General features: G+C 70.2%; 56 protein-coding genes and 1 pseudogene (1 of these 57 cut by a window edge). 34 read left to right on the top strand and 23 right to left on the bottom strand.

Annotated features, from left to right (window positions below):
• The 3 genes and pseudogenes from ACA511_RS22960 to ACA511_RS22950 form a co-directional block, all read right to left on the bottom strand.
• On the bottom strand, window positions 1-865 hold the 5' portion of the coding sequence (locus ACA511_RS22960; RefSeq protein ID WP_375026624.1) for a zinc-binding dehydrogenase. The gene continues 146 nt to the left of window position 1, outside the view; the window shows 865 of its 1011 coding nt (coding positions 1-865); its start codon is at window positions 863-865; its stop codon lies beyond the left edge, outside the window.
• A gap of 94 nt (window positions 866-959) precedes the next feature.
• The gene (locus ACA511_RS22955) at window positions 960-2471 is read right to left on the bottom strand and encodes an MFS transporter (protein WP_375026623.1); all 1512 of its coding nucleotides are present in this window, start codon (window positions 2469-2471) and stop codon (window positions 960-962) included.
• Between the two features lie 153 nt (window positions 2472-2624).
• Window positions 2625-3293, bottom strand: a pseudogene (locus ACA511_RS22950) (SAM-dependent methyltransferase).
• A gap of 121 nt (window positions 3294-3414) precedes the next feature.
• Between ACA511_RS22950 and ACA511_RS22945 the strand changes: the two are divergent.
• The 4 genes from ACA511_RS22945 to glgX all read left to right on the top strand — a co-directional run bounded on the left by ACA511_RS22945 (window position 3415) and on the right by glgX (window position 7713).
• On the top strand, window positions 3415-4272 hold the full coding sequence (locus tag ACA511_RS22945) for a hypothetical protein (RefSeq protein WP_375026622.1): 858 nt from the start codon (window positions 3415-3417) through the stop codon (window positions 4270-4272).
• Window positions 4273-4333: 61 nt separating this feature from the next.
• Window positions 4334-4882 carry a DUF4262 domain-containing protein gene (locus tag ACA511_RS22940; RefSeq protein ID WP_375026621.1) on the top strand — a complete coding sequence of 183 codons (549 nt, stop codon included), beginning with the start codon at window positions 4334-4336 and terminating at the stop codon, window positions 4880-4882.
• A gap of 37 nt (window positions 4883-4919) precedes the next feature.
• Window positions 4920-5504 carry a GNAT family N-acetyltransferase gene (locus ACA511_RS22935; protein ID WP_375026620.1) on the top strand — a complete coding sequence of 195 codons (585 nt, stop codon included), beginning with the start codon at window positions 4920-4922 and terminating at the stop codon, window positions 5502-5504.
• A 118-nt stretch (window positions 5505-5622) separates the two neighbouring features.
• Window positions 5623-7713: a glycogen debranching protein GlgX gene (gene glgX / locus ACA511_RS22930; protein WP_375026619.1), complete on the top strand. Its 2091-nt coding sequence runs from the start codon at window positions 5623-5625 to the stop codon at window positions 7711-7713.
• 27 nt (window positions 7714-7740) lie between these two features.
• Here the strand turns inward: glgX and ACA511_RS22925 are convergent, their stop codons facing one another.
• Window positions 7741-8142: a hypothetical protein gene (locus tag ACA511_RS22925; protein ID WP_375026618.1), complete on the bottom strand. Its 402-nt coding sequence runs from the start codon at window positions 8140-8142 to the stop codon at window positions 7741-7743.
• A 147-nt stretch (window positions 8143-8289) separates the two neighbouring features.
• Between ACA511_RS22925 and ACA511_RS22920 the strand changes: the two genes are divergently transcribed.
• On the top strand, window positions 8290-9009 hold the full coding sequence (locus ACA511_RS22920) for a pyrimidine reductase family protein (protein WP_375026617.1): 720 nt from the start codon (window positions 8290-8292) through the stop codon (window positions 9007-9009).
• Here ACA511_RS22920 and ACA511_RS22915 read toward each other — a convergent pair.
• Window positions 8991-9689: a dihydrofolate reductase family protein gene (locus tag ACA511_RS22915; protein ID WP_375026616.1), complete on the bottom strand. Its 699-nt coding sequence runs from the start codon at window positions 9687-9689 to the stop codon at window positions 8991-8993. The two genes, ACA511_RS22920 and ACA511_RS22915, sit on opposite strands and share 19 nt — an antisense overlap.
• Before the next feature lie 65 nt (window positions 9690-9754).
• On the opposite strand from ACA511_RS22915, the gene ACA511_RS22910 reads away from it, so the two are divergent.
• Window positions 9755-10846: an ATP-dependent DNA ligase gene (locus ACA511_RS22910; RefSeq protein ID WP_375026615.1), complete on the top strand. Its 1092-nt coding sequence runs from the start codon at window positions 9755-9757 to the stop codon at window positions 10844-10846.
• A 54-nt stretch (window positions 10847-10900) separates the two neighbouring features.
• Here ACA511_RS22910 and ACA511_RS22905 read toward each other — a convergent pair whose 3' ends face one another.
• Window positions 10901-12589: an alkaline phosphatase D family protein gene (locus tag ACA511_RS22905; protein ID WP_375026614.1), complete on the bottom strand. Its 1689-nt coding sequence runs from the start codon at window positions 12587-12589 to the stop codon at window positions 10901-10903.
• Window positions 12590-12862: 273 nt separating this feature from the next.
• Between ACA511_RS22905 and ACA511_RS22900 the strand changes: the two genes are divergently transcribed.
• Window positions 12863-15187, top strand: coding sequence for a HelD family protein (locus tag ACA511_RS22900; protein ID WP_375026613.1), 2325 nt, complete (start codon window positions 12863-12865; stop codon window positions 15185-15187).
• Window positions 15188-15225: 38 nt separating this feature from the next.
• On the opposite strand, the gene ACA511_RS22895 is transcribed toward ACA511_RS22900, so the two are convergent.
• Entirely contained in the window at window positions 15226-15420 is a 195-nt protein-coding gene (locus ACA511_RS22895; protein ID WP_375026612.1) for a DUF4236 domain-containing protein, read from the bottom strand.
• A 244-nt stretch (window positions 15421-15664) separates the two neighbouring features.
• Here ACA511_RS22895 and ACA511_RS22890 point away from each other — a divergent pair, with 244 nt between their 5' ends.
• Window positions 15665-17605: a Xaa-Pro dipeptidyl-peptidase gene (locus ACA511_RS22890; RefSeq protein WP_375026611.1), complete on the top strand. Its 1941-nt coding sequence runs from the start codon at window positions 15665-15667 to the stop codon at window positions 17603-17605.
• A gap of 60 nt (window positions 17606-17665) precedes the next feature.
• Here the strand turns inward: ACA511_RS22890 and ACA511_RS22885 are convergent, their stop codons facing one another.
• Window positions 17666-18751, bottom strand: coding sequence for a DNA polymerase domain-containing protein (locus ACA511_RS22885; RefSeq protein ID WP_375026610.1), 1086 nt, complete (start codon window positions 18749-18751; stop codon window positions 17666-17668).
• A gap of 65 nt (window positions 18752-18816) precedes the next feature.
• On the opposite strand from ACA511_RS22885, the gene msrB reads away from it, so the two are divergent.
• Window positions 18817-19218, top strand: coding sequence for a peptide-methionine (R)-S-oxide reductase MsrB (msrB, locus tag ACA511_RS22880; RefSeq protein WP_375026609.1), 402 nt, complete (start codon window positions 18817-18819; stop codon window positions 19216-19218).
• Window positions 19219-19277: 59 nt separating this feature from the next.
• Complete coding sequence (locus ACA511_RS22875) at window positions 19278-19934, top strand: TIGR04222 domain-containing membrane protein (protein WP_375026608.1); 657 nt, start codon at window positions 19278-19280, stop codon at window positions 19932-19934.
• A gap of 150 nt (window positions 19935-20084) precedes the next feature.
• On the opposite strand, the gene hemQ is transcribed toward ACA511_RS22875, so the two are convergent.
• The gene (hemQ, locus tag ACA511_RS22870; protein ID WP_375026607.1) at window positions 20085-20783 is read right to left on the bottom strand and encodes a hydrogen peroxide-dependent heme synthase; all 699 of its coding nucleotides are present in this window, start codon (window positions 20781-20783) and stop codon (window positions 20085-20087) included.
• On the bottom strand, window positions 20740-22221 hold the full coding sequence (hemG, locus tag ACA511_RS22865) for a protoporphyrinogen oxidase (RefSeq protein WP_375026606.1): 1482 nt from the start codon (window positions 22219-22221) through the stop codon (window positions 20740-20742). The genes hemQ and hemG overlap by 44 nt, the downstream gene beginning before the upstream one ends.
• Window positions 22222-22384: 163 nt before the next feature.
• Between hemG and ACA511_RS22860 the strand changes: the two genes are divergently transcribed.
• Window positions 22385-23491, top strand: a complete 1107-nt coding sequence (locus tag ACA511_RS22860; RefSeq protein ID WP_375026605.1) for a hypothetical protein — start codon at window positions 22385-22387, stop codon at window positions 23489-23491.
• A 142-nt stretch (window positions 23492-23633) separates the two neighbouring features.
• Window positions 23634-24608 carry a DUF4349 domain-containing protein gene (locus tag ACA511_RS22855; RefSeq protein ID WP_375026604.1) on the top strand — a complete coding sequence of 325 codons (975 nt, stop codon included), beginning with the start codon at window positions 23634-23636 and terminating at the stop codon, window positions 24606-24608.
• Window positions 24609-24617: 9 nt separating this feature from the next.
• Here ACA511_RS22855 and hemE read toward each other — a convergent pair whose 3' ends face one another.
• Window positions 24618-25631, bottom strand: a complete 1014-nt coding sequence (gene hemE, locus ACA511_RS22850; RefSeq protein WP_375026943.1) for a uroporphyrinogen decarboxylase — start codon at window positions 25629-25631, stop codon at window positions 24618-24620.
• 259 nt (window positions 25632-25890) lie between these two features.
• Here hemE and ACA511_RS22845 point away from each other — a divergent pair, with 259 nt between their 5' ends.
• The 4 genes from ACA511_RS22845 to efeU all read left to right on the top strand — a co-directional run bounded on the left by ACA511_RS22845 (window position 25891) and on the right by efeU (window position 29215).
• Window positions 25891-26094, top strand: coding sequence for a hypothetical protein (locus ACA511_RS22845; RefSeq protein ID WP_375026603.1), 204 nt, complete (start codon window positions 25891-25893; stop codon window positions 26092-26094).
• A 154-nt stretch (window positions 26095-26248) separates the two neighbouring features.
• Window positions 26249-26815, top strand: coding sequence for a DUF3000 domain-containing protein (locus tag ACA511_RS22840; protein ID WP_375026602.1), 567 nt, complete (start codon window positions 26249-26251; stop codon window positions 26813-26815).
• A gap of 223 nt (window positions 26816-27038) precedes the next feature.
• Complete coding sequence (locus ACA511_RS22835) at window positions 27039-28238, top strand: HRDC domain-containing protein (protein WP_375026942.1); 1200 nt, start codon at window positions 27039-27041, stop codon at window positions 28236-28238.
• A 116-nt stretch (window positions 28239-28354) separates the two neighbouring features.
• Window positions 28355-29215 carry an iron uptake transporter permease EfeU gene (efeU, locus tag ACA511_RS22830; protein ID WP_375026601.1) on the top strand — a complete coding sequence of 287 codons (861 nt, stop codon included), beginning with the start codon at window positions 28355-28357 and terminating at the stop codon, window positions 29213-29215.
• Here the strand turns inward: efeU and ACA511_RS22825 are convergent.
• The 5 genes from ACA511_RS22825 to ACA511_RS22805 all read right to left on the bottom strand — a co-directional run bounded on the left by ACA511_RS22825 (window position 29212) and on the right by ACA511_RS22805 (window position 32945).
• On the bottom strand, window positions 29212-29574 hold the full coding sequence (locus tag ACA511_RS22825; protein ID WP_375026600.1) for a hypothetical protein: 363 nt from the start codon (window positions 29572-29574) through the stop codon (window positions 29212-29214). The genes efeU and ACA511_RS22825 overlap by 4 nt on opposite strands.
• A gap of 80 nt (window positions 29575-29654) precedes the next feature.
• The gene (locus ACA511_RS22820; RefSeq protein WP_375026599.1) at window positions 29655-30848 is read right to left on the bottom strand and encodes an ABC transporter permease; all 1194 of its coding nucleotides are present in this window, start codon (window positions 30846-30848) and stop codon (window positions 29655-29657) included.
• Complete coding sequence (locus ACA511_RS22815) at window positions 30845-31576, bottom strand: ABC transporter ATP-binding protein (protein WP_375026598.1); 732 nt, start codon at window positions 31574-31576, stop codon at window positions 30845-30847. Before ACA511_RS22815 ends, ACA511_RS22820 begins: the two co-directional genes overlap by 4 nt.
• Window positions 31573-32616 (bottom strand): peptidoglycan-binding protein, encoded by a 1044-nt coding sequence (locus ACA511_RS22810; protein WP_375026597.1) that lies wholly within the window; start codon window positions 32614-32616, stop codon window positions 31573-31575. Before ACA511_RS22810 ends, ACA511_RS22815 begins: the two co-directional genes overlap by 4 nt.
• Complete coding sequence (locus ACA511_RS22805; RefSeq protein ID WP_375026596.1) at window positions 32613-32945, bottom strand: hypothetical protein; 333 nt, start codon at window positions 32943-32945, stop codon at window positions 32613-32615. The genes ACA511_RS22810 and ACA511_RS22805 overlap by 4 nt, the downstream gene beginning before the upstream one ends.
• Window positions 32946-33365: 420 nt before the next feature.
• Here ACA511_RS22805 and ACA511_RS22800 point away from each other — a divergent pair, with 420 nt between their 5' ends.
• Together ACA511_RS22800 and ACA511_RS22795 are read left to right on the top strand one after the other, a co-directional pair.
• Window positions 33366-33599: a hypothetical protein gene (locus tag ACA511_RS22800; RefSeq protein WP_375026595.1), complete on the top strand. Its 234-nt coding sequence runs from the start codon at window positions 33366-33368 to the stop codon at window positions 33597-33599.
• A complete protein-coding gene (locus tag ACA511_RS22795; RefSeq protein WP_375026594.1) occupies window positions 33592-34179 on the top strand; it encodes a DUF2637 domain-containing protein in 588 nt (195 codons plus the stop codon). The genes ACA511_RS22800 and ACA511_RS22795 overlap by 8 nt, the downstream gene beginning before the upstream one ends.
• Before the next feature lie 57 nt (window positions 34180-34236).
• Here ACA511_RS22795 and ACA511_RS22790 read toward each other — a convergent pair whose 3' ends face one another.
• Entirely contained in the window at window positions 34237-34437 is a 201-nt protein-coding gene (locus ACA511_RS22790; protein ID WP_375026593.1) for a hypothetical protein, read from the bottom strand.
• Window positions 34438-34462: 25 nt separating this feature from the next.
• Here ACA511_RS22790 and ACA511_RS22785 point away from each other — a divergent pair, with 25 nt between their 5' ends.
• Together ACA511_RS22785 and ACA511_RS22780 are read left to right on the top strand one after the other, a co-directional pair.
• Complete coding sequence (locus ACA511_RS22785) at window positions 34463-35332, top strand: DUF4238 domain-containing protein (RefSeq protein WP_375026592.1); 870 nt, start codon at window positions 34463-34465, stop codon at window positions 35330-35332.
• A gap of 456 nt (window positions 35333-35788) precedes the next feature.
• Window positions 35789-37003, top strand: coding sequence for an IS4 family transposase (locus ACA511_RS22780; RefSeq protein ID WP_375026591.1), 1215 nt, complete (start codon window positions 35789-35791; stop codon window positions 37001-37003).
• Window positions 37004-37183: 180 nt separating this feature from the next.
• On the opposite strand, the gene ACA511_RS22775 is transcribed toward ACA511_RS22780, so the two are convergent.
• Window positions 37184-39265 carry an ATP-binding protein gene (locus ACA511_RS22775; protein ID WP_375026590.1) on the bottom strand — a complete coding sequence of 694 codons (2082 nt, stop codon included), beginning with the start codon at window positions 39263-39265 and terminating at the stop codon, window positions 37184-37186.
• Between the two features lie 487 nt (window positions 39266-39752).
• Entirely contained in the window at window positions 39753-40484 is a 732-nt protein-coding gene (locus tag ACA511_RS22770; protein ID WP_375026589.1) for an XRE family transcriptional regulator, read from the bottom strand.
• Between the two features lie 168 nt (window positions 40485-40652).
• Between ACA511_RS22770 and ACA511_RS22765 the strand changes: the two genes are divergently transcribed.
• The 5 genes from ACA511_RS22765 (at window position 40653) to ACA511_RS22745 (ending at window position 43300) form a co-directional block, all read left to right on the top strand.
• Entirely contained in the window at window positions 40653-40943 is a 291-nt protein-coding gene (locus ACA511_RS22765; protein WP_375026588.1) for a hypothetical protein, read from the top strand.
• A gap of 245 nt (window positions 40944-41188) precedes the next feature.
• The gene (locus tag ACA511_RS22760; protein ID WP_375026587.1) at window positions 41189-41377 is read left to right on the top strand and encodes a hypothetical protein; all 189 of its coding nucleotides are present in this window, start codon (window positions 41189-41191) and stop codon (window positions 41375-41377) included.
• A 6-nt stretch (window positions 41378-41383) separates the two neighbouring features.
• The gene (locus ACA511_RS22755) at window positions 41384-41851 is read left to right on the top strand and encodes a GntR family transcriptional regulator (protein WP_375026586.1); all 468 of its coding nucleotides are present in this window, start codon (window positions 41384-41386) and stop codon (window positions 41849-41851) included.
• 49 nt (window positions 41852-41900) lie between these two features.
• On the top strand, window positions 41901-42461 hold the full coding sequence (locus ACA511_RS22750) for an HD domain-containing protein (RefSeq protein WP_375026585.1): 561 nt from the start codon (window positions 41901-41903) through the stop codon (window positions 42459-42461).
• A 197-nt stretch (window positions 42462-42658) separates the two neighbouring features.
• Window positions 42659-43300 (top strand): hypothetical protein, encoded by a 642-nt coding sequence (locus tag ACA511_RS22745; RefSeq protein ID WP_375026584.1) that lies wholly within the window; start codon window positions 42659-42661, stop codon window positions 43298-43300.
• Window positions 43301-43966: 666 nt separating this feature from the next.
• Here ACA511_RS22745 and ACA511_RS22740 read toward each other — a convergent pair.
• From ACA511_RS22740 to ACA511_RS22730, 3 genes are all read right to left on the bottom strand, one after another.
• The gene (locus ACA511_RS22740) at window positions 43967-45001 is read right to left on the bottom strand and encodes a hypothetical protein (RefSeq protein ID WP_375026583.1); all 1035 of its coding nucleotides are present in this window, start codon (window positions 44999-45001) and stop codon (window positions 43967-43969) included.
• 504 nt (window positions 45002-45505) lie between these two features.
• Window positions 45506-45982, bottom strand: coding sequence for an NUDIX hydrolase (locus tag ACA511_RS22735; protein WP_375026582.1), 477 nt, complete (start codon window positions 45980-45982; stop codon window positions 45506-45508).
• 3 nt (window positions 45983-45985) lie between these two features.
• Window positions 45986-46729, bottom strand: a complete 744-nt coding sequence (locus ACA511_RS22730; protein ID WP_375026581.1) for a helix-turn-helix domain-containing protein — start codon at window positions 46727-46729, stop codon at window positions 45986-45988.
• 177 nt (window positions 46730-46906) lie between these two features.
• Here ACA511_RS22730 and ACA511_RS22725 point away from each other — a divergent pair, with 177 nt between their 5' ends.
• The 9 genes from ACA511_RS22725 (at window position 46907) to ACA511_RS22685 (ending at window position 54223) form a co-directional block, all read left to right on the top strand.
• Window positions 46907-47116, top strand: coding sequence for a hypothetical protein (locus ACA511_RS22725; protein ID WP_375026580.1), 210 nt, complete (start codon window positions 46907-46909; stop codon window positions 47114-47116).
• 160 nt (window positions 47117-47276) lie between these two features.
• Window positions 47277-47462: a hypothetical protein gene (locus tag ACA511_RS22720; RefSeq protein WP_375026579.1), complete on the top strand. Its 186-nt coding sequence runs from the start codon at window positions 47277-47279 to the stop codon at window positions 47460-47462.
• 31 nt (window positions 47463-47493) lie between these two features.
• Window positions 47494-47838 (top strand): hypothetical protein, encoded by a 345-nt coding sequence (locus ACA511_RS22715; RefSeq protein ID WP_375026578.1) that lies wholly within the window; start codon window positions 47494-47496, stop codon window positions 47836-47838.
• 59 nt (window positions 47839-47897) lie between these two features.
• The gene (locus tag ACA511_RS22710; RefSeq protein ID WP_375026577.1) at window positions 47898-49658 is read left to right on the top strand and encodes an FtsK/SpoIIIE domain-containing protein; all 1761 of its coding nucleotides are present in this window, start codon (window positions 47898-47900) and stop codon (window positions 49656-49658) included.
• 154 nt (window positions 49659-49812) lie between these two features.
• Complete coding sequence (locus tag ACA511_RS22705) at window positions 49813-49992, top strand: helix-turn-helix domain-containing protein (RefSeq protein ID WP_375026576.1); 180 nt, start codon at window positions 49813-49815, stop codon at window positions 49990-49992.
• Window positions 49993-50111: 119 nt separating this feature from the next.
• A complete protein-coding gene (gene xerC, locus ACA511_RS22700; protein WP_375026575.1) occupies window positions 50112-51257 on the top strand; it encodes a tyrosine recombinase XerC in 1146 nt (381 codons plus the stop codon).
• Window positions 51258-51480: 223 nt separating this feature from the next.
• Complete coding sequence (locus ACA511_RS22695; RefSeq protein WP_375026574.1) at window positions 51481-52314, top strand: hypothetical protein; 834 nt, start codon at window positions 51481-51483, stop codon at window positions 52312-52314.
• A 41-nt stretch (window positions 52315-52355) separates the two neighbouring features.
• Window positions 52356-53018, top strand: a complete 663-nt coding sequence (locus tag ACA511_RS22690) for a response regulator transcription factor (protein ID WP_375026573.1) — start codon at window positions 52356-52358, stop codon at window positions 53016-53018.
• 11 nt (window positions 53019-53029) lie between these two features.
• The gene (locus ACA511_RS22685; protein ID WP_375026572.1) at window positions 53030-54223 is read left to right on the top strand and encodes a sensor histidine kinase; all 1194 of its coding nucleotides are present in this window, start codon (window positions 53030-53032) and stop codon (window positions 54221-54223) included.
• Here ACA511_RS22685 and ACA511_RS22680 read toward each other — a convergent pair.
• Entirely contained in the window at window positions 54150-55940 is a 1791-nt protein-coding gene (locus tag ACA511_RS22680) for an AMP-binding protein (RefSeq protein WP_375026571.1), read from the bottom strand. The genes ACA511_RS22685 and ACA511_RS22680 overlap by 74 nt on opposite strands.
• Window positions 55941-56067: the final 127 nt, after the last annotated feature.

Genomic DNA, 56067 nt, shown 5'->3' with positions numbered 1-56067 from the left:
CGAGGATCTCCTGGAAGGTCTCCTGCGGCAGGTCGCCGGCGTCGCCGAAGTAGCCCGCCAGGCGCACGCCCCTCGGCAGGTACTCGTTCGGGGAGAAGTCCCGCACCGTCCACTGGTTGGAGAGGCTGCCGCCGAAGCAGGCCGTGCCGTGGACGCGCACCGCGCGCAGAGTGTCGGGCAGCGTCGGCGTGCCGACGAGATCGAGGGCGGCGTCGACGCCGTCCGGATACAGCTCGCGCACGGCGGGCGCGACCGTGCCGGCGTCGAGCAGGGGGTGGTCGACACCGTGCTGCTTCAGCGAGGCGAGGCGCTCAGCTCGCCGGGTGGTGGACAGCACCGTGGCGCCGCGCCATCTGGCCAGTGCGGCGGCGGCCAGGCCCACCGAGGAGGTGCCGCCGCGGATCAGCACGCTTTGCCCGGGCCGCAGGTCCAGGCCGACGGTGAGGGAGCCGTAGGCGGTCTGCACCATTTCCGGCAGGGCGCCCAGCACCTCCCAGGGGAGGTCGGTGTCGACGGGGATGACCTGGGACAGCGGCACCGAGGTGTATTCGGCATAGCCGCCGTCATAGGTGCGGCCCATGTCCCCCATCATCGCCACGACCTTCCGCCCGGGGGCCAGACCGCTGCCGGCCGGGGCCGCGTCGACGGTGCCGGCGGCCTCGATACCCGGCACCCGGGGGAAGCTGACGCCCGCGCTCACCCCCAGCCGCAGCTTCAGCTCCGAGCGGTTGAGGCCGAACGCCTCAACGCGGATGCGCACCCACCCGTCCCGCTCGGGCGGGAGCGGGAGCGTGGTGAGCCGCAGGTTGTCCACGGGGCCCGGGGCGGAGAGCCGGACGGCGCGCATGGTGGTCGACGCGGACATGAGACTGCCTTCTTCCCACCGGGGAACTACCGGTCGGCGATGATCAACAAGCGGCCGCCGCGGCTTCATTCCCGCCCCGGGCCCGGCACCTCGGTCACCCGGGTCGACGGAGGGCTCGACGGCGGGTCTCCCGCCTGCCTCGCGCCATGATCAACGGGGCGGTGAGGCAGGCGGCGGCCACCAGGATCGCGAACGCGACCGTCAGGGCGACGGTGTAGCCGTGCACGACGGAAGCGTTCGGCGGTGCGTCCGGACGGGCGGCGAGAAAGGCCGCGCCGGCGCCGGCCGCCAGCGTGTTGAACAGGGCGGTGCCCAGGGCGGCGCCCAGCTGCTGAGCGGCGTTGTAGGCGGCGGAGGCGGCTCCGATGTCGTGCCCCTGCGTGCCCGCCGTGGCGAGCCCGGCGGTCGGGGGCATGACGCAGCCGAGTCCGAGCCCGGTGAGCACCAGCGCCGGGACCAGGTGGACGGAGAGGACGCCGGTGGTGTCGGCCGTCAGCCGGGTCAGGAGCAGCGTCCCGGCCGCGGCGGCGACCAGGCCCGGCACGATCAGGGCCGCGGGCGGGACGCGGCCGTGCAGCCTCCCGGCGATGAGCACGGATCCGGCCAGTGCCGCGAGCGCGTTGATGATCAGTGTGAGCCCCGCCTGGACGGGCGAGTAGCCGAGCACCGTCTGGGTGTAGTAGCTCATGAACAGGTAGAAGCCGAACATCGCGACGAACATCAGCGTGATGGCCAGGAACGCCCCGGCGCGGAGCCGGTTCAGCAGCACCCGCATCGGCAGCAGCGGATGAGAGGCGCGGCGCTCGGCGACGACGAACACCGCCAGCAGCAGCAGCCCGCAGGCCAGCAGCGCCAGTACCTCGGGCGACCTCCAGCCGACCGATTCGGCCCGGGTGAACGCGTAGACCACCGACGCGAATCCGGCGAGGCTGAGCAGCGCGCCCGCGACGTCCAGCCGTCCCCGGCCGCCGACCGGCCGGTCGCGCGGCACCGCCGCCACGCCGCCGGCGGCGAGCAGCGCGACGGGCACGTTGACGTACAGGCACCACCGCCAACTGGCGTACTGGGTCAGCAGGCCGCCGGCGATCAGGCCGACCGCCGCGCCCGCCGCGCCGACCGCCGCGAACACCCCGAACGCCCGGCCGCGCTCGGCGGCGTCGGTGAAGGTCATGGTCAGCAGCGAGAGCCCGGCCGGCGCGACCAGCGCGGCGGACACCCCCTGCAGCGCCCGCGCGCCGAACAGCATCGCCGGGTCCACCGCCGCGCCGCCCAGCGCGGACGAGGCGGCGAACCCCGCGAGCCCGAGCAGGAACGCGCGCCGGTGGCCGAGCGCGCCGCTGACCCTGCCGCCGATGAGCAGCAGCCCGCCGAACGCCAGCGCGTACGCGGTGATCGCCCAATGCCGGTTCCCGTCCGACATGCCGAGCGCGTGCTGCGCCGACGGCAGCGCGATGTTCACGATCGTCCCGTCCAGGACGACCAGCAGTTGAGCGGCGCTCACCACGGCGAGCGTCAGCCACCGCCGCGCGGACGGGTTCCCTTCCCTGCCGAAGGCTGCGTTGCGGGCAGGCTCTGTCACCTGCGACTTGTTGTCTCCGACATCCATGACCTCCAGTGTTACGTTGAACCGATCCCGGAGACTTTCCCGCAGCCGGCGGCGCACTGATCAGGGCGGTCGGCCACCAGACCCTCAACCGCCGGGCGAACCCTCCCCCGGCGCGCCGACCGGGCGGCGCGGCCCGCCGCCGGGCGGACGCGGTCAGGGCTTGCGGGCCACGGCGCCGTAGGCGTCGATGGGGGCGGGGGCGGCGTCGAGCCGCCACTCGCTGATCGGGACGAGGCCCGGCTCGACCATCTCCAGGCCCTCGAAGGCGCGGGCGAGCTGCTCGGGGCTGCGCAGGACGTAGGGGACGCCGCCGCTCTCGACGAGCTTCTCGGCGCCCTCGACGACCTCCGCGCCGGTGTCGGTGCCGTCCCACAGCACGAGGTGGCTGCCGGGCGGCGTCGCGTCGATCACCCGTCCGACGATGGCGCGGACGACGGCCAGGTCGGGCTCGTATCCGAGCACGCCCATGAACATGACCGCGATGGGCTCGCCGAAGTCGAGCGTCTCGCGGGCTCCGTCGAGGATCCGGTCGGGTTCGTGGTAGTCGGCGTGGACGTAGGTCGTGGCGCCCTCGCGGGTGGTGCTGCCCAGCAAGGCGCGCGCGTGCACCAGGACGAGGGGGTCGTTGTCGACGTAGACGATCCGCGACTACCGCCGCGACAGGCGCGCCATGGTGACGATCTGCGGGTACACCTCCGCGACGGCGGCGCCGGCGGCGCGGTCGGACTCGTAGTTGTCCTTGCCGCCCATCCAGTAGTTCCAGATCCGCGCCGCGTGCGGGACCTCGGAGTCGACGGCGGCGGGGTCGACGGATTCGGTCATGGGGGTCCCTTTCGGTCACGGCCGCAGGATGCCCCGCGCGGGCTGGACGTGTCCGGCATTCTCCCGCATAAAATAGGCCATTCACATGCCGTTTTGGCGATGACCGACAAACGGAGAACCGGTGTCCATTCGGCGGCTCGCCGCGCTCGCGACGGCGCTGCTCGCGCTCGCCGTCCTCGCCGGCTGCGGGGGCGGTGCGCCGCCTCCGCAGCGGGCCCGTGTGGACGTCTCCGTCCTCGACGACGGGGGCGCGGAAGTCGATCTCCACGCCGCGGGCCGCCTCGCGTCGGACGCCGAGGCGCGCGCCCTGGCCGGACGCATAGCGCGGGAATTGTTCCCGGAATCCGAAAATGTTCGTGTTCGCACTTGGAAAGGGCGCGGTGTTCCGTTCTCCCGGGCCGAGATCGGCCGCGCATATCGGCCGGGCCGGAAGGCGTCGCTGCGGATCGACGCGTCCGGCGCGCTGCGGCGGCTCACCGCGGCGGGCTTCGCGGACACGGCCCTGCGGCTGCGCGTCCCGCCGGTGCCGGCCACGGTGCGGGCCGGCGGGGAGCCGACCGGGCGGCGCGCCTGGCGGCTGCGCGCGGACGCCCCGGCGCCCGTCCTCGCGGTCGAGCTGCGGCCGCGGCCCGCGCGCTGGTGCGCGGCGATGGCGCTGCCCGCGCTCGGCGCGCTCGGCGTCGCGCTCGGGTTCTTCGTGCGGCGCCGCGTCCTGGCGCTCCCGGCGGCCGGGCTCGCCGTCGGCGCCGCGGTCCTCGCGGTCGTCCTCGCGGCGGGGCGGCAGGGCGCCAACCTCGGCGTCGCGGGCCTGCTCGGCGGGACGGCGCTGCGGACGGCGTCCGTCGCGCCGCTGGCGGCCGTGCCGCTCGGGCTGCCGGCCGCGATGCTGCTCGCGGCCGCGCTCGTCCGGCGGCCGGCCCGCCCGCGGCCGTCCGCCGGGGACGAGGCGCGGCCCCGGGACACCGGGGTGTTCTGGTGACGCCGCCGCAGGAGGACACCGGGCCACCGCCGCGGAGCCGATTGATCGTAAACTGAGGGTCATGTCCGGCGACCGGCCCTCGTGCACCTGCGTGATCTGCAGTGACTACGGCGACCGCGACCGCCTGGACAACTTCCAGCTCCGCACGATCGTGCACATCACCCAGTACGGGTGGAGCGTCGTCCTCGTCCAGCCGGACGCCGGCGGGCCCGGCTGGGCGTACACCGTCGGCCTGTGGCACAGCCACCGGGCGCCCGAGCTGGCGATGTTCGGCGGCGACGTGTACGAGACCGAGGAGGTCCTCAACGCGCTCGGCCGGCAGACCGCCGAGGGGAACGCCCCGGCGGACGGCGAGCGCCGCGACGGCGCCGTCCGGGGGCAGCAGGCCGCGTTCCGGGACGCCGACCCGCACTGGTACGACGCGCTGTTCCCCGGCGCCGTGGCGTTCTACCGGCGCCCGCCGCTGCCGGTCCTGCAGGTCGTGTGGCCGAACCGGGACGGCCTGTTCCCCTGGCAGCCCGGCACCGACCTGTCGTTCCGGCACACCCAGCCGTGGCTGTGGCTCAACCCGAAGCAGCACCCCGCGGGCATCTGGACGCGCCGCCTCTGACCGGGTCTTCCGGGCGGGCGGGGCATACGATCGGCGGGTGTACGGGCCGATCGCCGAGACCATCCGTACCCAGCGCCTCGTCCTGGAGCCGCTGGCGGTCCATCACGCGGACGAGATGGCCCCCGTCCTGGACGACCCGCGCCTGCACCGCTACATCGGCGGCGAGCCGCCCACCCTCGGCGAGCTGCGCGCCCGCTACGCGCACCTGGTCGCGGGCCCGGCGCCGTTCCACCAGGAGGGCTGGCTGAACTGGATCGTCCGCCGCGCCCGGGACGGGCAGGCCGTGGGCTACGTCCAGGCGACGGTCGCGCCCGCGGCCTCCGGCTTCACCGTGACCCCCCCGTCCGCCGGGTCGACGGTCACGCCGGGGCCGCCCCGGCACGTCGCGTCCGTCGCGTGGGTCGTCGGCATGCCCTACCAGGGGTTCGGCTTCGCCACCGAGGCCGCCCGCGCCCTGCTGGACTGGCTCCGCGCCCACGGGATCGGGAGCGTGGTGGCGACGATCCACCCGGGCAACCGCGCGTCCGCCGCCGTCGCGTCCAGGATCGGCCTGCGCCCCACCGGGGAGACCAGCGGCGACGAGACCGTCTGGCGGCTCCCGCCCGCCGCGCCGCAGGCATGACACCCTGATCGGTGGACGCCGGGCGAAGCCCGCCCCCGGAACGGCGCGGGTGGGGGCGGGCGGACGGCGGGTAGGCGACAATCGACGAGCCAGGACGAACCGGCCGGGAGGGGAAAGAATGCGGGAGGTTTGGCCCGGGGACCCTTATCCGTTGGGCGCCACCTGGGACGGCACGGGGACGAACTTCGCGCTGTTCTCCGAGGTGGCCCGGCGTGTCGAGCTGTGCCTCTTCGACGCCGACGGCCGCGAGTCGCGGCGGGAGCTGCCCGAGGTCGACGGGTTCGTCTGGCACGGCTACCTGCCCGGCGTCGGCCCCGGCCAGCGCTACGGGTACCGGGTGCACGGGCCGTTCAGCCCGCGCGACGGGCACCGCTGCAACCCGTCCAAGCTGCTGCTCGACCCGTACGGCAAGGCCGTGGAGGGCGACGTCCGCTGGCACGAGTCGCTGTTCTCCTACCGGTTCGACGACCCCGACGCGCTGAACGAGGACGACAGCGCCCCCCACATGCCGAAGAACGTCGTCGTCAACCCGTTCTTCGACTGGTCGGACGACCGGCCGCCGCGCGTCCCCTACCACGAGAGCGTCATCTACGAGGCGCACGTGAAGGGCCTGACGAAGCTGCACCCCGGCGTCCCGGAGGAGCAGCGCGGCACCTACGCGGGCCTCGCGCACCCGGTGATGATCGACCACCTGCTCGACCTCGGCGTGACCGCCGTGGAGCTGATGCCGGTGCACCAGTCGGTCCCCGAGCACTCGCTGGTGGCGCGCGGCCTCGACAACTACTGGGGCTACAACACGATCGGGTTCTTCGCGCCGCACAACTCCTACAGCTCGTCCGGGCAGTACGGGGAGCAGGTGCTGGAGTTCAAGGCGATGGTCCGCGCCCTGCACGAGGCGGGCATCGAGGTCATCCTGGACGTCGTCTACAACCACACCGCCGAGGGCGACCACCTCGGGCCGACGCTGTCGTTCCGCGGCATCGACAACGCCTCGTACTACCGGCTGCGCGACGACGACAAGCGCTACCACCTCGACTACACCGGGTGCGGCAACTCGCTGAACGTCCGCAACCCGCACGCGCTCCAGCTCATCATGGACTCGCTGCGCTACTGGATCCTGGAGATGCACGTCGACGGGTTCCGGTTCGACCTCGCCTCCGCGCTCGCCCGCGAGCTGCACGACGTCGACCGGCTCGCCGCGTTCTTCGACCTCGTCCAGCAGGACCCGGTCGTCTCCCAGGTGAAGCTCATCGCCGAGCCGTGGGACGTCGGCGAGGGCGGCTACCAGGTCGGCAACTTCCCGCCCCTGTGGACGGAGTGGAACGGCAAGTACCGCGACACCGTCCGCGACTTCTGGCGCGGCTCGTACGCGACGATGCCGGAGTTCGCGTCCCGGCTGACCGGCTCGTCCGACCTGTACGAGCACAGCGCGCGGCGGCCGTTCGCGTCCATCAACTTCGTGACCTGCCACGACGGGTTCACCCTGACCGACCTGGTCTCCTACGACCACAAGCGCAACGAGGCGAACGGGGAGGACAACCGGGACGGCACCGACGACAACCGCTCCTGGAACTGCGGCGCGGAGGGCCCCACCCGCGACCCGGCCGTCCTCGGCCTGCGGGCCCGGCAGCGCCGCAACTTCCTCGCCACGCTGTTCCTGTCGCAGGGCGTGCCGATGCTCTCCCACGGCGACGAGCTGGGCCGCACGCAGCAGGGCAACAACAACGCCTACTGCCAGGACAACGAGATCGCCTGGGTCCACTGGGAGGACTCCGACGACATGGAGTTCGTCCGGATCCTGTCGCGGCTGCGGCACGACCACCCGGTGTTCCGCCGCCGCCGCTTCTTCACCGGGCGGGGCAGCGGCGCCGCCGCCGACATCGCCTGGCTCACCCCGGCCGGCGAGAGCATGACCGACCAGGACTGGAACGTCGGATTCGCCAAGTCCCTCGGCGTGTTCCTCAACGGCGACGCCATCACCGAGCCCGACCCGCGCGGGCGCCGCGTCAGCGACGACTCGTTCCTCCTGCTGGTCAACGCCGGATCGGAGCCGGTCGAGTTCACCCTCCCCGGCGCCGAGTACGGCGAGCGCTGGGAGCTCACCCTCGACACGGCCGAACCGGGCACGGTCGGCGAACGGCCCCGCCTCAAGGCGCGCGACGTCGTCCCCCTGACCGACCGCGCCCTCCTCGTGCTGAGGCGCTGCTAGCCCGCGGGCCCGCCCCGGTGGTCGGGGTCAGGCGCGGGTGACCTGGATGGCGGTCAGGAAGACCAGGACGACCGTGGTGACCGCCACCGCGCCGTGGACGGCGACCGCGGCGGCGGGGAACGCCTGCTCCGCGCCGCGGGCGTGCCTGCCGCCGCGCCCGACGAGCCAGCGGGTGAACAGCATGAACCCCTGGAGGACGACGACCAGCAGGGCCGCGAACGCGGTCCACGCGAACGCCGCGTCCCCGGTGACCAGGTAGGCGATCCAGATGGCGAGGCCGCCGGCGGCCGCCAGCGGGTGCCCGACCACGACCAGGATCGGGAACCGCGTCACCTTCGTGGAACGTCCCCCGTTCAGCATCCAGACGACCAGCAGGTAGCCGCCCGCCCCGGCGGCCAGCACCCACGCGACCAATGCCGCGACCTCCACCCCCCGCTCCCTTCCGTGCGGTGGTCCTCCCCGTCCCCCGAGGCAAGTGTCACCCCCCGGCGCTCCCGCCATGACGGATTCGTACAGATTGGCCCACCGGTTGTCATCCGGCCGGTCGAGCGGGGCGTGCAGTAGCGTGAAAGACCTATGCGGACCCTCTCTCCGGAGCCCGGCGAGGTCGATCTCGCCGAGCGCTACGCCTACCCGGCCGGCGCCACCTGGGTGCGGGCCAACATGGTCGCCAGCCTCGACGGCGCGGCGCAGCGCGACGAGCGCAGCGGCGGCCTCGGCAACGCCGCCGACCGGCGCCTGTTCCTGCTGCTGCGCGGGCTCGCCGACGTGGTGGTCGTCGGGGCGGGCACCGTGCGGGCCGAGGGCTACGGGCCGGTCAGGCCCAGCGCGGGCTGGGGCGGCGTCCGGGAGGGCCGGCCGCCCGTGCCGCCGATCGCGATCGTCTCCCGGACGCTCGACCTCGACTTCGACGCGCCGATCTTCACCGCGGCGGAGGTCCCGACGATCGTGCTGGCCCCCGCGGCCGCCGACCCGGTCCGGCTGAAGGCCGCGCGGGAACGCGCGGACGTCATCGTCGCCGGGCACGACTCGCTCGACTTCACGGCCGCGGTCGGCGAACTCGCGGCTCGCGGCCACCGGCGCCTCCTCTGCGAGGGCGGTCCGGGCGTCCTCGCGGAGGTGGTGGCGGCCGGGCTGCTGGACGAACTGTGCCTCACGCTGAGCCCGATGCTGCTCGCCGGGAACCCCGCGCGGATCCTGAACGGGCCGCCGGCGCCCGTCCCTCCGGAGATGACGCTCGCCCACGCCTTGCAGGACGAGGAGTTCCTCTTCCTGCGCTACACCCTCAACCGGTAGCGGACGAACAGCACGCCCTCGTCGATGTAGAGGGCGGTGGGGTGGAGCGGCACCTCGGCGTCGAGACCGTCCAGGAGGCGGGTGTGGCGGGGGCCTCCCAGAAGCGCCGGGGCGATGTTGAGGCAGAGTTCGTCGACGAGGGACGCGCGGATCAGCGCGGCCGCCAGGGCGGGGCCTCCTTCGCAGAGGAGGTGCTCGTAACCGAGGTCTTCTCGGAGGCTCGTGATGGCGGCGGGGAGGTCGATGTCGTCTTCGCCTTCTGCGACCACCTCGATGCCGCCGGGCACGTTCTTCCGGTTGTTCTGCGACGTCACCACGATGGTCGGTGTCTCTGCCTCGGTGAACAGCGGGAGGGTCCAGTCGAGGTCGAGGGAGCGGCTCACCACGACGATGGGGGCGGGCGGGCCGCCGCGGCGCGCGCGCAGATCGCGGCGCAGGCGGGCGGGGCCGAGACGTCCCGTGCGGACCGTGCCCGCGCCCACCAGGATGGCGTCGGTCAGCGCGCGCAGCGCCCGGAGGACGCGGAAGTCGGCGTCGCCGCCGAGCCCGTCCGTCCAGCCCTCGGCGTCGGTGGCGGAACCGTCCACGCTCATGACCATGCCGAGCCGCAGCGCGGGCTGGTCGGCGTACGCCTCGTACGGGTCGGCGCCGGTGGCGGGCTCGGGCAGCAGACGGCGCATGACCTGCACGTTATCCGACACCCCCGGGATGGTGTTCTGTCGGTGCCGGGGCGCAAGATGGGGGGATGGACCTGCCGATCAGCCCGCCGCTGCCGCCGATGCTGGCCAAGGCGGTCAAGACCATGCCCCAGGGCGACCTGCTGTACGAGCCGAAATGGGACGGCTTCCGCTGCATCGTGTTCCGCGACGGCGACGAGGTGGAGCTGTCCAGCCGCGGCGAGAAGCCGCTCACCCGCTACTTCCCCGAGCTGGTCGAGGCGGTGCGGCGCGAGCTGCCCGAGCGGTGCGTGGTGGACGGCGAGATCGTCCTGCCGAAGGGGACGCGCCTCGACTTCGACGGCCTCCAGCAGCGCATCCACCCCGCCGCGTCGCGGATCAAGCTGCTGTCGGAGGAGACGCCCGCGTCGTTCGTGGCGTTCGACCTGCTGGCGGTCGGCGACGAGTCGCTGCTGGAGGCGCCGCTCGGCGAACGGCGGCGGCGGCTCGTCGACACCCTCGCGGGAGTGAAGGCGCCGATCCACGTGACGCCCGCGTCCGACTCCTACGAGCTGGCGCTGCGCTGGTTCGACGAGTTCGAGGGCGCCGGGCTGGACGGCGTGATCGCCAAGCCGCGCGACACCGTGTACGAGCCCGACAAGCGCGTCCTGTTCAAGGTCAAGCACGAGCGCACCGCCGACTGCGTGGTGGCGGGCTTCCGCTGGCACAAGTCGGGCCCCATCGTGGGGTCGCTGCTGCTCGGGCTCTACAACTCGGCGGGCAACCTCCAGCATGTCGGGGTCGCGGCCTCGTTCACGATGAAGCGCCGCGCCGAATTGGTCGAGGAGCTGCAGCCCTACCGGCTGGAGAACCTCGCCGAGCATCCGTGGGCCGAGTGGGCGAACCAGAGCGAGGCGACCGTCGGCCGGATGCCGGGCGCCGTCTCCCGCTGGACGGGCAAGAAGGACCTCAGCTGGGTGCCGCTGCGTCCCGACCTGGTGGTGGAGGTGGCGTACGAGGCGATGGAGGGCGACCGCTTCCGGCACACCGCCCGCTTCCGCAACTGGCGCCCCGACCGCACGCCGGAGTCCTGCACGTACGAGCAGCTCGAAGTGCCCGTGGCCTATGACCTGAGCGACATCTTCAGCGGCGGGGCGACGAAGGCGCGGGTCGACCGCTGAGGGCCCGGGGCCGGGCGCGGCGGCGTGCCGCGCCCGGCACTCCTCGGCGGCGGGTCAGGGCTGGGTCTCGTTGGCGATGGTCTGCTGGATCAGGTCGCGCTCCGACTGCGCCGACATCTTCGCCTGCGCGAACGGGCGCAGGTAGGTCTGGTGGACGCCGGGGACGCGGTCCTCGACGACGAAGGTCGCCTTGGTGGAGATCTCGGCGCCCGATGTCCGGACGGTCGGCAGCGTCTTGAAGTCGGCCTTCATCTCGTCCTTGCCGATCCTCGTCATCACGTAGCCCCGCTGGTTGTTGTAGAAGCGCAGGTGCGGGTTGATCGCGAGGTACGGGTGGTCGGCGGGGTCGGAGTCCTTGCCGTCGCCGGTGCTGGTGATGGACGTGCACACCAGCTCCGTCCCGACCGTCCTGGAGCCGGGGTCGTCGTAGTCGGCCTTCAGGTCGCTCGCCCAGTGGGCGTGGACGTCGCCGGTGAGCACGACCGGGTTGCGGACCCCGGCGTCCAGCCAGCCCTTGGTGATCCGGTCGCGGGACGCGACGTAGCCGTCCCAGGCGTCCATCGAGGTCTTCTTGACGGGGCCGGCGGTGTTGTCGCGCTGGGCGAAGAACACCTGCTGGCCGAGGACGTCCCAGCGGGCGCGGGAGCGGCGGAACCCGTCCAGCAGCCACGCCTCCTGCGCGTTGCCGGTGATGGAGCGCTTCGGGTCGGCGGCCTCGGGGCAGTCCTTGTAGCCGTCGCCGCAGCCCTGGTCGTCGCGGAACTGCCGCGTGTCGAGCATGTGGAAGCCGGCGAGGCGGCCCCACTGGACGCGCCGGTAGATCTGCATGTCCGGCCCCTTCGGGACCGAGCGCCGGCGCAGCGGCATGTTCTCGTAGTACGCCTGGAACGCGGCGGCGCGGCGGGCGCGGAACGCCTCGTAGGACGGGGAGTCGGAGTCGGCCTCGGGGATGTCGTCCGCCCAGTTGTTCTCCACCTCGTGGTCGTCGAACACGACGAGCCACGGCGCGGCCTCGTGCGCGGCCTGGAGGTCGCGGTCGGACTTGTACTGGGCGTGCCGCAGCCGGTAGTCCGCCAGCGTGACCGTCTCGGGCCCCTCGTGGTCGCGGACGTTGCCGCCGGGGATGGTGTAGACGCCCTTCTTGTACTCGTACTGGTAGTCGCCCAGGTGCAGGACGAGGTCGGGGTTCTCTTCGGCGAGCCGCCGATACGCCGTGAAATAGCCGTGTTCGAACTGGCTGCAGCTGACGAACGCCATCGCGAGGGTGGGGCCGTAGGTGGCCGGGTGCGGGGCGGTGCGGGTCCGTCCGACCGGGGAGATGTGCGTGCCGGCGCGGAACCGGTACCAGTACTCGCGGCCGGGGCGCAGGCCGTTCAGCTCGATGTGGACGGAGTGGGCGGACTGGGGGCGGGCGGCGGCGGTGCCGCGCCGCACGATCCGGTGGAAGCGCTCGTCGGACGCGACCTCCCAGCGGACGGGGACGGTGCGGGCCGGCATGCCGCCGAGACCGTCCTCGGCGAGGGGGTTCAGGGCCAGCCGGGTCCAGAGGACGAACCCGTCCGGATCGGGGTCGCCGGACGCGACGCCGAGCGTGAACGGGTCGCCGGGCAGGTCGCGGGACTTCTGGCCCGGAGCGGCGTGCGCGGTCCCGGGCAGGACGGTGGTGGCGGCGACGGTGGCGGTGGCGAGACCGCTCGTGACGAGGAACGCGCGCCGGTTCAGCGGGTGGGCGGAGTCGGCCATGAGGAGCGACCTTTCGGAGGGGATCCGGCATTGATCGCCGGACAGCCTCACGAAGATCGGTGACCGATGGGCACCGCGCGGATGACGTGCGCCGCAACAGAAACGATCTTTTGGGCGGCACTTGAAGATCATGCAGCGCGGCGGGAAGGATGCTAGGCTAGCCAACTTAGAAGTTGCGCACAGAAAACCCAATCCTATAAATAGGAGTGTAGCCGAAGCATGGGACTCCGTCAAGCGGACGCTGTCAACCCCGACCGCGAAGATTCCACGCCGATGCGCACCGAGCAGGCGCACGTGTCCCGCGTGTACGCCCGGCTCGACGCCGAGTGGGCGAAGGCCGAGGCCGCGCTGCGCGAGGGCCCGGCGGCGGGCGGCGGCGCCGCGTTCCAGGCGCGGGTCGAGAGCGCCGTCGCGACCGACGAGGCCGCCCGCCGGGTCGCCGTCCTCAGCGGCGTCGAGCACGCCCTGTGCTTCGGCCGCATCGACCACCGCTCCGACGCCGGCGGCCCCGGCGACACGTTCTACATCGGCCGCATCGGCCTGCGCGACGAGGACCACGAGCCCCTCCTGATCGACTGGCGCGCCGCCGCGGCCCGGCCGTTCTACACCGCCACGCCCGGCGCGCCCGGCACCCTCGCGCGCCGCCGCCACCTGCACCTGCGGCACCGCGAGGTCGTCCGGCTGGACGACGAGGTCTTCGACCTGGAGGGCCTGGACGAGTCGGAGCGCCGCGCCATCGTCGGCGAGGCCGCGCTGCTCGCCACCCTGCGCCGCGGCCGGACGGGCCGGATGAGCGACGTGGTCGCGACCATCCAGGAGGAGCAGGACCAGGTCATCCGCTCGGGCCTGCAAGGCGTGCTCGTCGTCCAGGGCGGCCCCGGCACCGGGAAGACTGTCGCCGCCCTGCACCGCGCCGCGTACCTGCTCTACACGCACCGGGACGTCCTCGAACGGCGCGGAGTGCTCGTCGTCGGCCCGAACGCCACGTTCCTCCGCTACATCGAGCAGGTCCTTCCCGGCCTGGGCGAGACGGACGTCGCTCTGGCGACGGTCGGCGAGCTCTATCCCGGCCTCAAGGCGACCGCGCGCGAGACGCCCGAGGTCGCCGTCATCAAGGGCGACATCCGCATGGCCGACCTCGTGCTGGCGGCCATCCACGAACGGCAGCAGGCGCCCTCGGACGGCCTCCACATCGACGTGGAGGGTCTCACCCTCACTGTCGACGGCGAGCAGTGCGCACAGATCCGCGATCGCGCCCGCGCGCTGCGTCTCCCCCACAACGTCCAGCGGCGCCGCTTCGTCCACGACATGCTCGAAGCCCTCGCCGTCAACCGGGCCGAGCAGTACGACCGCATCATGGACGAGCCCCTGGAGGAGATGGCGAAATCCGGCGGGCTCCCCGGCTGGCTCCAGGAACTCATCGACGAGGCCGAAGACGAACCCCTCCTGGACGAGACCGACCTCCGCCTTGCCAAGGAGGCCCTCTGGCAGGACCCGGCCGTCCGCAAGGCACTCAACGAACTCTGGCCCGAGCTGACCCCGCAGCAGTTCCTGACCGACCTCTACGCCTCCCCCGACGCCCTCGCCCGCCTCAGCGCCCGGGGCGGCCTCGACTGCGCGCCCCTGCACCGTCCGGCGGGCTCCCCGTGGACGGTCTCCGACGCCCCCCTCCTCGACGAGGCCGCCGAGCACCTGGGCAGGGACGACTCCGCCGACCGGGTCCGGCAGCGCGCCGCCGACGCCGCCCGCGCCGAGGAGGAGCGCTACGCCCGCGAGGTCATCGAGTCCGCGGGCACCACGAACCTGCTCTCCGCACGCGACGTGATCTCCGCGGGCGAGCTGGCCGAACGCCACCACGACGGCGGCCCGCCCCTCACCACCGCGCAGCGCGCCCTCGCCGACCGCGAATGGGTGTACGGCCACGTGATCGTGGACGAGGCGCAGGAACTCTCCGAGATGGCCTGGCGGACGGTGATGCGCCGCATCCCCACCCGCTCCCTCACCGTCGTCGGCGACATCGCGCAGACCGGCAGCGCCGCGGGCGCCGCCACCTGGGGCCAGATGCTCGACCGCTACGTCCCGGGCCGCTGGCGGGAGCAGCGCCTGCTGGTCAACTACCGCACGTCGGCCGCCATCATGCGGGTCGCCGCCGGCGTCCTCGCCGCCGTCGACCCGGGCCAGACACCACCCGAGCCCGTCCGCGACGACGGACCGCCGCCCACCGCGGTGGCCCTACCGGTCACCGAGCTCCCGGCGCTCGTCAAGTCCGAACTCGCCCTCATCACCGACCACGCCTCCGCCGAGGGCCGCCTCGCCGTCATCGCCTCCGGAGCCCGCCACGCCGCCGTCCTGAACGCCCTCCCGGACGCCGCCGCCGGCGCGACCCCCGAGGCGCTCGACTCCCCCGTCGTCGTCCTCACCACCGAGGAGGCGAAGGGCCTGGAGTTCGACGCGGTCATCGTCGTGGACCCGTCCGGCATCCTGGCCGAATCCCCCAAGGGCGGCCAGGACCTCTACGTCGCCATGACCCGCCCCACCCGCCGCCTCACCATCCTCCACAACAACGACCTCCCGCCCCTCCTAGCGTCCCTGGAGTAGGACCGCGAGGGTCTGGCCGCGGTGAACCGCGCGAGGCGCTAGTCGCGGCGCCGGCCGAGCGGCCGCCGCCAGGACAGGCCCGTCCCGGGGATGCGGAACGTGACCTGGCGGCGCCCGTCGGCCGAGCGGGTGTAGCGGGCGCCGCGAGCGCCGACGCTGTGCCCGACCCCCTTCTTCGACAGATTGATGCGGAACGGTCCCATCCGGATCGCTTTCCGATAGCTCCAACCCATGCGGACGGGGATGCCCCTGAACGCGGCCGGCATCCCCGCCGCCCTTCCCGGACAGACCGAGATCATGGTTTCGGACGGGCCGCCGGCCGCAAGGGCAGGAGGTGACCAAATACGGTCCGAGTTCGTCGTGCGCCGCCCTTTACCGGACGTCCCGGGGCGAGGAGCGTGTGCCCCCGTAGAGATCATTCCTCAGCCCCGGAGGTGCGGGTTGGCCAGGCGATCCCTGAGACGGACCCGGCGGACGATGACGGTGGCCGCGCTGACCGGCGCCGCGCTCGCCGGCGCGGGCGGCGGCGCCACCGCGCTGGCCCGGCCGTCCCCGAAGATCGTGGTGAAGGACGGTGTGACCCAGCCGGTCTTCTCCTACGAGGACGCGATCCGCGAGCACGTCTACGTCGAGTCGAGCGTGGACAGCGACCGCGACGGCAGGAAGGACCGGGTCAACGTCGACATCATCCGGCCCAAGGAGACCGAGCACGGCCTCAAAGTGCCGGTGATCATGGACGAGAGCCCGTACTACGACAACGCCGGGCGCGGCAACGAGAGCGAGCTCAAGACCTACGACGCCGGCGGGAACCCGGTGAAGTTCCCGCTGTACTACGACAACTACTTCGTCCCGCGCGGGTACGCGTTCCTGGCCGTGGACATGGTCGGGACGACCCGCTCCGACGGCTGCCCGGTCAGCGGCGGGCCCACCGACGTCCTCGGCGGCAAGGCCGTGGTCGACTGGCTCAACGGCCGGGCGAAGGCGTACGGGCCGGACGGCGACCCGGTGCGGGCGACGTGGACGACCGGCCGCACCGGCATGATCGGCAAGTCCTACGACGGGACGCTCGCCAACGGCGTCGCCGCGACCGGCGTCGAGGGGCTGGAGACCATCGTCCCGATCTCGGCGATCAGCAGCTGGTACGACTACAGCCGCATGAACGGCGTCAAGTACACCGACGACGAGCAGCCGTGGCTCGCCTCCTACGTCGACACCGACCCGCCGGAGAAGTGCGCGGCCGTCAACGCCGGCCTGGACGAGGGCGAGGACGACGCCACCGGCAACTACAACGCGTACTGGAAGACCGCCGACTACCGGGACGGGACGATCGCCCGCGCGTCCCGCGTCCGCGCGAGCATCTTCGCCGCGCACGGCGTCAACGACCTGAACGTCAAGGACGACCAGTTCGCCGAGTGGTGGCAGGCCCTCGCCCGGCGCGGCGTGGAGCGCAAGGTCTGGCTGACGCAGCGCGGCCACGTCGACCCGTTCGACACCCGCCGCGACGCGTGGGCGGCCACCCTGCACCGCTGGTTCGACCACGAGCTGCAGAAGATCCCGAACGGCATCACGCGGGAGCCGCGCGCCGACATCGAGATCGGCCCCGACCAGTGGATCACCCAGCCGGACTGGCCCGCGCGCGACGCCCGCGGCATCGTCCTGCGCCCCGGCGCCGGCGGAACCCTCGGCCTGGACCGCGCGCCCCGCGGCACGACGGCGGCGTTCACCGACGCCCCCGGCCCGCGCGGCCAGGGCTACGCCGAGAGCGCGATGGTCGCCGACCCGACGGCGGCCCGGCCGTACCGGACGGCGTTCGTCTCCGCGCCGCTGCCGCGGACCGGCCGCCTCTCCGGCACCCCCGACGCCCGTCTGAAGATCAGACTCGACCGGCCCACGGCCAACCTCACGGCGCTGCTCGTCGACTACGGCGAGGACACCCGCGTCGACTACCTCGGCTCCGGCTCCGGCATCCGCACCCTCGGCACCGAGGACTGCCACGGTGAGAGCACGCCCGCCGACGACGCCTGCTACAAGCGGACCGAGGTCACGACGGTCACGTCGCCGGTGAACGTGGTCGCCCGCGGCTGGCTCGACGCCCAGAACGCCCGCTCCCTGAGCCGCCCCAGGCCGCTGGAGCCGGGCCGCTACTACACCGTCGGCTGGGAGACGCTCAGCCAGGAGTACCTGCTGAAGAAGGGCCACCGCCTGGCCCTCGTCCTCGCCGGGACGGACGCCGACTACAACGCCGAGACCCCCACCGGCGCCCAGGTCACCCTCGACCTGCGCGGCAGCTCCGTCACCGTCCCGGTGGCCGCCGCCGAGGACGACCCGGCCGCCATGATCGCCCCGCCGCGCCCCGCCACCACCTGGCGCGGCCCGGCCGAGGTGACCCTTCCCGTCCAGGAGCGCGAGCTCTACTGACCCGCGGCAGGCCCGCCGCCCGCCGCCCGCTCCCGGGCGGCGGGCCCGCCCGGACGGCGGTCAGGACTGGTTGTCGGTGTCCTTGCTGGGCTGGACGCGCTTGGGCTCGCCCGGCATCTTCGGGTAGTTGGGCGGATACGGCATGTCGCCGAGCCCGTGGTCCTTCTCGTCGCGGTCGGCCATGTCGAGCAGGGCCTCCAGGGAGAACGACTCGTCGTCGATGGACGCGTGGAGGTCGCCCAGCTCGGCGAAGCGGGCGGGCATCGTGGCGATGGTGAAGTCGCGCGGGTCGACGCCGGGCAGCTCGTCCCAGGTGACGGGCGCGGAGACCGGGGCGTGCGGGGCGGGGCGGACGCTGTAGGCCGACGCGATCGTCCGGTCGCGGGCGTTCTGGTTGAAGTCGACGAAGATCTGCTCGCCCCGCTCCTCCTTCCACCACTTGGTCGTGACCTCGGCGGGGACGCGGCGCTCCACCTCGCGGCCGAAGGCCAGGGCGGCCCGGCGGACCTCGGTGAACGTCCAGCGGGGCTCGATGCGGACGTAGATGTGCACCCCGCCCTTGCCGGACGTCTTGACGTACCCCGTGAAGCCCAGCTCGGACAGCAGGTCGCGGGCCGGGCCGAGGGCCACCCGGACGGCGTCGGCGAAGCCCGTGCCGGGCTGCGGGTCGAGGTCGATGCGCAGCTCGTCCGGGTGGTCGACGTCGCCCTCCCGGACGGGCCACGGGTGGAAGGTGAGGGTGCCGAGGTTCGCGGCCCACGCGATCACGGCGGGCTCGGTCGGGCAGACCTCGTCGGCGAAGCGGCCGCTCGGGAAGGCGATGCGGGCCGTCCGCACCCAGTCGGGCGCGCCCTTCGGGACGCGTTTCTGGTAGAACGCGTCGGACCTGCCCGCGCCCATGCCGGCCTGGCCGCGCGCGTAGTCCTCCCGGGTGGCCATCTTGGCGCCCTCGAACACCCCGGCGGGCCAGCGCTCCAGCGTCGTCGGACGGTCGCGGGTCGCGCGGAGGATGCCGTCCGCGACGGCCAGGTAGTACTCCACCAGCTGCCGCTTGGTGTAGCCGTGCTCCGGGAAGTAGACCTTGTCGGGGTTGGTCACCTTGACGAGCCGATCCCCGACCGGGATCTCGATGTAGGGCGAGGCCATGACTGCACGTTAACCCACGTGTACGACAGTCCGCCGGAACGTCCCCGCCGGGTATTTTCGGAGGCATGGAGAAGATCCGCAAGAGCGAGGACGAGTGGCGGGCGCAGCTCAGCCCCGAGGAGTTCCGCGTGCTGCGCGAGGCGGGCACGGAGAAGCCGTTCACCGGCGAGTACACCGACACCGAGACGGTCGGCGTGTACCGGTGCCGCGCCTGCGGCACCGAGCTGTTCCGGTCGGAGACGAAGTTCGAGAGCCACTGCGGCTGGCCGTCGTTCTACGAGCCGTCCGAATCCGACAAGGTCACCCTGATCGAGGACCGCTCCTTCGGCACGGTCCGCACGGAGGTGCGGTGCGCGGTGTGCGACTCGCACCTGGGGCACGTGTTCCACGGCGAGGGCTACAGCACCCCGACCGACGACCGGTACTGCATCAACTCCGTCTCGCTGACCCTCGAACCCGCCGAGTAGGCAACCGGGGAGGACGCTCGGGCGTCCCACGGACGACGGCTCACGGCCAGGGGGTCTCCATGAGCGAGTCCGATTCCGGCGCGCCCTACTCTGACGGGCCCTACTCCAACGGGCCCTACTCCGACACGCCCGAACCCGACGAGTTCGACCACTACACGACCGCTCTGCTGTTCGGCGGGCCGACGCGGGTCGTCCAGGTCGCGGTGTTCATGCTCCACGAGCGGCGCCGCGTCCGGATCTCCCGCGCCACCCGCCGGATCGAGGCCGTGCCGCACGGGCCCGCCGACCCGGAGGACGACCCCGTGCAGGCCGCCGTCCTCGACGAGATCCCCGCCGTGGGCCGCCCGCTCGGGCAGGTCATCGCGGCGGTCGCCGCCTCGCCGGAGGTGCTCGCCGTCGCCGACGCCATGCGCGAGGTCGGGCTGATGCGCGGCGCGCGGCTGCGGCTCCGCCCCACCCGCCAGGGCAGGGCGCTCCGCCGGGCGATCGCCGAGGAGCTGGGCGGGTCGCGGCCCGAGCGGGTCGCGGTACTCGGGCCCGCCGGCGTCGAGGACGCCCGGATGCGGGAGATCCTGGAGGCCGACGACCCGAAGCCGATCGACCTCCCGCACGGCCGGGGACGCGGCCGCGGCCACGGCGGCACTGGCGGCGGGTACCGCAGCGGGGCCGACGGCGACGGCGGCGACTTCGGAGGCGGCGACGGCGCCGGGTACTAGGGAGTCTCGCCGACCTCGCAGTCGTCCTTGTCGCTCCGCTCGTCGGCGAGGACGACGCCGCCGTCGTCGTCGCTCCCGCCGTGGACGAAGACGCGGGGGCTCGTCGCCGACGCCGTCCTCCACTGCCGATCCGGCCCGCCCCCGGGCGGATCAGGCCAGGTTCGCGACCAGTTCGGCGACCGGCTTGCGGCGGCCGGTGTAGAACGGGACCTCCTCGCGGGTGTGCACCCGCGCCCTCGCGCCGCGCAGATGGCGCATCAGGTCGACGATGCGGTGCAGCTCGTCGGCCTCGAACGCCAGCATCCACTCGTAGTCGCCGAGCGCGAACGACGACACGGTGTTGGCCCGGACGTCGGGGTAGTCGCGCGCCATCTTGCCGTGCTCGGCGAGCATCGCGCGGCGCTCCTCGTCCGGCAGCAGGTACCACTCGTACGACCGGACGAACGGGTACACGCACACGTAGTCGCGCGGCTGCTCGTCGGCGAGGAACGCGGGGATGTGGCTCTTGTTGAACTCCGCGGGGCGGTGCAGCGCCATCTGCGACCAGACCGGCTCGCTGGCGCGGCCCAGGGCCGTCCGGCGGAACCGGGTGTAGACCTCCTGGAGGTCGTCGGACGTGGGCGCGTGCCACCAGAACATGTAGTCGGCGTCCGCGCGCAGCCCGGCGACGTCGTAGGCGCCGCGGGTGGTGACGTCCTTCTGGCCGGCCTGGTCGAGGAGGTCCTGCACCTCGGCGGCGTCCTGCTCGCCGAGCGTGCCGGGCTTCGCGACGCGGAAGACCGACCACATCGTGTAGCGGATGACGTTATTGAGTTCGCGTGCCTTCGGCTTGCCCGCCGGCTCGGTCATGTTCTGCTCCTTCTCGACTGCCTCGGCTGCGCAGATGGTCCAGCACCCGGCTCGCCGCCGCGCGCGCCGAGGCGATGCACGCGGGGATGCCGAGACCGTCGTAGGCGGCGCCCGCGACGGCGAGCCCCGGCGCACCGGCGACCGCGGCCCGGACCCTGGCCACGCGGTCGGCGTGGCCCACGTTGTACTGCGGGAGGCCGCCGCCCCAGCGGGTCACCCGCGTCTCGGCGGGCAGCTCCCGGGCGCCGCACGTCGCGGCGAGCTCGGCCATGGCGGCGGCGACCAGCTCCTCGTCGGGGCGCTGGAGCGTCCGCTCCTCGCCGAACCGCCCGATGGAGCAGCGCACCGCGATGACGCCGGGGTCGCGGTCGCGCAGGTGCGGCCATTTCACCGAGCTGAACGTGACGGCCTTGACCCCGCGGCCGCCGCGCTCGGGGTCGCTCTCCACGCCCGGGACGAGGTAGCCGCTGCCCGCGGGCAGGCGGGGGAACGCGCCGTCCCGGTAGGCGAGCGTGATGATCGCCATGCTGGCGTACTCGATGCCGGCCAGCTCCCGGGCGGCGGCCGGGACGTCCGGCTCGAGCAGCCGGGACGCGGGGGCCGCCGGCACCGCGATCACCACGGCGTCGGCGTCGAGGTACTCGGGGTCGCGGGTCGAGCCGACGGTGAGCCGCCAGCCGTCCTCGCGGCGGCGCAGCACGCGGACCGTCGCGCCGGTCCGGACCGTCCCGCCGGCGGCGGCGATGTCGGCGGCGACCAGGTGCGGGAGCGTGCCCAGGCCGTCCGGGAGGGTGGCGAACACGGGGCCGGCGTCCTTGGGCGCGGCGTCCCGGACGCCCTGGACGGCGCTGATCAGCGAGCGGTGGCCGCGCGCGGCGGCGGCGACGGCGGGCAGCGTCGAGTCAAACGACAGCAGCTCGACCCGGCCCGCGTACACGCCGCCGAGCAGCGGCTCGACGAGCCGGTCGACGACCTCGCGGCCGACGCGGGCGCCGATGAAGTCGGCGACGGACACGTCCCCGCCGCGCGGCGTCTCCGGCATCACCAGGTCGAGCGGGACGCGGGCGAGCCCGGCCGGCGACAGCACCTGCGACGCGGCGAGGGCCTTCAGGTCGGACGGGACGCCCATGACCTGGCCGGCCGGGATCGTGCGCAGCGCGCCGCGGCTGAAGATCGCCGAGGACGTGGTGCCGGGATGCACGAGGTCGGCGGAGCGGCCGAGGTCGCGCACGAGGTCCATGCCCTCGGGGCGGCGGGCGAGCATCGACTCGGCGCCCTCGTCCACGGGGACGCCGGCGATCTCGCCGACCCGCAGCTTGCCGCCGATCTCCGGGGAGCCTTCGAGTACGGTGACCCGCACGCCGTCCCGGGCGAGCACGCGGGCGGCGGCGAGGCCCGCGATGCCGCCCCCGACGACGACGGCATGGGACGTGGTCATGCCCTCCAGCCTTCCAGACGTTCCGCCGGATCGCGCACCGGGGCGGCCGGAGCGGCGAGTGTCACATCCGCAGGACGGCCCCTGCCCCCGGACCCGGCCCGGCCCGGATTTTGTCGCCGATGTGACAAGATCCGAAGCACTGTGCCAGTAGATACTGGCGGGCATGACCTCCTGGAAGACTCCACTCGCCGCCGCAGCGGCGCTCCTGCTCGCCGCCGGGCTCGCGTCGCCGGCCTCCGCCGCGACCCGCGGCGACTTCAAGCCGGTGTCCCTGCCGTTCTTCTGGCCGAACAACTACCTCTACGACGTCGACGCCGCCTCGCCCGACAGCGTCTGGATCGCCGGGCTCCAGGGCGAGGTGGTCATCCCCGGCCCCATCCCGGGGACGGGCCAGACGGTCGCCGGCAACCCCGTCGTCCGGCGCTGGAAGAACGGGCGCTGGGTGGAGTACGACCTCCAGAACCTGCCCAACCACGCGTCGGTCACCGACGTCGACGCCGTCGGCCCCGAGGACGTGTGGATCGGCGGCACCAGGCTCGGCGACGGGACCGCCGGGGCGGGCGGCCCCTACCTGGGCCACTTCACCGGCTCGCGGTTCGACGAGGTCGCCCTGCCGTCCGCCTCCCGGACCCTGACCGTCCAGGCGGGCGCGGACGGCGTCTGGGTGACCGTCGACAGCGGCGTCTACCGCCGGACGGGCGACACCTGGACGTACGTCACCACCCTCCCGAGCGTCTACCTGCGCCAGTCCACCATCCGGGCCGACGACGACATCTGGGTCCTCAGCACGCCCGGCCAGTACGACCGGACGCTGGAGGCGCACCACTGGGACGGGAGCTCCTGGACGCAGGTCCCGGTGAACCAGCCGCCCGAGGGCATCACCGGCATCACCGACATGGTGGCCGTCTCCCCCACCGAGGCGTGGGCCGTCGGCACCAGCTACCGCACGTCCCCGGCCGCGCCCCTCCTGGTGCGCTGGGACGGCGCCGCGTGGAACAGCGTCACCCCGCCGCCCGGCCTCAACGCGCTCACCCGGATCGTCAAGGGCGGGGACGGGACGCTGTGGGCCCTCGGCCACCTGCTCGACGAGCCCGCGAAGCCCGGCCTGCTCCGCTACAGCGGCGGGACGTGGGAGCGCGTCCCGACCACCGCCGTCCCGAACCGGAGCAACATCTACGCGACCGAGCTGGCCGTCGTCCCCGGAACCGGCGCCCTGTGGACGCTCGGGTCCGTGAACATCGGCGGCCCCGCCCTGCTCACCGACGGCTGACGCCGCGACGTGATCGGGCGCGGCGGCGGCTCGCGATCACGGTCCGTGCAGGGGCCGGGCCGTGGTCGGAGTGCCCCGCTTCGTGGCCCTTTCGTGACTCGGGCCGGGGAACGGCGGCGCCGTGCCGCCTCGTCCAAGGCCCATGCGGAACGTCAGGAATGTCACATCTGCGCTGGTCGTGCTGCTGCTGGCCGGGGGCCTGGCCGCATGCGGCGGCGGCGACTCCGGCCAGTCGGAGGCCGTGGACCGGGGCGGCGCCGCCGCCCCGGCGCCCGCCAGTGCCCGGAACGAGGCGGGGCCGGCGGGGAGCACCGGCGACCGGACGACCGGGAAGGGCGCGCGGGCGCCGCTGCCGACCGGGCACGAGGTCGTCCACACGGCGACCCTGCGGGTCCGCGCCGGGGACGTGGAGGCCGCCGCCGCCAAGGCCAAGCAGCTGGCGGCCGCGGCGGGCGGCTACGTCGAACGGGAGTCCAGCTCCAGCGACCCGGCCCGGTCGCAGCTCTCGCTGAAGATCCCCGCCGACCGCTACGCCGAGGTGCTGAACGGGCTGAGCACGCAGCTCGGCAGCAGGCTCTCGCTCTCCCAGGAGGCCGAGGACGTCACGGGCGAGGTCGCCGACGTCGACGCCCGGGTGCGGTCGGCGAAGGCCGCGCTGGAGTCGTTCCGCAAGCTGCTCGACCGGGCGAACTCGGTCGGCGAGGTCATCAACGTCGAGCAGGAGATCGCCGAGCGGGAGGCCGACCTCGAGGCGCTCCAGGCGCGGCAGAACTCGCTCAAGCACCGCACGCAGTACGCGACGGTGACCCTGACGCTGTCGACCAAGGCCGCGGCGCCCAAGGAGGACGAGGAGCGCGGCGGGTTCGTCGGCGGGCTCCAGAACGGCTGGGACGCGTTCACCGCGTTCGTCGGCGGCCTCGCCGCCGTGCTGGGCTGGCTGCTGCCGTTCCTCGTCGCGGGGGCCGCGATCGGCTACCCGCTGTTCGCCTTCCGGCGCCGGGTCCGCGCCCGGTTCGGCGGCCGCCGCAGGCCCGCGCCCGCACCCGCACCCGCACCCTCAGCCGGACCGGAGAAGGCCGCCGCGGGCGCGGGACCGGCGCAGCAGCCGCCCGCCTAGGGCCCCGCGCTAGTCCCTGTCCTCGCTGCTCGCCTCGTGGACCAGGTCCGCGAGGCGGGCGAGGACGCCGGGGTCGGTGGACGGCAGCACGCCGTGGCCCAGGTTGAAGATGTGGCCCTCGGCGGTGCGGCCCCTCGCCAGCACGTCGCGGGCCCGCCGCTCCACCGTCTCCCACGGCGCGAACAGGATCGCCGGGTCGAGGTTGCCCTGCAGGGCCTTGCCCGGCTCGACGCGGCCGACGGCCTCGTCCAGCGGGACCCGCCAGTCGACGCCGACGACGTCCGCCCCGGCCTCGCCCATCGGGCCGAGCAGCTCGCCCGTCCCGACGCCGAAGTGGATGCGCGGCACGCCCAGCGGCTCGACCTCGGCGAAGATGCGGCGGGTGTGCGGCAGCACCGACTCGCGGTAGTCCTGCGGGGCGACCGCGCCGACCCACGAGTCGAAGACCTGCACGGCGCTCGCGCCGGCCGCGACCTGAAGCTTCAGGAACGCGATCGTGAGGTCGGCGAGGCGGCCCAGGAGGCTCGCCCACAGCTCGGGCTCGCCGTACATCATCGCCTTGGTGCGCTCGTGGTTCTTGGACGGGCCGCCCTCGATCAGGTACGAGGCGAGCGTGAACGGGCCGCCCGCGAAACCGATCAGCGGCGTCGCGCCCAGCTCGCCGACCAGGCCCTCGACGGCCTCGGTCACGTACGGGACGTCGTCGGGGACGAGGGGCCGCAGCACGCCGAGGTCGGCCGCCGAGCGGATCGGGTCGGCGATGACCGGGCCGACGCCCGGCTTGATGTCGAGGTCGACCCCGATGGCCTTGAGCGGGACCATGATGTCGCTGAAGAAGATCGCCGCGTCCACCGCGTACCGGCGCACCGGCTGCATCGTGATCTCCACGATCATGTCGGGGCGGGTGCACGACTCCAGCATCGCGACGCCCTCGCGGACCCGCAGGTACTCGGGCAGCGAGCGTCCGGCCTGCCGCATGAACCACACCGGCGTGTGCGGCACCGGCCGCCGCCGGCAGGCCAGCAGGAAGGGGCTCCCGGCGAGCGCGGCATCGCCGGGCGTGTTCGGAGAGTCGTCGTTCGGGCGGGCGGAGTCAGCGGTCACGGTGCGATCGTCCCACGAACCCCCCGGAGGAGGGCACCGGGGTGACGCCCGAGCCGAAACGAACTTCCGGACACGCCGAGCGAAGTCCCGCATTCTGTCACCGGCGCGTGCGAACGTGATGCGTGTCATAGCCGAGGGAGGTTCCCCCTTGTACTGCTCCACCTGCGGTGATGAACGTATGTTCGAGCAGCCGCCGTGTCCGGACGGGCACGGTGCGGAGTGCCCGGAGCGGGCCTGCGTCGAATGCGGCGCGGCCGTCCTGGTCGGTCTGCCGCCGGCGCCCCTCCCCGTCCGCGAGAGCGGGCCCGGGTCCGGCTCCGCGACCGCCCCGGCGCCCGGCCGCAGCGCCGGCCGCGCCGTCACCGTGCGGACCGCGGCCTGAACGGCCCGGCCCCCGAAACGAAACCACCTGTGCCGTGCCTGTTTCCCCTCCGCGTCCTCCCGTCGCCCCGCGCGGCGGCGTCCCGTCCCGGCAGCACCGACCCGATCCACGCCCCGGCGTCCAGCCACTCCCCCGCGACCAGGCCGGCCCACCTATGAATCCACCTGCCTTCCAGCGGGCCGTCGACACGCTGCGCGCGTTCCTCGACGGCCCCGCCGTCCGGCCGGAGCTCGACCTGGAGGACATGCCCGCCCCGCAGCGCCTCGCGCCCCACGCGGCGGCCATGTCCGGCAGCGTCTACCGCGACGACGACACCGAGGTCGCCACCGGGCGCCTCATCGTCCTGTACGACCCCGACGGCAGATCCGGCTGGACGAACGGCTTCCGGGTCGTCGCCTACATCCGCGCCGACCTGGAGCCCGACATCGCCGCCGACGAGCTGATCGGCTCCGTCGCGTGGGACTGGCTGCTCGAGGCGCTGGAGCCCACCGGGTACGCGGGCGTGTCCGGGACGATCACCCGGGCGGTGTCGGAGAGCTTCGGCGACAAGCGCGACGAGCCGTCCACCACCGAGCTGGAGCTGCGCGCCTCCTGGTCCCCGACCGGGGACGACCTCGCCGGCCACGTCGCGGCCTGGTGCGAGGTGATGTGCACCACGGCCGGGCTGCCGCCCGCGGGCGTCGCGGCCCTGCCGGATCGGCCGGGCGGCGCGGGCAGTTGAAAGACGTACGGTAGGGGGCGTGAGCACAGCGTCCGAGACCGAGGCGGCGGGGGAGAACACGGAAGCAGTGGGAGTGTCCGAAACGCGCGCCACCGGCCCCCAAGGGGAGTCCGGTGCGGATGAGACGGCCGTCGAGCAGCCGCCCGGCACCGCTGCCGGGCAACCGGGGCGGGAGCAGGGCCCGGAGACCGCGGAGGCCGACACCGGCCCCCCGGCCGTCCCGCTGCTGGAGCCGCGCGAGGGCGTCCCGCCCGTGGTCGTCGGCGCCGCCGAACTGGACCGTGTCATCGCGGCGTTCGCCGCGGGCACCGGGCCGGTCGCGGTCGACGCCGAGCGCGCCTCCGGCTACCGGTACGGGCAGCGCGCCTACCTCATACAGCTGCGCCGCGCGGGCGCCGGCACCGCGCTGATCGACCCGATCGCCTGCCCCGACCTGTCCGGGCTGGACGCGGCGCTCGCCGGCGCCGAGATGGTGCTGCACGCCGCCAACCAGGACCTGCCCTGCCTCGCCGAGGTCGGCCTCGTCCCGCGCCGGCTGTTCGACACCGAGCTGGCCGGGCGGCTGCTCGGCTACCCGCGGGTCGGGCTCGGCTCCATGGTCGAGAACGTCCTCGGCTTCCTGCTGGAGAAGGGGCACTCGGCGGCCGACTGGTCCACCCGCCCCCTCCCGGACGACTGGCTCCGCTACGCCGCGCTCGACGTCGAGCTGCTCGTCGAGCTGCGCGACGCCCTCCAGGAGGAGCTGGAGGCCGCGGGCAAGCTGGAGTGGGCGCTGGAGGAGTTCGAGGCGATCCTGTCCTCGCCGCCGAAGCCGCCGCGCCCCGACCCGTGGCGCCGCACGTCCGGCATCCACCGGGTGCGCAACCGGCGGGCGCTCGCCACCGTCCGCGAGGTGTGGACGGCCCGCGACAAGATCGCCCAGGAGCGGGACCTGTCCCCCGGCCGCGTCCTCCAGGACTCCGCGATCATCGAGCTGGCGCAGAAGGCCCCGAAGACCCCCGCCGAGCTGCAGGCCCTCCCCACCATGCGGGGGCGCGGCGCCCGCCGGCACCAGTCGGCGTGGCTGCGCGCCGTCGCCCGCGCCCGCGACCTGTCGGACCGGGCGCTCCCGGAGTCCAACCTCCCCGGCGACGGGCCGCCGCCCGCGCACCGCTGGGCCGACCGCGACCCGGAGGCCGCCAAGCGGCTCACCGCCGCCCGCGCCGTCGTCGCCGCGCTCGCCGACGAGCACTCGATGCCGTCGGAGAACCTCGTGCAGCCCGACTCCGTCCGCCGGCTGGCCTGGACGCCGCCGGCAGAGTCGTCGCCGTCCGCGATCGGCGCGGCGCTCCGCGAACTGGGCGCCCGCGCCTGGCAGGTCGAGCTCACCGCCCAGCCCATCGCCAAGGCGTTCCTCCGCCTCGACACCAAAGGGCAGCTCTGAGACCCCTTGCCGGGGGCGGGTGCCGGGAGCACACTTGCTTAGGTTAGCTTTGCCTAAAAGGCTGGCGCCGGAGCGGCGCCCGCCACAAGGTCCGCGTCATCCGGAGGAGTGCGGCGATGCTACTGGGCAACTTCCTCATCGGGCTGCGGGAGGGGCTTGAGGCCGCCCTGGTCGTCAGCATCCTGATCGCCTATCTGGTCAAGACCGGCAACCGCCGGGCCCTGCTCCCCGTCTGGACGGGGATCGGCGTCGCCGTCGCCCTCTCGTTCGCGTTCGGCATCGCGCTGAGCGCCGCGTCCTCGGAGATGCAGTTCAAGACGCAGGAGCTGTTCGGCGGCATCCTGTCGATCGTCGCGGTGGGGCTCGTCACCTGGATGGTCTTCTGGATGCGCAAGACCGCCCGGTTCATGAAGGCGGAGCTGGAGGGCAGGCTGGAGGGCGCGCTGAACGTCGGGCCGCTCGCCCTCGCCGCCGTCGCGTTCCTCGCCGTCGGCCGCGAGGGCCTGGAGACCGCGCTGTTCCTGTGGACGAACATCTCCAACTCGTCCGGCGGCTCCACCGAGCCGATCATCGGCGCGCTCCTCGGCCTCGCCGTCGCCGTCGCGCTCGGCTACCTGCTCTACCGCGGCGGCCTCAAGATCGACCTGAAGCGGTTCTTCACCTGGACGGGCGCCGCGCTCATCGTCGTCGCCGCGGGCGTGTTCGGCTACGGCTTCCACGACCTCCAGGAGGCCGAGGTCTTCCCCGGCCTGAACGCCGTCGCGCTGGAGCCGCACGTGTTCTTCGCCAAGTTCGGCGACGCGGGCGACTGGATGCAGACGGTGTTCCAGGGGGTCCTGAACGTCACGCCGCAGATCACCTGGCTCCAGCTGATCATGTGGGCGGCGTACCTGGTGCCGGTGATGTTCCTGTTCCTGCGCGGCCCGTCCGCGTCCCGGCCGGCCCCGGCCAAGGCCACCGAGCCGGTCGCGTCCTAGAGGTCGGGGAGCGGGTCGCGGGGCAGGCTGTCGCGGGCGAAGATCTCGGCGTCGGCGGCGTTGACGACGGGCACGTACTCGTCGTCCAGCTCGAACACCGCGCCCGCGAACTCGAACGACGCGCCCGCGCCCGTCTCCACCGGCCCGATCCGGGTGCCGCGCGGGTAGCTGCCCCAGATGGTCTTCGGGGTGCTGCGGCTCAGCGGGCCGGTGGAGATCACCGCGACCTGGTCGTCGGTGACGACGAAGATGAAGCCGGCGCCGCCGCCGTAGGCCGCCGCGGGGAAGATGTAGCGGATCTCCCCGTCGACCCCGAGGAACTCCCGGCAGCGCTCACGGAGCGGGCGTGGCACCGGCATGGCTGTTGAGGCACCTCCCCCGGGGGCGGAACACGGCGGCCGTCACAATCATGCACCGTCCCGGCGGAGCGTGACCAGAGTCAGACCGACGCCAGCGCCGTCGTCGGCGGCAGCCGCGCCGCCCGCACCGCCGGATACAGGCCGGCGGCCGTCCCGATCGCCAGCGTCGCGGCGAGCGCGCCGCCGAGCGCCCACACCGGCACGACCGGCGGCCAGCCCTTCCACAGCGCGAACCCGGCGGTGACGGCCGTGCCGAGCACCGTCCCGGCCGCGCCGCCGAACGCCGACAGCAGCAGCGACTCGGCGAGGAACTGGGTGCGCACCTGCCCGCGGGTCGCGCCGAGCGAGCGGCGCAGCCCGATCTCGCGGCGCCGCTCCAGCACCGAGATCACCATCGTGTTCGCGACGCCGACCCCGCCGACCAGCAGCGCCACCGCGCCGAGCCCGAGCAGCAGCCCGGTGAACGCGCCGGCCGCCGCGGCCTTCGCCTCCAGCGCGTCCGAGGGGCGGCTGACCTCGACCTCCTCGGGATGCTCGGGGTCGACCGTCCGGGCGAGGACGTTCCGCACGTCGTTCACCGACGCGTCCGCGGACCGCTCGTAGACCATGGTCGGACGCCCGTCGAAACCGAGGTGGCGGCGCGCCGCGTCCCAGCCGACGAGGGCGGAGCGGTCGATCTCCGGAGCCAGCTCGGCGGGCCGCAGGACGCCGAGCACGACGAACCACCGCCCGCCGATCCACACCTGGCCGCCCGCCCGGTCGAGGCCCAGCCGCCGCGCGGCCTCCGCGCCGAGCACGACGCCCGGATAGCGTCCCGTGCCCGCGTTCAGCCAGCTTCCGCTCGCCGTCTCCCCGTCGAGCGTGCCGAGCAGGCCGGTCGTGGCGGCCTGCACCGCGATCCCCTGCGTGACCTCCTCCGGGATCTTGTCGGTCCGGCGGACGGTCGCGTCCACCGTCCCCGTCGCGCCGACCGCGGTGACCGGCCCGATCCGCCGCACCATCTCCGGCGCCGACTCCGGCAGCTCCGCCTTCTCCCCGAACAGGGTGTCGCCCGGCCGGGCCGTCAGCAGGTTGGTGCCGAGCCGGTCGAGCCGCCGCAGCAGGTCCTCCTCGCTGGACGAGGAGATCCCGATGACCGCGACCATCGCGGCGATCCCGATCGCGATGCCGAGCGCGGACAGCACGACGCGCGCCGGACGCGCCCTGAGCCCGCCCAGGCCGACGCGCAGCACGTCGGCCGCGCCGAGCCGCGCGGGCACGAGTGCGTCCTTCACCGGCTGCCCGCCTCCGCCCGCTCGTCCGCGACGATCAGCCCGTCCCGGACCCGGACCCGGCGCCGCGCCCCGCCCGCGACCTCCGGGTCGTGCGTGATGATCGCGACGGTGGTGCCGGCCCGGTTCAGCTCGTCCAGCAGGGCGAGCACCTCGGAGCCCGCCGCCGTGTCGAGATTGCCGGTCGGCTCGTCCGCGAGGAGCAGGTCGGGCTCGCCCACCACGGCGCGCGCGACCGCGACCCGCTGCTGCTCGCCGCCGGAGAGCTCGTGCGGCCGGTGCCCGGCCCTGCCGCCGAGCCCGACGCGTTCGAGCGCGGCCCGCGCCCGCTCCCGCCGCTCCCGCACGCCGGCGCCGCCGTACAGCAGCCCGTCCGCGACGTTGTCGAGCGCGCTCACGCCCGCCGCCAGATGGAACTGCTGGAACACGAACCCGATGTGCCGTGCCCGCAGCGCCGACAGCTCCCGGTCGCCGAGGCCCGCGACCTCGTGCCCGGCGACCCGCACGCTGCCCCCGGTCGGCCGGTCGAGCGTCCCGATCATGTGCAGCAGCGTCGACTTGCCCGACCCGGACGGCCCGACGATCGCGACCATCTCCCCCGGCGCGACCACCAGGTCGACGCCCTTCAGCGCCGCGACGCCGCCCGCGTACTCCTTCGCCACCCCGGCCAGCTCGACGATGTTGTCGCCCGGCGCGTCCATGCCCAGCCTGTTCATTCGCAGCCTGTTCATTTGGCCGGCACCCCGACCTTCACGCCTTCCCGCAGGCCGCTTCCGCCGACCTCGACCCGTCCGCCGCCGAACACGCCGACGTCCACGGGCACGAGGCGCCGCCCCCCGTCGACGATTTCGACGCCGAACCCGCCCTCCCGCAGCGCCAGCAGCGCCTCCACCGGCACCGACAGGACGTCCTCCCGCCGCTCGCTCTCCAACTCGACGCCGACCGGCGCCTCGTCCAGGCGCCCCGTCTCGGCGCCGCCGATCGAGATGTCGACGCCGACCGTGGTCTTCTTGTCCTGCCCCGACCCGGTGCTCTCCGCGACGCCGCTGACCTCGGTGATCCTCCCCTTGACGGTGGTGCCGCCGGGCAGCTCCACCGAGACCTTGGCGCCCTCCTTCGCGAGATCCTGCTTGTCGGCGTCCAGATCGACGTGCACGACCCGCTTCGTCCCGGCCACGGTCAGCACTGGCTGCCCCTGCCCGACCCGCTTCCCCTCGGGCGCCCTGACGTCCCTGACCCGCACGGCCCCGCTCTGGAAGACGACCTGGGCCGCGTCGACCATGCCGGTGCCGTCCAGCCCCCGGTCGTCCTGCCATTCCCGGACCGCGGCCTCGGTCGCGCCCGTGAACTCGCCGTCCACGGTCATCCCGCCGTACCCGAGCGCCCGGAGGTTCTCTTCGAGCTGCCGGACGTCCTTGCCCGACTGCCCGCTCCTCAGCGTCCGGTACATGGGGCTGCCGCCGTACATCAGCGTGACCGGTTCGCCCGCCACCTTCAGCAGCGTCCCGCCCCGCCGGACGGTCGCCCCCTGCTCCGGCGCCCACGTCACCACCCCGGACGCGCCCGTCCACACCTCGCGCACCGCGCCGTAGGTGAGCTTCCCGTCCACCTTCTCGGTGTCCACGAGATCGCCCCGGCTCACGGCGGCGGTGGCCGGCCGGGCCTCATGCCCGGCCTCCGCCTCGCCGCCGTCCATCGTCCAGGCCAGCGCACTCCCGCCGCCGGCCACCACGGCGACGGCGACCCCGCCGGCGACCACGACCCGCCTCACCGCCCGCCCCCCGGCAAGTCGGCCCTGCACGCCTCACGCGCCTTCTCCAGCCCGCCCCGGTCGATGCCCCCGGTCGGAAGCCTGAACTTGCCGTCGGGCCCGGGATCCGGGATGTCCACCCCGTGCTCGCGCATGCACTGCGCGAACTCGACGTACTGGTCGCGCACCTTGGGATCCTTGAGGTCGGGCATTTTCCCGCCCGCCTGCAACCACTGCCGGCACTTCTCCAGCGCACCCTGCAGCTTCCCCTTGTCGATCCCCTTCCCGAGCCGCATCGCCTTCTGATCCCCGCTGCCCGGATCGGGGACCTCGACCCCGTTCTCCCGCATGCACTGCGCGAACCTCAGCTGCGCGTCCTCCGCCGAAAGCGACCGGCTGGGCGAGGCGGACGCTGAAGCCCCGGCCCCCGCTCCACCGGCGGAAGCGACCCCGCTCCCGCCCCCGCCGCCCCCGCACCCCGAAAGCCCTAGCACCAGCGGCACGGCCACCCAGGCGGCCCACACCCGAATCCCCATCTCGTCCTCTCCGCCGAGACCACCTGCCCCAGCGAAAAGCCATGAGACCGCCGAACGTGTTAAACCCGCATTAGCCGTGCCGCCTCCAGCAAGATCGGGCCAAGTCTGAGGAAGTCGCCGAATGAGCCTCTCACCAGCACAGACGTCCGAGTGAGTCGCGGTGGGTCAGAGCACGTCGAGCCTCATTGGCTCCCGGCTCTGGCTCCCGTGGCTCCCCGGGGAGAGGAGGCGATCATGAGCCTCAGCATCACCGAAAACGAGATCACCTCGGACGTGACGCCGGAGACCCGCGCCGACCGCGTAAGCGCAACGAGGTGGACGGTCACCGGCTTCCCGAAGCTCTTCGACCGCAACCAGGCGATCACGGCGATGAGCCTTGTCGAGCTGTACGCGGAGGGCGTCACCACCGGCCCCCGGCAGATGCTCGCCGATGCATGGCGAGAGGAGTTGGGGCTGACCGATGGCTGACCGCCTCATCCGCATCACCACCGCTCTCGCCGTGGTGGCGGTCGCCGTGGTGGCCGCGATCATCTCGTACCGCCACGCGTACGAGTTGGTCCACTCGCACGGCGAGTCCGGTGTCACGGCGCGCCTGGTCCCGTTCACGGTGGACGGGCTGATCTGGGCGGCGTCGATGGTCATCTTGGACGCGAGCCGCCGCAAGCGTCCCGCTCCGCTGTTGGCCAAGTGGAGTCTGGCGGTGGGCCCCGTGGCGACGGTAGGCGCCAACGTGGCGCACGGCCTGAACCACGGCGCCATCGGTGCGATGGTGAGCGCGTGGCCGGCTCTCGCCCTCGTCGGCTCGTTCGAGCTGCTGATGACGCTCACCCGCAGCGCCACCGCCTCAACACTCGTCCGGGAACAGCCCGAACCAGAGCGCACCGAAGTGGAGCAAACGCCGGAAGAGGCGGTGCGCGCCGAGTACCTGGCGAGCCTGGACGGTCCGGGCCGTCCGCTGTCTCAGCGGTACCTCGCTGAGAAGTACGGCATCGACCGCCGCAAGGTCAAGGAGGCCATCGCCAACGTGGCGCAGCCCGCACCACTGTGAACCACGGAGCCCCGGCCACGACGCGCACGCGTCGTGGCCGGGGCGTTCGCGTGCCCGCTACTCGATCGGCCGGGCGCTCGCCCACACCCGTTCGAAGCTCTCCAGGTAGGTGCTGGCCATGTCGCCATCTTCACCCCTGCGCAGATGCAGCACGGGCGCGTGTGATGCGGCGATGCCGTAGGCATGGGGGTTGATCAGCAGGTCGTCGTCGGCGCGGTACATCGAGTTGTAGAGCGACAGGAATCCAGGTGACTTCAACCAAGATATTTGGAATGATGGGAAGATGAACACACCCAAGCTGCATCACTACGTTCCGCAGTTTTACCTCCGCCGCTTTATGGATCACACTAAACGACTATGGGTATGGGACCGCGACATAAATAGAGTATTCCGCGCACAGCCGAAGGTGGTGGCAGCAGAAACATATTTTTATTATCTATCGGAGTCTGCGGAACAAGGTCACGATCCATTGACAATGGAAAAGCAGTTTTCTGGCATCGAGTCCGATATGGCCAGAGCCACCAATAATTGGCTCATGCAAATAGCGAACGCCAAGGCAATGGAGTCGATATCCCTCCAAGAGGGTGATCGCGAAACAGGTGCACTATTCCTGGCCCTACAATTTCTCCGAACAGAGGACAGCAGGTCGATCATTGAGGCAATTCATAGAGCCGACAAAGATGTCAATTCGGAAGTAGATGCCCGATCCATGCACACGGCGGTGCTATGGGATGAAAGAATCGTGCAACGATTGACGGAACGCATCGCAGAGAGTGCCTGGATCTTCGCCACCAATATAACTGGAACACCCTTTAAGACGTCAGACAATCCAATTGCCTTCCGAACCCAGGATCATCGCCAGTGGATAAAAGCGGGCATCTATGGCGATGGGGTGTATCTGACGTATCCTCTCTCGCCCAATGTCATAATGTACTGCTATCCGAACGAAGGACACTGGCGTGAGTCGAACCTAATGCAGCTCGACTGCCGCCTTTCTCCTGTCCGATTCACAGAAGATATGGCTAGAAATGAGAATGCTGCACAGACTTTTACTGCATCACGCTTCATCATCTCCAGTGTTGACGATTTCACTTGGGAGCGTGAATTTGCGAAAACAATCGGCACAGATGTGTATGCTCCTCGGGAAAGGTGAGCTGGACGGCTCCGGGCTTGCGCGGGGGCGGGGCCTCGTAGCCTGGTGTGACGGATAGGCGGCATCCGCCGGTCCGCAATGGTCCGTCGTGAGAACCCGCGCGGGGCTCCACGCAATTACGGAGGCGGCCAGCCTGTGTGGGCCGTTGTTGAGCCGCCCTGAAGACGTACAGAAAATCTCGCAGACTTCGAGTACCTGGGCTCTGAACCGCCTCAGGGCGACCTTGCATGGAAGGCGTCGTGGGGCGTCGGTGTGCTGCATCTCGTAGCCGCGGACAGGAGGTTAAGGGGCCGGGTTGGGACCCAATGCCATTTAGTTAAGCTCACCTCCTCGCGATATCCACATATCCACAGTTGAGGTTGTGGATTTCGTTGTTGGGTAGCGGCTGCGAGCCGGGACAGCTATTTTACGGCTATGTCCGATCCTGGCAGCGGTGGCAGTAGTTACGGTTCAGTCGTGACAGAACGAATCGGTATCGGTGTGCTGACGCGTATCGTTCCGCGTGAACTGGTGGACGAGGTCGTACTGGAATCTGGCAGGCGCGAGCAGCGGCTGCGTAAACTTCCCGCGCGCGTGGTCGTCTACTTCGTGATGGCGATGACGCTCTTTCATGACGAATCCTACGAAGAGGTCATGCGTAAGCTGGTCCAGGGGCTGCGCTGGCTGGGGAGCTGGCGGGCTGAATGGATGATCCCGACGCCGGGAGCGCTGACCCAGGCCCGGCAGCGTCTGGGTGCCGAGGTGATGCGTGATCTCTTCGAACGTGTGGCGGTTCCCTGTGCTCTGCGCTCCACGAAAGGTGCCTGGCTGGGGCGCTGGCGGCTGATGGCGCTGGACGGCTTTGATGTGGAAGTCTTCGACAGCCCCGCTAACGGTGACCGCTTCGGCTTCTCCGGGAAAAAGAAGAACGAGAAGGGAGTCTTCCCCAAAGCGCTGATCGTGGGACTTGCCGAATGCGGCACGCACGCGATCGTCGGCGCCGAGATCGGTGCGCAAAGAGAAACCGAGGTCGCGCTGGCCACCCGATTGCTGACCAGCGGCGCCGTCGGCGATGACATGCTAATCATCGCGGACAAGGGTATGTACAGCCACGAGAACCTGAAACGGATCAAAGATGGCGGTGCCGATGCGCTGTTCAGGGCGAAGGCGAACAACGATCTTCCGATCCTGGAATGGCTGCCGGACGGATCATATCTTTCGTTCTCGGCGGATCCGCGGCGCAAAATGGCAGCCTACGCTCGGCTACGTAAGGGCACGATCAAGATCTCCGATCTGCCCGGGTTCTACGTGCGCGTCTTCGATTACCAGGTCCTTGGACAAGGAGATGAGGACGAGCTCTTCACTTTGGTCACCACCATCCTGGACCCGGAGCAGGCTCCTGCCGCGGAGCTCGCAGCGGCCTACCATGAGCGGTGGGAGATTGAGCTGGTCATCGACGAGGTGAAGACCCACCAGAAGGGGCCAGGGGTACTCCTGAGATCGAAGGCTCCGGAACTTGCCGAACAAGAAATCTGGGGATTCCTCCTCAGCCATTATGCCGTCCGAAAACTCATGGTCGAAGCAGCCGATCAAGTCGATATAGACCCAGACCGGCTCTCCTTCATGCGCTCGCTGCGAGTCGTCCGCCGCCAGATCACCGGGCCGGCGGATTTTTCCCCCGAAGCACCTTGAACGAGCTGCTGCAGATTCCTCGGCGGAGATACTTGAACGGCCAAATCCGCCTCGCCGCATGCGGACGTACCCACGGGTGGTCAAACGCCAGCGCCACAGCTCTTTCCGAGTAAAGAGATCCACAGACCGTGGAGTACGACATCCAGGACCACCAGAAATCTACCTCTTCAGCCCGGCTGCTTAACTAAATGGCATTGGGTTGGGACCTGGCGGATGCAGCGATGCGGGGATGTAGCGGGCGTAGCTGTTGCGTAGGTGTTCTGTTACACGGTCGTCGGTGGCTTCGTAGTCCAACTGGCGGCGGAAGAACGACAGTTTACGCTCGGCTGCGTCCAGGATCTCTCCCCAGCTCTTGACCCACACTTCATATTCGGGTTGGTCGTCAGCAAGCCCATCGGGCTTACCCTTCTGACGAATATCACGGAGGATGCGCTGGTCATATTCGTAAGTAACCAGATAAAATCTCCACTTGCAGGGTACGCCGAGGTACTGCGGATTGTCGATGATCGCGCGTGCATAGGACTTTATTTGCTCCAATTCATTGCGCCCAATGATCACCGATGGTCGTTTTAGTTCGATAATTATCCGCTCATTGGATCGTTCATCGCCGATCCCGCGAAACAGCAGGATGTCAACTCTCCCGGAGCGACCGTCATCGCGGACTACGGGGTCCAGGCGGTTCTCTAGGACCACGTCGTCGCCGAGAAGGCCCAGATGTGCGGCCAATACATTGGTGAGGCCCACTTCGGGTCGGGCCAGCGTCCATTCCTCACCGAATAACCAAAGATTCTGCGAGATCATCGGATGAAGCTGATCCACCTCGCGTAGTTGATTGCGCAACAGATTGTCGGCGAAGATCTTACGTAGGCCACCAATGAAGTCCAGGCGGTTTGCGACAGTACTTGCCGCGCCGATGACGTCGGCTAGTTCGGTGCGTTCCAACAGCCTAGCTAGATGGCCCCGATCCTCGTCATTGAGGGCCAGGACCTTGTCGAGGATCTTCTGTAGATCGCTTGGGTCGCGCTCCAGGGCGGAGTGGATGAGGTTGACCGATAGTTGCCGAGCGCTGCCACGCTGGGGCAATGCATTGCGGGCAACGGTCACCACTACGTCGAACGTCTGCCGTTCTACAGCGCGGGTCGGGCTGGCGTCGTTGTCTGGGTACGGGTAGATCCCCTCATCCTTGAGTTGCTTGACTACTTGGTTGGAAATTTCGGCGTTGCGCGCGGCCACGTGCTTGCGGACGGCCTTGTTCGCAGCGTCCAGTAGGCTGCTTTGAGTCATCGGCAGCATGTGTAGATCTTCGATCGACACCTCGTTGAACCGGCTGTATCGAAGATAAGGTGTGAAGCTCACAACGTTGTCGGACCAGTCCCCGCCATACTCTGCTAGAGCCAGGCCGTCAGCATTGCAGATGAGCATCTTGCGGTCGCTCATCCGGACCTTCCACTCAATGAACGTCACAATTGGAGGTCGGTCGCCCGCGGCGTAATCTGCTGGCAAGTCCAGGGGCAGATCAGTTGAAGCCTCGATGATCTCGTCAGGGTTCAAACGTTTGCCATTATAGTCGACGACTACATGAGGATATGCCTTGAGATAGAACGCCAACTTGGCGGTGAGGTTGGCTGCGGCGTCGGGTGCCTCCAGTGGACGTAGACGCTTGCTCTCCGGCACTTGGATTGTGACGGTGGTACCGGATGTCCTGTCGGCAGCGGGGGTTTCGTTGATGTGCCAGAGCGTCGGCCGGCGAACGTTGGCCGAAATTTTGGTAGCGACTTGAGCACCGTCAACTGCGGCGACGGATTCCCATTTGAAATCCTCACCAAGCGCGAATACGTAGAGCCGCCCCTCGCCCATGCGCCCGTGGAGAATACGCTCGTTCCGAGCAGTGTGGGTGTGCCGGGACTTCCAGGATGCTCCGTAGTCACGGAATGACTCCCGCGCCTGAGTCGGCGTGATGCCTTCGCCATTGTCTTTCACAACGATCTGTGTGACAGCCTCCAGGTGGGAGCGCCGCAACTCGACCGTCACATGAGTCGCATTAGCATCTAGCGCATTCCATACGAGTTCTGCGATCGCATGGATCTGGGGCCTATTGGAAAACTGCAGGATCTTGGGCTCGCCGACTCGGAGCAGGATCTCGGTGGGATGAGGTGCCCCTTGCGCTGGTACTAGCGAGCCGGAGGCGCCGGCACCACCAACCATGGTCGCCCCACCCTCAGACTCGAAATCCGCCGAAATCTCAGCTCGCTCGTCAGGCATGCGACTGACGCTACAGCGGACTCCTATACCGCGTCATGGCAATCGTCCGGCATGTCCCGGACCGGCCACGGAGGCACGGGGCAACGATCTGACCTATGGTGTGTGTCGCTCGATTAGGGGGATGACCGTCGCCGCTCGTCGAGCTGGGCGCTTGTCTGCCCTGCCCTCGGAAAGCGCGACACGGAAGCGTGTAGTGCGAGAAACTCCCAGTCTGCTCAGCTGACTCGCTCAGGGCGGGGAGGATCACTCATGACGATCGAGATCAGAGACGACCCAGTACGGTGACTGCGCGCTTCCAACACCGAAGTGGAGCAGACGTCGGACCCGGCCGTCCGCTGTCTCAGTGGTACCTGGCTGAGGAGCATGGCATCGACCGCCGCAAGGTCAAGGAGGCCATCGCCAACGTGGCGCAACCCGCACCACTGTGAACCACCAAGCCCCGGCCACGACACGCACGCGCGTCGTGACCGGGGCGTTCGCGTGCCCGCTACTCGATCGGCCGGGCGCTCGCCCACACCCGTTCGAAGCTCTCCAGGTAGGTGCTGGCCATGTCGCCATCTTCACCCCTGCGCAGATGTAGCACCGGGGCGTGTGATGCGGCGATGCCGTAGGCGTGCGGGTTGATCAGCAGGTCGTCGTCGGCGCGGTACATCGAGTTGTAGAGCACCGTGTCGTGAAGCCGCACCTCAACACCGTCCAGCGCACGCAAGCCGCGGTAGTGGACGAGAGCGTTACGGATCTTGGCGGCCATGGACTCGCCCACCCCCTCATCGCTCCCACGCTCAGCGACGCACGTCCCGTCGGGGTCGCCCAGCAGGATCCGCACGCAGACTCCCACGCGTGCCCGGTCAGCGAGCACACGCAAGATGCCGGTGTCCTCAGCGAGGAAGAGCCCCGCGTAGGCCAGCACGCCGATCTCATCGTGCGCGCGCTGGAAGAGCTGCTGCCAGACGGGACGGGGGACGGCCCACCGGTGCGGGTAGATGTCGAGGATCTCAACCGCAGGCGGGTCGATCCGGACGCTGCGCACAGTGACATGCGGCCACAGTTCGCCCTCATCGCGCCCGAGCAAGCTGGCGATGCGTGCCCGGTGACGTGGGTAGGGGACGCGCCCGGCGACCCATCTGTGGACCGTCTTGGGATCCACTCCGAGCCGCGCCGCCACACCGCTTTCGGTGAGGTCGGCATCGGCAAGGGCACGTCGCAACAAGTCGTTCACCGGGCCTCCCGGGGGTGCAAGTGCGAACGACGCTAACAGAAGACGTCCCCAGACGTCCCTAGATGCCGATAGAGAGATCCCAGCCCCGACGACAAGCTCAGAGCACGCAACGAAGACACCTCTTCGTTCGCCACCAACCTTCACAGACCCCATCGCTGAGGAGTCGTCATGCCCATCGACCGGCCCCGCAAGGCCGCCCCCAAGCCAGACCAGACGAGTTCCACCGTCCGGGAGTCCTCGGCCGACAAGGCACTCGCACGGCTCCGCAGCGAGTTCACCGGGCACCGAATCTGGCGCTCGGTGCGTGGGGACGGCCTTCTCGGGGACTGGGTCGCGAGCCTGCACGACCCCGCCGCCGGAGTCGACCCCACGGTCATCCGATCCGAGCCGGGCCAGTTGCGCGAGGCACTCCTCACCGAAGCGACCCGGGCGACGCCCAAAAATGTGGAGACCAGGTGATGGCGTGGGACCAGGATCCCCCGCGTCTGTCACCAGGCGGGGCCGCGAGGGGGAGCGCGGCCCTGTGGGGGAGGGAGGGGGCGCGGTCGGTGCTTGTCCCCCCGGACGCACCGTCCGCGCCCCTTCAACCCCGGCCATGCGGGACGCGGCGAGCACGCCGGTACCTCAACCGCCTCGCCCGTGAACTACACCGCCACCACTGGAGGACCCAACGACGCTACGCCGAACCGACCCCGATCCTGCGGGTGTTCTCCGACGCGGTCACCGTGATCGGCGAGAGCGTCACAATTGCCGGGAAGTACGGCATCTGGTGGTACCAAGCCAGCACCGGCGAGCGGCTCGCGCTCTGCGACGACACAGAAACCGCAGCCGACGAGGTGAGCGCCATCTTGACGCCGTGGGTGTCGATGGCACTGGCCTACAGGACGAGGTAACCGCTCATGGCCCGCCGCACGGCATGGGGCGCGTACATCCACATCACCGACGCGCTACGCCAACGCCTCACAGACGGCACCTATCCGCCGGGCACCCTAGTACCGCCCGAACGTGCCCTCTGCGCCGAGTTCGGCGTCACCCGCAACACCGTGCGGCGGGCTCTGACCACCCTCCAGAGGGAAGGGTTGATCAGAGTCCGCTCCGGCGTGGGCCGCTTCGTCTGCGACCCCACCATCGAACCCGCCGCCCAGGCGCGCCCCCGGTACCTCGCCATCGCCGCGGACCTACGCCGCCAGATCAAGGCCGGCCACTTCGCCTCCGGTGACCTACTGCCGAGCGAGGCGCGTATCTGCGAGCGCTACCACGTATCCCGCTTCACCGCCCGCCACGCCTACGAAGCACTGGAAACAGCTGGCCTGGTCACCTCCGCCCAAGGCAAAGGACGCTTCGTCCGCCAAGACGTCCCCAGATGATCCACGCGCGCCCGTGGACGTCCACCACCACCGCCGTAGCGTCAGAGCCATGAAGAACACCGCCGCATGGGCAAGCGAACTCGCCCGCCACCACCTGGAGACCGCCCTTCCCCGCCGCTGGGCCCACACCCAAGGCGTAGCCAGCCAAGCCCGCACCCTGGCCCCGATCCTCGGAGACCAAGCCGACTTCCTAGAAGCCGCCGCATGGCTCCACGACATCGGCTACGCCCCCGACCTCATCGCAACCGGCTTCCACCCCCTGGACGGCGCCCGCTACCTCCGCGACACCCACCACGCCAACCAACACCTATACCGCCTCGTTGCCCACCACACCTGCGCCCTCATCGAAGCCCACGAACGCGGCCTCGCCGACGAGCTGACAAGCGAGTTCACCGCAACCCCGCCACCACTGAGCGACGCCCTCATTTTCTGCGACATGACGACCGGCCCAGACGGCGTACACCTCCCCGTCGAGCAACGCCTATCAGAGATCCTCTCCCGCTACGGCACCGGCCACCTCGTCACCACTGCCATCACCAAGGCATCCCCCCACCTCATTGGCGCAGCCCACAAGATCCACCAAGAATTGTTCGCCACTCTAGATAGCTAACTTAGCGCGCGAGGTGGGCAGCCCGTCCCGTCCGGTCCCGCTGCACCCGTGTCGTCCGTCCGCCCACCCTCTGGATTCTGTCAGGAAATACACAAAATGCCGGTCCAGAAGCGGTCACAGTTGCCAACCCATGCAGGGCGACTGTCGAGCGATACTCAGATGGTGTGGCCCGACATCTACAAGACGGCGGTTTGTGTATGACTTCTACTCTGGTGTTCGTATCGATGTCAGTCGACCATAAAACAAGTTTCCCTAGATTTCTTTTCACTGGCATTGGATCGGCAATTGTTAGCGGCATTGTGGCCTTTGGTGTCGCATGGGCAACTTTTCGACGCGACTACAAGTTGCGGGAAAAGGAACGGGCAAGGCGGGACGTTATTGCTTTCTGTGAGACCGTGTCAGAGGTCATCAAGTTTATAAAGTATGGCAAGTTTGATGACGCGCTGATGCGTGCACACGATTCAAGTGCTGCTGCCCTAAGACTTTGGTCTCTGTATCGAGACAAATATCCCACTGCCATGGAATGGGTTCATCGCGAAGCGATGGTGATCGAAATAATGGTTTTTCAGGCAAAAAAGGCGAACATGAGAGCTAGAGACGAAAAACTGTTTCAACGCACGGGACGGGCTGGTAGTGTGCATGGTTATATGACCCGCTGGGCGCGCGACATGAGTCGCCGTCCCCCGCCGCCGATGGAACTGCCGGCAACGCTTGCCGATCTAGATGTGAAGAAGCTCCAGGCATCGGTGCTCGATAATCCGGAAACCTTATATGAAGAGGTGCAGCAATATAGTCAGAGCTTGATATCAGAGCCCGAGAACAACAAGCGCGAAGAATGAGGGTTGCCGTTAGTCCGGTCAGGGGCGGTTGCCTCCGAGGGCTGCGCTGCCCTCGGACCTTTAATAGGTTCCTGCTCGGGTTCCGGTGGTGAAGTAGGCCGCAGCTGGAACCTTTGGACTAACCAGAGCCTATTGGTGATGGGCGGGTGTGGTGTTGAGGGTGAGGTCGGTGGTGCTCAGGCAGCCGTCGACCAGTTAGGGGTGGCTGGATCGCCTTGAGTCGGTGCTTGATCATGCCGATGAGGTGGTCGGGATCGGTGGCCAGGAAGTTATCAATTCCCTGGGCGGCCCCATTGCACTCGAAGCTATAGCCAGAAAAACAGTCAAGTCAGTGCTGAGTGGGTCGTTTAATCGGCAATGGTTTATGTGACGACTAGTAGCTTTCTCGAAGCACTGTGCATCACCTCCACTGGGGTTCGATAGCCGCGCTCTGGGCTCGCTGCATGGGATGCCCCGTCGATAACGTAGATTTCGAACCTGCATCGCGATAAATGAGCCATCACTGTTGCTCCGACTCGCTCTCGTCTGACGAGGACAGACTTCGGCATATCTCTTGCCAGGCGGCGATTACCTCAGAGACCTTGAGGAGAATATCTCGAATCTGTGAAAGCAGGAGCATTATCGCTCCTGATGTCGCAAGAATCAAGAGGAGTCCATCATTCCAGCTCATCTGTCAGAACTCCGCGAGTCCATGCCGTCACACTTCGGAAGAACTCGCTCGAGCCATTTAGAGTCGCCATCGACTTTTTCCAGTTCTTGTCGTATTCCATCCTCATAGCCTCTTGCCATGGAACGGAAGCGGATCTGCATTTTCCCCAGGTTTGGAGCTTTGACATTCCCCAGGTAGTAGGTGCAGGTGAGGTCATGGCTAGGGTCGCGAAGTGATGCCAGGTGACATGAACAGTGGTGCCGCGACACCACAAACCCTGGTCCCCATCTAGGGTCGGTCAGCCGCTCGATTAGCGAATCATGATCGAGGGGCACTAGATAGCTTGTGTCTAGCTCAAACTTCCATTGGCCATCTGCAATCCATGAGCGAGTCGAGTAAGCCGTGCTCGACGTGTACAGCAAGGCTATTCTTCGGAGAATGCCTGACCCAATCCAGGAAAGCTTCCTATCTTCGTCTCTCAAGTGAGAGTAAGTCGATAGGTCACGCTTTTCATAGACAGTTAGGCTCGCCTCTTGCCAAAGAGGAATCAAGCCCTCGGTTCGACACAACAGATAACGCTCAGCCAAAAGCTGGCGCCAGTCGGTTCCCTTGGATGCACGCAGCACTACGCGGCTATCAGTGCCAACTATCTTCAAATGAAGATCGCTTGATGCGATAGCGGCTACACGGAGCCCGATCGGGCCAATTACCTGCCCGTCGGCCTCTGCGAACGGCAGTAGGTGGTCGGCTACATAGGTGCTCATAAAGTGTTGGCGACCGCCCGCAGTAACAGTGTGGTCGTCGAGCACGAGCTCGATGCGGTCGGAATTAATCACGACGCGCTGGACCCCGACAGGGTGGGCCCACCACTCGCCACCTTTGCAGAGGTGCTTCATTATTTGCGATTCGATCACTGCTTGCGAATTCGTCGCAGCAGGGATTGGTCGCCTAGGGCTGCATCGCTGGACTGCATGCTTGGCATACGCGAATGGCTCACCAGTAAAAATGCAGCGTGTGCGTGCTCGCTTGGTCAGGCGGTCGCTGGTGCTCATTACACGATCCGTCCTCGAGCGTTGCTACCCCTAAACGCTCGACAACTGATCGGTGCGCCGCGTAGCGACACAGCTGATGCTATAGCCTTCTCCAGAGGTGAAGCGTAGGGCTCCTTTGTCCCTATTCGGCTACGCCTCTGGGGTAGCGGCGCACCGGGACAGGCCACCTCGCGGCCTGTCTGGAGCTTTGCACACAAGACAGCCGGAGGCAAGTGGTTCGCCGCGCTTCGCCCGGTTGAGGTCAGGATCCGCTCCGGATCAGGTGGCCGACGGTTATCACCATCTGGTTGTCAACGCTCTGCTTGTTGGCGTTCCTGCGCCGTAATGAAACTTCGCCGATCCAGCGGCGGTGTCCGACGTCAGGATCGCGCAACCCTATTTCATCGAAGTTGTGGAGTCGCTCGCCGACCTATCGCCCGGACTGCGCCGTGACCTACTGATCACCCTGCCGATCGCATAGGGCAAAGCATCGCCTGACTAATACGTCGGCTCTGGTTTTTCTAACTAACTGATGACTATGTGGCTGTTGCCTACAAGGAAGTCACGGATGCGATGTCTCATTGAACGGTCCATGGGAAGATCTGTGGCCTCGCTTAGAGGGCTCCACTGGACTTTACTGGACTCGTCGGAGAGTGTTGGGGTGCCGCCTGTTGGGCGGGCTCTGAGGACGATTGAGAATTCTTGGCGGACTTCGTTGTTGCTGGTGTAGTGGATGAGGTGTTTGGGGTCGCTGTAGATGCCGACGAGGCCGGTGATCTCTACGTCGATGCCGGTTTCTTCTTTGGTTTCGCGGATGCCGGCTTGGGTGACGGATTCGCCTAGGTCGATGGCGCCGCCTGGGAGGGCCCAGTTGTCGTTGTCGGTGCGGCGGATCATGAGGATCTCGCCTTTGTCGTTTTCGACGACGACGTTGACTGAGGGGACGAGGCTGTTGGCCTGGGGGGCGTTGGGGTCGTCGTAGTAGTCGATCCTGCGGCCCATGGCTTAGTCCCCCGGTATGGGTGTGGCGCCTTCCCAGACGCTTTCGAAGCTTTCGATGTAGGTGTTGGCAAGGTCGCCGCCGGCGATGCGGCGTAGGTGCCAGACGGGCGCGAGAGCTGCTGTGGCGCCGTAGACGTGGGTGTTGACGAGAAGCTGGTCGTCCGCGCGGTAGATGGAGTTGTAGAGAACCGTGCGGTGGAAACGGAACTCGACGCCGTCGAGCTTGCGGAGCTTCTTGTACAGGACGAGGGCGTTGCGGATCTTCGCGGCCATCGCGTCGTCCACGCCCTCGTCTGCGCCGCGTTCGGCTACCTGGGGGCTGTCGGGGTCGCTTAGGAGGATGCGGACGCGGACGCCGGCCTTGGCCTTGTCGGTGAAGGTGCGTTGGATGCCTGAGTCTTCGGAGAGGAACAGGCCCGCGTAGACCAGGACACCGATCTCTTCTTCGGCCGTGGCGAACAGACGTCCCCATGCGTCCCTGGGGACGGACGCGCGCTGGGGGTAGATCGTCAGGAGTTCGCTGGTCGATGCTGAGGTGACTTGCTCGGTGGTGAGCGCGTCGGGCCACAGGAAGGTCTCATCGACGCTCAGGCGTGAAGCCACTGCGTAGCGGTGCCGCCGGTAGGGGGTGCGGTCCTTGGTGATCCACCGCTCCACGGTCTTGTGGTCGACGCCGAGGGACTCGGCGAGCGCGGCAACCGTCAAGCCCTGTTGAAGCAGCGTTGCGCGTAGGCGTTCGTTCGGCATGCACCCGTCCGGTTCCAGGGACGTCCTAGGACGCGGACAACACTATGAGGACGTCATGAACACGTCCAGTCATGTAGTGATCTCGTCCCCCAGGTCACAAGCAATCTCTTCCTCGTAAGCAGCGACCGCCCGCGCCGCCCCCGCCGGACACGGGCCTTACGAGAGGAGCGATCACCCGTGATCCTCATCCTGGCCTTGATCCTCGCCGTGTTCCTCGCCGGCTCCACCTGCGGAATCTTCGCCATGCTCGTCATCGGCATCCACAACGAGGAACGCCGCGCGATGCGCGGCCGTCCCGCCTCGTCGCGGACCGGTGCGGCCTCCCGGAGCCTGCTCACCACCCGCACAGGCGACGACGTCCCCGCGCGCGTCGCGGCGGGGCGGTGAGCATGCGCCTGCCTCGCACCATCTCCGGTTTCGCTTGCGCGTGTGGCGCGCAGATCGACACGGGGAGCCGGAGGTGCCGCAAGTGCCGCGCCCGCGCTCGCTGGCTGCGGCGGGGATGCGGTTCGCGGTTCCCGGACCTGTGGCTCTGAGGGGGCGGCTCGTGACCGTCTCGGTTCCGCTGGTGGCGGTCCTCGGTGTCGTGGTGTGGATCGCGTGGCGCTACATGGGGCTGCGCGCTTGGCATGTGGCGGTGTGCCTGCTGTTCGGGTTCTACCTCGCCGCCACCAGCGCCGGCCCGGAGGTCCGCCGCCTGGTCGCCGTCCTCGTCCAGGCCCTCAATCAGTGATGTTCCCCCGATCGAAGGGAGGGATGCCCGAGTGTCCGACATCCCGCAGCACGTCCAACTCGACCTTCAGGAGGTCCGAACCCGCAACCTCGCCGCACGTGAAATCGTCTCCGCCCTGTCTGAGGCGATGCCGTCCGTCGCCGATCTGTGGCTTCGCCTCAACGCCGCGCTCACCGACGCGCACGGACTCCTCTCCGAGATCACCCGGCTTCTCGGCGAGGTGGCCAAGGTCCGGAAAGACCGCGCGAACCTGGTTGCCGCTGGACGCGCCACCCTCAACGCCCACCATGACGGCGAGGCCGATCCGCTGTACTACCTGCGCGACGAGCTTCGAGCGCAAGGGCACCTTCCTCCGGGGCCGTGGGGGCGCTCATGAGCCGGACGCGTCAGATGCGGCGGCACGCACGAAAGATGCGCCGCCAAGGGCTTCAACCGATGGTCGTCATCGACAGCGATGCCCAGCTTCCCGACCTTGCCGTTGTGCTGGTCGGGCGGACGTTGTGGCGGTATCGGTCCGAACTCGCGCCGTTCTACCTGGTCGCGATGCTGGCACTTGGCGGGGCGGTACTGCACATCACGCACCCGGAGTGGTGGGCGTGGTTGCTTGGTGCCGCCACGGTGACCGCGTGGGCGCTGGCAGTTTTCGGGGACCGGGTCGGGCTCGCCGTGCGCCGTGAGCGCCTGTATGCGGCGGGCGTGACCGTGAGCACCGGTGGGTGGCTCTCCGCCGTGACCGCGCTTGGCATCGGATTCCAGCCGCTCCCACCGGTCCTCGTCGCGGGTGGATTCATGCTGGCTGTGCCGTGGTGGGTGCATCGGCGACGGCGCGCGAAGGTTCGTGTGGATCGACAGATCGCCGCGTGGCCCGAGATCGCGCAATCGGTCGGGCTGGCCGGCTCTCGGCCACAGTCCGCGGTGGTGGATGTGTGGGGGTGGCGGGCCCGGTTCGCGCTGGCACGGGGACAGACGATTCATGATGTGGTCGGGAAGGTCCCGGCGATCGAGTCGGCTCTCGGGACGTTCCGCGGTGCGGTGCGCGTCCTCCCGACGCGCGACGATAAGGCCAACCGGTTCGAACTGCGGGTGCTCGACACCGACCCGCACGCCGATGCGATCCCGTGGCCCGGACCGTCCGTCTCCTCCATCGCCGAACCGATCGACCTGGGGCCCTTCGAGGACGCCACCGGCGCGCGGGTGCTGCTGCTGCGCCGCCACGGGCTCATCGGTGGCGTGGCCGGCTCGGGCAAGAGCGGCGGCATCAACGTCCTCATGGGGAACCTGTCCGCATGCCGGGACGTGGTCATCTGGGCCATCGACCTCAAACGCGGCATGGAACTCCGACCCTGGGCGACCTGCATCGATCGACTCGCCACCACCCCGCAGCAAGCCCGCGTCCTCCTGCGCGACGCCGTGGCCGTCCTGGAAGCACGGGCCGAGCATCTTGCGGCACGAGGGCAACGGACGTGGGAACCCGCACCGGAGTTTCCCGCGCTGGTGATCGTCATCGACGAGTACGCCGAACTCGCCGACGACGCCCCCGACACCGCAGCCGAAACCGACTCCATCGCCCGACGCGGACGCGCCGTGGCCGTGACGCTCATCGCCGCCACGCAGCGTCCGACGCAGAAGGCCATGGGCAAGGGCGCGGTCCGCTCGCAGATGGACGTACGGGTCAGCTTCCGCGTCCGGGAACGCAAGGACGTCGATCTCATCCTCGGGCAGGGGATGCTCAGCGCCGGATGGCACGCCCACACCCTCAACGCACCCGGCAAGTTCCTGCTGTCTTCACCCGAACACGACACGCCCCGACGAGGGCGCGCCTACCTCCTGACCGATGAGGCCGTGAGTACGACGGCAGAACACCACGCCTCCGTCCGGCCGGTGCTCGACGCGGTCTCACAGCGGGCCCTCGACGCGCGGCGGAGTAGCCCCGAGCCGGAGCCGACCGAGGCCGATGCCGCCGAGCCGGAGCCTCACGCGGGGACGACAGGGGACGGGCCCGAAGCCGCTCTTCGCAAGGCTCTGGACGGCGCCCCCGATGAAGGGCTTCCGATCGCTCACCTCCTGATGATCACCAAGATGAGCCGGCCCACCCTCTACCGGCGGCTCAACGACCTCGTGACGACCGGCCACGCCGTCCAGGTCGGTCGCGGTCGGTACCGGGCACCCCGGCCCGATTCTGATCACACAGTGTGATCGTCTCAACGTCTCGTCTCACGTGCACACGCCTGCACGTAAGGGCGCAGAGACGACCCGTGAGACGAGACGGAGACGAGCACACACCGTCACCAAGGAGCCGATCCGACACCCATACCGCGAAGCACCGGCGACCGCCGGGCGAAGGGAGGTGGTGACCACGCAGGCGTACACCGTCGAACAAGTCGCCGAGATCCTCAACATCGGCCGGGACAAGGTCTACTTCCTGATCCGCACCGGCCAGCTCCACAGCATCAAGATCGGCAAGCTGCGCCGGATCACTGACCGGCACATCGCCGAGTTCGTCGGCTCCCTCGAAGACGCCAACCGCTGACACACGCTCGGGAGGTCCGTTCGCGCATGACCGCGAACGGACCTCCCCACGAGAGGGACGTCTTGGGACGTCTTGAGTTATGGTCGGTGGTGAACTCGACCGATGCGAGGAGGGATTCCTTGGCAAAGATCCTGATCGGCAACTACGAAGCGACCATCTACCCGGAAGGCAACGGCTACACGGGGGCTATCTCGCTCGGCTTCAGGCCGGACGGGACGCGGAACCGGCCCAAGAGGAAGGGGAAGACCAAGGAGATCGTCAAGGCGAAGCTGCGAGTCCTCGTCGACGAGATCGAGAAGGGAGTCCAGTCCGAACGGAACTACACGGTCGAGAAGGCCGTGAACGTCCTCCTCGTCCATCTCGCCAAGCAGGGCAAGAGCAAGGCGACCATGCGCACCTATCGCGGACTCGCCGATCACCACATCATCGCCAGGATCGGCAAGATCAAGCTCACGGACCTCAACGCGGACGACGTTGAGACGTGGCTTGACGCGTGCGCCGAGGACATGACCACGCAGACGCTCAAGATCCTCCACGGCCTTCTCTGCCGGTCGATCCGGCTCGCGGAGCGGCGGGACAAGGTGGGGCGGAACGTGGCCCTGCTGGTGGACACTCCCCATGGGAAGCGGCCAACACGGCGCTCGCGTTCCCTCTCGCTCGAACAGGCGAGCAAGCTACTCAAGACCGCACAGGATCCAGAGCACCGGCTTGGCGCGTACGTGATCCTGGCGATCGTTTCGGGTCTCCGTACGGAGGAGCTTCGAGCGCTCACGTGGGCCGACGTGGATCTCAAGAAGAAGGTGGTCTACGTCCTCCGCTCCGACCGCGAGGGCGGCGACACGAAGACCGAGACGAGCCGCAGAGGCTTCGCCGTGGCGGACATGGCCGTTGAGGCGCTCACGGCACTCCGCAAGCGGCAAGCCGCTGAGAACCTCGCGGCGGGCGACGCCTGGCGGGGACACAACCTCGTCTTCTGCAAGGAGGACGGGACGCCCTACACGAGTGACGACGTCCTGCGCCGTTTCCAGCGCATCACGCGAGCGGCCGGCATCGGCGCCACGTGGGTGCCGCGCGAGTTGCGGCACACGTTCGTGTCCATCATGAGCGACAACGACGTGGCCCTAGAGAAGATCAGCGACCTCGTCGGGCACTCCAACACCCACACCACGCGGAGCGTCTACCGTCACCAACTCCGGCCCGTCATCACCACGGGCGCCGAGAAGATGAACGTCATCTTCAAGGACGATAAAAGCAGGTCAGCCTAGACACTGGCTCCCGAAGCCGCTCCCTCTGACGACGTCCGACCCCACTGAGCAGGCACGGAAGCAAGATCAGGACGGAACGTGCATTAGCCGCACTGGGCGCTCGGGGGGCTTTCCGGGTGCGGGGTGATGGGCGGGAGAACTCTTCGCTGGGTGATAAAGCGGAAAGCGGAACTGTGGGGTCGCGGCAGATCACTGCTTGTGGTCGCGGGGCATAATCCCCGGCGTGACCAGTGCGCCGCCGTTGAATGAGGACTTCCGGCTGGTCGAGGCGCTTCAGGCGCAGCGGCCGGGGGCGGTCGGCCACGTCTACAACGTGTACGGGCCCGAGCTGGTCGCGTACGCGGAGGAGCTGCTCGGTGATCGCGAGCGGGCGGTGGAGGCCGTCCGGGACGCGCTGCTCGGGCTGCCGAAGACGCGGGTGCCGGACGCGGGGACGTTCCGGGACCGGCTCTACGAGCTGGTGCGCGACCGGTGCCGGGAGGCGCCGCCCGTGTGGGGGTGGGGGCGGCTGGCGCTGATCGGCGGCCTGGCGGCCGCGGTGACGCTGACCGGCGGGATGATCGTGCTGTTCGAGTCCACCGAGGCGGAGCCGTCGCCTTCGGCCGCGCCGCCGGTGGCCATGGCCGCGCCCGAGTCGCCGACGCCCACCGCCACGTCCACGCCGACGCCCGAGGACGAGGCCGGGAAGGACGCGCCGAAGAAGGCGAAGCAGTCGTCCAAGCCGAAGAAGGCGCGCAAGGGGCCGAGTGGGCCCGGACGGTTGTCGGTGAACGATTCGGGCTGCCAAGGGGTCCGGGCGGCCGGTTCGCCGACGCGGTGCTACATCCGGCTGACGGCGGCCGGAGGCGCCGTGAAATGGTCGGTGGCCTCGGTGCGGGACAGGGCCGGGCGGGTCAGCGCGGGCGGCTCCGGGACGCTCGCCGCCGGACGGTCGGCGTCGGTCGCGGTGACCGTGAGCCCGACCGTGCTCTGCTACGTGGGCGGGCGCGGCAGCGGGACGGTCTCGTTCGCGCCGGGCGGCACCGCGACCGTGACCTACACGTGCTGGCGGCGGTAGGGCTTATCGGGGTTTAACCTGCCGGGCGGCATGCTCGGGGGATGCGTGTTCTGGTCGTTGAGGACGAGCGGGTGCTCGCGGACGCCATCGCCGAGGGGCTCCGCGACGAGGCCATGGCCGTCGACGTGGTGTACGACGGGGACGATGCGCTGGAGCTGGCCTCCTACAACGAGTACGACGTGGTCGTCCTCGACCGGGACCTGCCCACGGTGCACGGGGACGACGTCTGCCGGGAGCTGGTGGCGCGGCGCGGCCCCGGGCGGATCCTGATGCTGACGGCGGCCGGGGACGTCGGCGACCGGGTCGACGGGCTGTCGCTCGGCGCCGACGACTACCTGCCGAAGCCGTTCGTGTTCAGCGAGCTGGTGGCGCGGGTGCGGGCGCTGGCGCGGAGGTCGGGGGCGCCCGTGCCGCCGGTGCTGGAGCGCAGGGGGATCCGGCTCGATCCGCACCGGCGGAGGGTCGCGCGGGACGGGCGGGAGCTGCGGCTGACGAAGAAGGAGTTCGCCGTGCTGGAGGAGCTGATGCGGGCGGAGGGCGGCGTGGTGTCGGCCGAGCGGCTGCTGGAGCGGGCGTGGGACGAGAACATCGACCCGTTCAGCAACATCGTCCGGGTCACGATGGCGACGCTGCGGCGCAAGCTCGGGCAGCCGCCGGTGATCGAGACGGTGACGGGCTCCGGCTACCGGCTGGAGGCGCGGTGAGGAGGCCGGCGGTGGAGCGGCTCAGCGTCCGGACGCGGCTGACCCTGGTGTACGGGTCGCTGTTCCTGGTGATGTCGGCGGTGCTGGTCGCGGTCACGTACCTGCTGACCGTCCGGACGATGGACGACCGGTTCTCGGCCCGCGACATCGACCCCGATGCGCTCACGCGGCTGCGGGCCGTGGCGGTGAACGGCGACATCAGCCAGCTGATGGCGGTGAAGGCCGACGCCAACCGGCAGCTGGCGCAGCAGAAGCGGGACGTGCTGGCGCAGCTGCTGCAGAGCTCGCTGGTGACGATGCTGGTGGTCGGCGTCCTCGCGGTGGTGATCGGGTACCTGGTCGCGGGGCGGACGCTGCGGCCCCTGCACACGGTGACGGCGACGGCGCGGCGGCTGTCGGAGAGCAACCTGCACGAGCGGATCGCGCTGGACGGCCCGCAGGACGAGATCAAGGACCTGGCCGACACGTTCGACCGGATGCTGGACCGGCTGGACCGCGCGTTCGACGCCCAGCGCCGGTTCGTCGCGAACGCCTCGCACGAGCTGCGCACGCCGCTGACCATCAACCGGACGGTGCTGGAGGTCGCCCTCGCCAGCCGGAGGAGCCCGCCGGAGACGAAGGCGCTCGCGGACGTCCTGCTCGGCAACACCGCGCGGCACGAGCGGCTCATCGAGGGCCTGCTGCTGCTCGCGAAGTCCGAGCGGGAGCTCGGCACGCGGACCGGCACTCCCCTGCCGGACGTGGTCCGCAGCGCGCTCGACCAGCTCGGCGACCCGGCGGTGGACGTCGAGGCGAGGCTCGCGCCGGCGGCCGTGACCGGCGATCCCGTCCTGCTGGAGCGCTGCGCGGTGAACCTGCTGGAGAACGCCGTGAAGTACAACGTGCCGGACGGCCGGGTCTGGGTCCGCACCGGGACGCGGGACGGCGCGGCGTTCCTCCGGGTCGTCAACACCGGGCGGCCCGTCCCCGCCTACGAGGTCGCGGCGATCTTCGAGCCGTTCCGGCGGCTGCGCGCCGACCGGACGGGGTCGCGGGACGGCGCGGGCCTCGGGCTGTCCATCGTGCGGGCGGTGGTGCGCGCGCACGGCGGGACGATCGAGACCGTCCCGCGCCCGGACGGCGGCCTGTCGATCACAGTCCGGCTGCCCGCGGCCGCGGCCATTCCACCCGCCCCTCCGGCCGCGGCTGTTCCGGACGCGCGCTGAGCCAGCGGTGCACGACCTTGCCGGTCGCGTTGCGCGGCAGTTCGGGGATGAAGTGCACGTCGCGCGGCACCGCGTACCGGGCGACCTGCGCGTGCACGTACTCGCGGACGGCGCCGGCGTCGAGCCGGGCTCCGGGCCGCAGGACGATGTAGGCGGCGAGCCGCTGCCCCCAGTCGTCGTCGGGGACGCCGGTGACCGCCGCCTCGTGGATCTCGGGCAGCCGGAGCAGCGCGTCCTCGACGTCCTGCGGGACGATGTTCTCGCCGCCCGACACCACCATCCCGTCGCTGCGGCCCTCCACGAACAGCAGGCCGCGGTGGTCGACGTGGCCGAGGTCGCCGGTGGCGAGCAGCCCGTCGCGGACCTCCATCGGCTCGCCGCCCGTGTAGCCCTCGAACAGCAGCTCGTTCGCGGCGAAGATCTGGCCGCGGGTGGAGCGGCCGACCCGGCGGCCGTCGGCGTCGACGATGGCCAGCGCGGTGTTGCGCGGCGGGCGCCCGGCGGTGCGCGGGTCGAGCCGCAGGTCGTGCGGCGTGGCGATGGACACCCAGGACGCCTCGGTGGACCCGTAGACGTTATAGAGCCGGTCGCCGAACGCGTCCATGAAGCGGGTGGCGAGGTCGCCGGGCAGCGCGGCGCCGCTCAGCGCGAAGATCCGCAGCGAGGACGTGTCGTAGCGGTCGCGGACGTCCGGGGGCAGCTCCAGGATCCGCTGGCACATGACGGGGACGGCGAACACGGTGGCGTCGCGGTGGGACGTGATGGCCCGCAGCGTCTGCTCGGGGTCGAACCGGCGGTGCAGCACGACGGGCGCCCGCAGCGCCCACGCCATCTGCAGGGCGGCGTACCCCCAGGTGTGGAACAGCGGCGCCTCGACGATCATGGTCTGCCGGGTGCGCAGCGGGATCCGGGACGTCATCGAGGCGAGCGGCCACAGACCGGGCCGGGGCGGGCGGCGGGCGCCCTTGGGACGTCCGGTGGTGCCCGAGCTGAGCATGATGGTGCGGCTCTGGATCTGCGGCGGCCCGGCCGCGGCGGCGGCCGCGGGCGCCGAGCGGATGATCTCCTCGATGCTCGGGCCGGGCCCGGCGGCGGGCCGCGGGACCGCGTCGGCGGCCGGGCGCGGCGCGGGCGGGAGCGCCGCGAGCGGGACGGGCGCGGCGAGCGGCATGTCGGCGGCGGGGCGGCGGTCGGCCCACAGCACGTTCCGGCGCAGCGCGATGGGCACGTTGGCCAGCAGCGGCGCGAACTCGGCGTCGGCCACAATGAGGGCGGGGCGCAGCTCGCCGAGCACGGCGCGGATCTGGCCGGTTCCGAACCCGGTGTTGAGCAGCACGACCTCGGCGCCGCGCCGCGAGCACGCGATGAGCGTCAGCGCCATGCCGCGGTGGTTGCGGCACAGGACGCCGACGCGCGGGCGGGGCCCCTGCAGCGGCAGCCCGGCGGCGAGGCGGGCGGCCCGCTCGTCCAGCTCGGCGAACGTGAGGACGCCCTCGTCGTCGATCAGCGCGGGGCGGGACGGGGACCGGGCGGCGGCCGCGGCGACGAGCCCGGCCATCGTGGTGCCCCAGCTCCGCAGCGTGCCGACCTGCCGGACCATGCGGCGCGGCCCGCCGGCGAACAGCAGCCCGGTGCGGACCAGGAGCGCGGTGAGATCGCGGATATGCCCGATCCGCCGGCGCATCCCCGGCCGGTACACGGGCCTCGCGTGCGTCACCGTACCTCCCCTCCTCGCCACGGTACTCACCCGTCAGGGGCCGAACAAGGGCACCGCCAGGTCAGTGGTTACTGACGAGTAGCATTATTGGTTACCAGTGAGTAGCATCGCTGGCGCGGGTACTCGC

It is taken from the genome of Actinomadura sp. GTD37, assembly GCF_041951365.1.
Lineage (GTDB): Bacteria > Actinomycetota > Actinomycetes > Streptosporangiales > Streptosporangiaceae > Spirillospora.
This window is presented reverse-complemented; position numbering and strand designations above follow the sequence as displayed.

What these genes read in the sequence shown, in the direction of transcription:
- ACA511_RS22900 (WP_375026613.1), top strand. Translation starts at nt 12,863, where the DNA reads ATGCGCACCGAGCAGGCGCACGTGTCCCGCGTGTACGCCCGGCTCGAC.
- ACA511_RS22940 (WP_375026621.1), top strand. Translation starts at nt 4,334, where the DNA reads ATGTCCGGCGACCGGCCCTCGTGCACCTGCGTGATCTGCAGTGACTAC.
- ACA511_RS22885 (WP_375026610.1), bottom strand. Translation starts at nt 18,751, where the DNA reads ATGGCCTCGCCCTACATCGAGATCCCGGTCGGGGATCGGCTCGTCAAG.
- ACA511_RS22895 (WP_375026612.1), bottom strand. Translation starts at nt 15,420, where the DNA reads ATGGGTTGGAGCTATCGGAAAGCGATCCGGATGGGACCGTTCCGCATC.
- ACA511_RS22745 (WP_375026584.1), top strand. Translation starts at nt 42,659, where the DNA reads ATGACTTCTACTCTGGTGTTCGTATCGATGTCAGTCGACCATAAAACA.
- ACA511_RS22805 (WP_375026596.1), bottom strand. Translation starts at nt 32,945, where the DNA reads ATGCGGGAGAACGGGGTCGAGGTCCCCGATCCGGGCAGCGGGGATCAG.
- ACA511_RS22855 (WP_375026604.1), top strand. Translation starts at nt 23,634, where the DNA reads ATGCGGAACGTCAGGAATGTCACATCTGCGCTGGTCGTGCTGCTGCTG.
- ACA511_RS22910 (WP_375026615.1), top strand. Translation starts at nt 9,755, where the DNA reads ATGGACCTGCCGATCAGCCCGCCGCTGCCGCCGATGCTGGCCAAGGCG.
- ACA511_RS22765 (WP_375026588.1), top strand. Translation starts at nt 40,653, where the DNA reads ATGCCCATCGACCGGCCCCGCAAGGCCGCCCCCAAGCCAGACCAGACG.
- ACA511_RS22775 (WP_375026590.1), bottom strand. Translation starts at nt 39,265, where the DNA reads ATGCCTGACGAGCGAGCTGAGATTTCGGCGGATTTCGAGTCTGAGGGT.
- ACA511_RS22740 (WP_375026583.1), bottom strand. Translation starts at nt 45,001, where the DNA reads ATGAGCACCAGCGACCGCCTGACCAAGCGAGCACGCACACGCTGCATT.
- ACA511_RS22845 (WP_375026603.1), top strand. Translation starts at nt 25,891, where the DNA reads ATGTTCGAGCAGCCGCCGTGTCCGGACGGGCACGGTGCGGAGTGCCCG.
- ACA511_RS22730 (WP_375026581.1), bottom strand. Translation starts at nt 46,729, where the DNA reads ATGCCGAACGAACGCCTACGCGCAACGCTGCTTCAACAGGGCTTGACG.
- ACA511_RS22825 (WP_375026600.1), bottom strand. Translation starts at nt 29,574, where the DNA reads ATGCCGGTGCCACGCCCGCTCCGTGAGCGCTGCCGGGAGTTCCTCGGG.
- ACA511_RS22920 (WP_375026617.1), top strand. Translation starts at nt 8,290, where the DNA reads ATGCGGACCCTCTCTCCGGAGCCCGGCGAGGTCGATCTCGCCGAGCGC.
- ACA511_RS22905 (WP_375026614.1), bottom strand. Translation starts at nt 12,589, where the DNA reads ATGGCCGACTCCGCCCACCCGCTGAACCGGCGCGCGTTCCTCGTCACG.
- msrB (WP_375026609.1), top strand. Translation starts at nt 18,817, where the DNA reads ATGGAGAAGATCCGCAAGAGCGAGGACGAGTGGCGGGCGCAGCTCAGC.
- ACA511_RS22890 (WP_375026611.1), top strand. Translation starts at nt 15,665, where the DNA reads ATGACGGTGGCCGCGCTGACCGGCGCCGCGCTCGCCGGCGCGGGCGGC.
- ACA511_RS22815 (WP_375026598.1), bottom strand. Translation starts at nt 31,576, where the DNA reads ATGAACAGGCTGCGAATGAACAGGCTGGGCATGGACGCGCCGGGCGAC.
- efeU (WP_375026601.1), top strand. Translation starts at nt 28,355, where the DNA reads ATGCTACTGGGCAACTTCCTCATCGGGCTGCGGGAGGGGCTTGAGGCC.
- hemG (WP_375026606.1), bottom strand. Translation starts at nt 22,221, where the DNA reads ATGACCACGTCCCATGCCGTCGTCGTCGGGGGCGGCATCGCGGGCCTC.
- ACA511_RS22875 (WP_375026608.1), top strand. Translation starts at nt 19,278, where the DNA reads ATGAGCGAGTCCGATTCCGGCGCGCCCTACTCTGACGGGCCCTACTCC.
- ACA511_RS22750 (WP_375026585.1), top strand. Translation starts at nt 41,901, where the DNA reads ATGAAGAACACCGCCGCATGGGCAAGCGAACTCGCCCGCCACCACCTG.
- ACA511_RS22840 (WP_375026602.1), top strand. Translation starts at nt 26,249, where the DNA reads ATGAATCCACCTGCCTTCCAGCGGGCCGTCGACACGCTGCGCGCGTTC.
- glgX (WP_375026619.1), top strand. Translation starts at nt 5,623, where the DNA reads ATGCGGGAGGTTTGGCCCGGGGACCCTTATCCGTTGGGCGCCACCTGG.
- ACA511_RS22795 (WP_375026594.1), top strand. Translation starts at nt 33,592, where the DNA reads ATGGCTGACCGCCTCATCCGCATCACCACCGCTCTCGCCGTGGTGGCG.
- ACA511_RS22785 (WP_375026592.1), top strand. Translation starts at nt 34,463, where the DNA reads ATGAACACACCCAAGCTGCATCACTACGTTCCGCAGTTTTACCTCCGC.
- ACA511_RS22690 (WP_375026573.1), top strand. Translation starts at nt 52,356, where the DNA reads ATGCGTGTTCTGGTCGTTGAGGACGAGCGGGTGCTCGCGGACGCCATC.
- ACA511_RS22860 (WP_375026605.1), top strand. Translation starts at nt 22,385, where the DNA reads ATGACCTCCTGGAAGACTCCACTCGCCGCCGCAGCGGCGCTCCTGCTC.
- ACA511_RS22955 (WP_375026623.1), bottom strand. Translation starts at nt 2,471, where the DNA reads ATGGATGTCGGAGACAACAAGTCGCAGGTGACAGAGCCTGCCCGCAAC.
- ACA511_RS22800 (WP_375026595.1), top strand. Translation starts at nt 33,366, where the DNA reads ATGAGCCTCAGCATCACCGAAAACGAGATCACCTCGGACGTGACGCCG.
- ACA511_RS22755 (WP_375026586.1), top strand. Translation starts at nt 41,384, where the DNA reads ATGGCCCGCCGCACGGCATGGGGCGCGTACATCCACATCACCGACGCG.
- ACA511_RS22710 (WP_375026577.1), top strand. Translation starts at nt 47,898, where the DNA reads ATGGTCGTCATCGACAGCGATGCCCAGCTTCCCGACCTTGCCGTTGTG.
- ACA511_RS22915 (WP_375026616.1), bottom strand. Translation starts at nt 9,689, where the DNA reads ATGCGCCGTCTGCTGCCCGAGCCCGCCACCGGCGCCGACCCGTACGAG.
- ACA511_RS22735 (WP_375026582.1), bottom strand. Translation starts at nt 45,982, where the DNA reads ATGGGCCGCAGGATCGACTACTACGACGACCCCAACGCCCCCCAGGCC.
- hemQ (WP_375026607.1), bottom strand. Translation starts at nt 20,783, where the DNA reads ATGACCGAGCCGGCGGGCAAGCCGAAGGCACGCGAACTCAATAACGTC.